Source organism: Streptosporangium fragile, assembly GCF_039534445.1.
In the GTDB taxonomy this organism is placed as follows: Bacteria; Actinomycetota; Actinomycetes; order Streptosporangiales; family Streptosporangiaceae; genus Streptosporangium; species Streptosporangium fragile.
Genome location: NZ_BAAAVI010000062.1, coordinates 1 through 51,717, shown reverse-complemented (window position 1 = coordinate 51,717; position 51,717 = coordinate 1). Strand labels below are relative to the sequence as shown.

General features: G+C 72.1%; 42 protein-coding genes. 19 read left to right on the top strand and 23 right to left on the bottom strand.

Annotated elements, in window-relative coordinates; translation table 11 throughout:
* Positions 1-119: 119 nt before the first annotated feature.
* Entirely contained in the window at positions 120-377 is a 258-nt protein-coding gene (locus ABD841_RS40950) for a DUF3592 domain-containing protein (protein ID WP_425582070.1), read from the top strand.
* A 90-nt stretch (positions 378-467) separates the two neighbouring features.
* Positions 468-1,172: a GNAT family N-acetyltransferase gene (locus ABD841_RS31315; protein WP_344979313.1), complete on the top strand. Its 705-nt coding sequence runs from the start codon at positions 468-470 to the stop codon at positions 1,170-1,172.
* 176 nt (positions 1,173-1,348) lie between these two features.
* Here ABD841_RS31315 and menC read toward each other — a convergent pair whose 3' ends face one another.
* From menC to ABD841_RS31275, 8 genes are all read right to left on the bottom strand, one after another.
* Complete coding sequence (gene menC, locus ABD841_RS31310) at positions 1,349-2,470, bottom strand: o-succinylbenzoate synthase (RefSeq protein WP_344979311.1); 1,122 nt, start codon at positions 2,468-2,470, stop codon at positions 1,349-1,351.
* A complete protein-coding gene (locus tag ABD841_RS31305; protein WP_344979309.1) occupies positions 2,467-3,219 on the bottom strand; it encodes a GNAT family N-acetyltransferase in 753 nt (250 codons plus the stop codon). The genes menC and ABD841_RS31305 overlap by 4 nt, the downstream gene beginning before the upstream one ends.
* 54 nt (positions 3,220-3,273) lie before the next feature.
* On the bottom strand, positions 3,274-4,863 hold the full coding sequence (locus ABD841_RS31300; RefSeq protein WP_344979307.1) for a PucR family transcriptional regulator: 1,590 nt from the start codon (positions 4,861-4,863) through the stop codon (positions 3,274-3,276).
* Positions 4,860-6,434, bottom strand: a complete 1,575-nt coding sequence (locus ABD841_RS31295) for an N-acyl-D-amino-acid deacylase family protein (protein ID WP_344979305.1) — start codon at positions 6,432-6,434, stop codon at positions 4,860-4,862. Before ABD841_RS31295 ends, ABD841_RS31300 begins: the two co-directional genes overlap by 4 nt.
* Positions 6,435-6,449: 15 nt before the next feature.
* A complete protein-coding gene (locus ABD841_RS31290) occupies positions 6,450-8,009 on the bottom strand; it encodes a serine hydrolase domain-containing protein (RefSeq protein ID WP_344979303.1) in 1,560 nt (519 codons plus the stop codon).
* A gap of 91 nt (positions 8,010-8,100) precedes the next feature.
* Positions 8,101-8,946, bottom strand: a complete 846-nt coding sequence (locus tag ABD841_RS31285; protein ID WP_344979301.1) for a M55 family metallopeptidase — start codon at positions 8,944-8,946, stop codon at positions 8,101-8,103.
* Positions 8,947-8,972: 26 nt separating this feature from the next.
* Complete coding sequence (locus tag ABD841_RS31280) at positions 8,973-10,406, bottom strand: MFS transporter (protein WP_344979299.1); 1,434 nt, start codon at positions 10,404-10,406, stop codon at positions 8,973-8,975.
* Positions 10,407-10,470: 64 nt separating this feature from the next.
* Entirely contained in the window at positions 10,471-11,082 is a 612-nt protein-coding gene (locus tag ABD841_RS31275) for a TetR/AcrR family transcriptional regulator (protein ID WP_344979297.1), read from the bottom strand.
* A gap of 68 nt (positions 11,083-11,150) precedes the next feature.
* On the opposite strand from ABD841_RS31275, the gene ABD841_RS31270 reads away from it, so the two are divergent.
* Positions 11,151-12,470: a M14 family zinc carboxypeptidase gene (locus ABD841_RS31270; RefSeq protein WP_344979295.1), complete on the top strand. Its 1,320-nt coding sequence runs from the start codon at positions 11,151-11,153 to the stop codon at positions 12,468-12,470.
* 178 nt (positions 12,471-12,648) lie between these two features.
* Here the strand turns inward: ABD841_RS31270 and ABD841_RS31265 are convergent, their stop codons facing one another.
* The 4 genes from ABD841_RS31265 to ABD841_RS31250 are packed head-to-tail and all read right to left on the bottom strand — an operon-like array spanning position 12,649 to position 17,881.
* On the bottom strand, positions 12,649-14,412 hold the full coding sequence (locus ABD841_RS31265) for a dipeptide ABC transporter ATP-binding protein (RefSeq protein ID WP_344979293.1): 1,764 nt from the start codon (positions 14,410-14,412) through the stop codon (positions 12,649-12,651).
* A complete protein-coding gene (locus ABD841_RS31260) occupies positions 14,409-15,302 on the bottom strand; it encodes an ABC transporter permease (protein ID WP_344979291.1) in 894 nt (297 codons plus the stop codon). Before ABD841_RS31260 ends, ABD841_RS31265 begins: the two co-directional genes overlap by 4 nt.
* A gap of 14 nt (positions 15,303-15,316) precedes the next feature.
* Positions 15,317-16,267: an ABC transporter permease gene (locus ABD841_RS31255; protein WP_344979289.1), complete on the bottom strand. Its 951-nt coding sequence runs from the start codon at positions 16,265-16,267 to the stop codon at positions 15,317-15,319.
* 21 nt (positions 16,268-16,288) lie between these two features.
* A complete protein-coding gene (locus ABD841_RS31250) occupies positions 16,289-17,881 on the bottom strand; it encodes an ABC transporter substrate-binding protein (protein ID WP_344979287.1) in 1,593 nt (530 codons plus the stop codon).
* 649 nt (positions 17,882-18,530) lie between these two features.
* Here ABD841_RS31250 and ABD841_RS31245 point away from each other — a divergent pair.
* The 11 genes from ABD841_RS31245 to ABD841_RS31195 all read left to right on the top strand — a co-directional run bounded on the left by ABD841_RS31245 (position 18,531) and on the right by ABD841_RS31195 (position 32,822).
* Positions 18,531-19,763 (top strand): acyl-CoA dehydrogenase family protein, encoded by a 1,233-nt coding sequence (locus tag ABD841_RS31245; protein WP_344979285.1) that lies wholly within the window; start codon positions 18,531-18,533, stop codon positions 19,761-19,763.
* Positions 19,764-19,790: 27 nt separating this feature from the next.
* On the top strand, positions 19,791-21,068 hold the full coding sequence (locus ABD841_RS31240) for an LLM class flavin-dependent oxidoreductase (protein ID WP_344979283.1): 1,278 nt from the start codon (positions 19,791-19,793) through the stop codon (positions 21,066-21,068).
* A 44-nt stretch (positions 21,069-21,112) separates the two neighbouring features.
* A complete protein-coding gene (locus ABD841_RS31235) occupies positions 21,113-22,162 on the top strand; it encodes an LLM class flavin-dependent oxidoreductase (RefSeq protein WP_344979280.1) in 1,050 nt (349 codons plus the stop codon).
* 728 nt (positions 22,163-22,890) lie between these two features.
* Complete coding sequence (locus ABD841_RS31230; RefSeq protein ID WP_344979278.1) at positions 22,891-24,132, top strand: acyl-CoA dehydrogenase family protein; 1,242 nt, start codon at positions 22,891-22,893, stop codon at positions 24,130-24,132.
* 36 nt (positions 24,133-24,168) lie between these two features.
* A complete protein-coding gene (locus ABD841_RS31225) occupies positions 24,169-24,528 on the top strand; it encodes a hypothetical protein (RefSeq protein ID WP_344979276.1) in 360 nt (119 codons plus the stop codon).
* Positions 24,525-25,679, top strand: a complete 1,155-nt coding sequence (locus ABD841_RS31220; protein WP_344979274.1) for an LLM class flavin-dependent oxidoreductase — start codon at positions 24,525-24,527, stop codon at positions 25,677-25,679. The genes ABD841_RS31225 and ABD841_RS31220 overlap by 4 nt, the downstream gene beginning before the upstream one ends.
* Positions 25,680-25,835: 156 nt before the next feature.
* Entirely contained in the window at positions 25,836-27,644 is a 1,809-nt protein-coding gene (locus ABD841_RS31215; protein WP_344979272.1) for an ABC transporter substrate-binding protein, read from the top strand.
* A gap of 46 nt (positions 27,645-27,690) precedes the next feature.
* Entirely contained in the window at positions 27,691-29,481 is a 1,791-nt protein-coding gene (locus ABD841_RS31210) for a dipeptide ABC transporter ATP-binding protein (protein WP_344979270.1), read from the top strand.
* Positions 29,474-30,529, top strand: coding sequence for an ABC transporter permease (locus tag ABD841_RS31205; protein ID WP_344979268.1), 1,056 nt, complete (start codon positions 29,474-29,476; stop codon positions 30,527-30,529). The genes ABD841_RS31210 and ABD841_RS31205 overlap by 8 nt, the downstream gene beginning before the upstream one ends.
* 13 nt (positions 30,530-30,542) lie before the next feature.
* Positions 30,543-31,535 (top strand): ABC transporter permease, encoded by a 993-nt coding sequence (locus tag ABD841_RS31200; protein WP_344979266.1) that lies wholly within the window; start codon positions 30,543-30,545, stop codon positions 31,533-31,535.
* 78 nt (positions 31,536-31,613) lie between these two features.
* The gene (locus ABD841_RS31195; RefSeq protein ID WP_344979264.1) at positions 31,614-32,822 is read left to right on the top strand and encodes a GNAT family N-acetyltransferase; all 1,209 of its coding nucleotides are present in this window, start codon (positions 31,614-31,616) and stop codon (positions 32,820-32,822) included.
* Positions 32,823-32,862: 40 nt separating this feature from the next.
* Here the strand turns inward: ABD841_RS31195 and ABD841_RS31190 are convergent, their stop codons facing one another.
* Positions 32,863-33,036, bottom strand: a complete 174-nt coding sequence (locus tag ABD841_RS31190) for a hypothetical protein (protein ID WP_344979262.1) — start codon at positions 33,034-33,036, stop codon at positions 32,863-32,865.
* A 1,774-nt stretch (positions 33,037-34,810) separates the two neighbouring features.
* On the opposite strand from ABD841_RS31190, the gene ABD841_RS31185 reads away from it, so the two are divergent.
* Genes ABD841_RS31185 through ABD841_RS31175 form a run of 3 tightly spaced genes read left to right on the top strand, consistent with a single transcriptional unit; the run spans position 34,811 to position 37,658 of the window.
* The gene (locus tag ABD841_RS31185; protein ID WP_344979260.1) at positions 34,811-35,986 is read left to right on the top strand and encodes a M20 family metallopeptidase; all 1,176 of its coding nucleotides are present in this window, start codon (positions 34,811-34,813) and stop codon (positions 35,984-35,986) included.
* Between the two features lie 11 nt (positions 35,987-35,997).
* The gene (locus tag ABD841_RS31180; protein WP_344979258.1) at positions 35,998-36,198 is read left to right on the top strand and encodes a DUF3311 domain-containing protein; all 201 of its coding nucleotides are present in this window, start codon (positions 35,998-36,000) and stop codon (positions 36,196-36,198) included.
* Positions 36,195-37,658, top strand: coding sequence for a sodium:solute symporter family protein (locus ABD841_RS31175; protein ID WP_344979256.1), 1,464 nt, complete (start codon positions 36,195-36,197; stop codon positions 37,656-37,658). Before ABD841_RS31180 ends, ABD841_RS31175 begins: the two co-directional genes overlap by 4 nt.
* A gap of 247 nt (positions 37,659-37,905) precedes the next feature.
* On the opposite strand, the gene ABD841_RS31170 is transcribed toward ABD841_RS31175, so the two are convergent.
* Entirely contained in the window at positions 37,906-38,682 is a 777-nt protein-coding gene (locus tag ABD841_RS31170) for a GntR family transcriptional regulator (protein ID WP_344979254.1), read from the bottom strand.
* 291 nt (positions 38,683-38,973) lie between these two features.
* On the opposite strand from ABD841_RS31170, the gene ABD841_RS31165 reads away from it, so the two are divergent.
* On the top strand, positions 38,974-42,072 hold the full coding sequence (locus ABD841_RS31165; RefSeq protein ID WP_344979252.1) for a chitobiase/beta-hexosaminidase C-terminal domain-containing protein: 3,099 nt from the start codon (positions 38,974-38,976) through the stop codon (positions 42,070-42,072).
* A 43-nt stretch (positions 42,073-42,115) separates the two neighbouring features.
* Here ABD841_RS31165 and ABD841_RS31160 read toward each other — a convergent pair whose 3' ends face one another.
* The 9 genes from ABD841_RS31160 to ABD841_RS31120 all read right to left on the bottom strand — a co-directional run bounded on the left by ABD841_RS31160 (position 42,116) and on the right by ABD841_RS31120 (position 50,701).
* Complete coding sequence (locus tag ABD841_RS31160; RefSeq protein WP_344979250.1) at positions 42,116-43,099, bottom strand: acetylxylan esterase; 984 nt, start codon at positions 43,097-43,099, stop codon at positions 42,116-42,118.
* A gap of 68 nt (positions 43,100-43,167) precedes the next feature.
* Positions 43,168-44,184, bottom strand: coding sequence for a phosphotriesterase family protein (locus ABD841_RS31155; RefSeq protein WP_344979248.1), 1,017 nt, complete (start codon positions 44,182-44,184; stop codon positions 43,168-43,170).
* Positions 44,181-45,158 (bottom strand): NAD(P)-dependent oxidoreductase, encoded by a 978-nt coding sequence (locus ABD841_RS31150; RefSeq protein ID WP_344979246.1) that lies wholly within the window; start codon positions 45,156-45,158, stop codon positions 44,181-44,183. Before ABD841_RS31150 ends, ABD841_RS31155 begins: the two co-directional genes overlap by 4 nt.
* 3 nt (positions 45,159-45,161) lie before the next feature.
* On the bottom strand, positions 45,162-45,887 hold the full coding sequence (locus tag ABD841_RS31145; RefSeq protein WP_344979244.1) for an SDR family oxidoreductase: 726 nt from the start codon (positions 45,885-45,887) through the stop codon (positions 45,162-45,164).
* Entirely contained in the window at positions 45,880-47,445 is a 1,566-nt protein-coding gene (locus ABD841_RS31140) for a xylulokinase (RefSeq protein WP_344979242.1), read from the bottom strand. The genes ABD841_RS31145 and ABD841_RS31140 overlap by 8 nt, the downstream gene beginning before the upstream one ends.
* A complete protein-coding gene (locus tag ABD841_RS31135; protein ID WP_344979240.1) occupies positions 47,442-48,365 on the bottom strand; it encodes an SIS domain-containing protein in 924 nt (307 codons plus the stop codon). Before ABD841_RS31135 ends, ABD841_RS31140 begins: the two co-directional genes overlap by 4 nt.
* 11 nt (positions 48,366-48,376) lie before the next feature.
* Positions 48,377-49,345: a shikimate dehydrogenase family protein gene (locus ABD841_RS31130; protein WP_344979238.1), complete on the bottom strand. Its 969-nt coding sequence runs from the start codon at positions 49,343-49,345 to the stop codon at positions 48,377-48,379.
* Positions 49,342-50,100, bottom strand: a complete 759-nt coding sequence (gene deoC, locus ABD841_RS31125) for a deoxyribose-phosphate aldolase (RefSeq protein ID WP_344979236.1) — start codon at positions 50,098-50,100, stop codon at positions 49,342-49,344. Before deoC ends, ABD841_RS31130 begins: the two co-directional genes overlap by 4 nt.
* Positions 50,093-50,701: a glucose-6-phosphate isomerase family protein gene (locus ABD841_RS31120; protein ID WP_344979234.1), complete on the bottom strand. Its 609-nt coding sequence runs from the start codon at positions 50,699-50,701 to the stop codon at positions 50,093-50,095. Before ABD841_RS31120 ends, deoC begins: the two co-directional genes overlap by 8 nt.
* A 161-nt stretch (positions 50,702-50,862) precedes the next feature.
* Here ABD841_RS31120 and ABD841_RS31115 point away from each other — a divergent pair, with 161 nt between their 5' ends.
* A complete protein-coding gene (locus ABD841_RS31115; protein WP_344979231.1) occupies positions 50,863-51,636 on the top strand; it encodes an SDR family NAD(P)-dependent oxidoreductase in 774 nt (257 codons plus the stop codon).
* Positions 51,637-51,717: the final 81 nt, after the last annotated feature.

Sequence of the window (51,717 nt, the reverse complement as noted above, 5' to 3'; positions counted from 1 at the left end):
TCATACGCGCATGGACCGGCGCGTGCCCCACCTGCCACCGCGACATTCCCGGCCCGACTCCGCCAGAACACCACCCACCACCGAAGATCAAATCAACCTAACGAAGTACTACTAGTGCGCTGTCCCTCAAAGCAGGTAGACAAAACGACATCGGCGGGTACTACCCCACGCTGCGGTTCCAGACGACGCAGGGTTCCGTGGTGGAGACCGAGCCGGATCTGGGCTCCAACCCGGCGCCGGCCCGTCCGGGCCGGCAGGTCATGGTGCTCTACGACCCCGCGCGACCCCGGCTCGCCCGCCTGGACGGGGTGGGCGGCAGGGGTGTGCTCCGCGTAGCCGCCGTCACGGTGAGTGCTCTCACAAATGGTCACTTATGAGAATGGTGTCCGTAGGATGGCCGGCTGGACGGGTTATCCCCCGTCCGACCGGCCACCGTCAACCCCGCACGACACGAGAGGCCCAGCACAATGGTGAACCGCGACGCCACCGTACTCGACGACCCGGTGGGCGAATCACTCCGCGGTCACCACGCGCACCTCGCCCGCCGACTCGGCCGGGCCGCCACCTACCAGCCGGGAGTCGCGACCTTCTCCGCGGTAACCGCCGACCCGGATCCGCGGGAGTGGGCCGATCTCGCTCGGCTGCTCGGTCAAGGCGAACTCGCCGACATGTTCAGCTGCGCGGCTGCACCGCCGTCGGACTGGGAGCCGGTCTTCGTCCTCGAAGGCCGCCAGATGATCTGGCCCGGCAACGGCCGACCCGATCACCCGCATGCCGAGACCGTCACCGGTGTGGTCGACCTGGGCGCGGACAGTGTGCCCGAGATGCTCGACCTCGTCGCGCGGACCCAGCCGGGGCCGTTCTGGCCGCGCACCCACGAACTCGGCACCTATCTCGGCGTCCGCGAGAACGGCACGTTGGTGGCGATGGCGGGTGAGCGACTCCGGCCACCGGGATGGACCGAGATCAGCGCCGTCTGCACCATCCCCGAGGCACGCGGGCGAGGACACGCCGCCCGCCTGGTCAGTGCGCTCGTCGCGCGTATCCTGGCTCGCGACGAACGTCCCTTCCTGCACGTGGCCGGGGCGAACACCGGCGCGATCGCCCTCTACGAGCGGCTCGGCTTCGAGACCCGGAAGCCCGTGACCTTCCGAGGGTTCCGCACGCCGTGACGGCCTCCGGCACCGGGACGCGCGCGGCGGGCGGGGTGCCGATCTCCGGGAACCGCCGCGGCCCCTCCGATTCCTCGTCCGCGAACATCGGAGTGATCATCCGGCAGCCTCCTGCCAGAGCCTGAAATCCTCGGCTCAGGGCCTGCCTCCGGGTATCCGCCCCCTTTTCCCGAGTACTACGGCGACCCCCACATGACGCGCGCGGGCGGGCCGACGGTGAACGTCTCCAGGGCGTCCGGGTCCGGCGCGACGCCGATCCCGGGGCCCTCGGGCACCGCGATGGAGTCGGCCTCCAGCTCGACCGGGGCGGTGATGTCGCGCTCGTAGTAGCGAGCGGTCGCCGAGATGTCGCCCGGCAGTGTGAAGCCGGGCAGGCTGGCCAGCGCCAGGTTCGCCATCCGGCCGAGCCCGGTCTCCAGCATGCCGCCGCACCACACCGGCACGTCGCTCGCCTGGGCCAGGTCGTGGATGCGGCGGGCCTCCAGATAGCCGCCGACCCTGCCGGGCTTGATGTTGATGATGGAGCAGGCGCGCGCTCTGATCGCGGCGGTGGCGGCGCGGGCCGAGGTGATCGACTCGTCCAGGCAGATCGGCGTCTCCATCCGGGCGGCGAGCCGGGCGTGCCCGTGCAGGTCGTCCGGGGCGAAGGGCTGCTCCAGCAGCGTCAGGCCGTAGGCGTCGAGGCGGGCCAGGTGGCGGGCGTCGGCGGGGGCGTAGGCGGTGTTGGCGTCGGCGGTCAGCATGAGTTCGGCGCCGAACGTCTCGCGGACCAGCCTGACCGGTTCCAGGTCCCAGCCGGGCTCGATCTTGAGCTTGATCCGCGCGTAGCCGGCGCTGACGTGCCGGTCGACGGTGTCGAGTAAGGCGTCGAGGGTGGTGGCGATGCCCACTGACACGCCCACGCGGACGCTGCGCCGCACTCCTCCCAGATAGGTGGCGAGTGAAAGGCCGCGCGCCCTGAGCACGGCGTCCAGGACGGCCATCTCGACGGCGGCCTTGGCCATCGGATGGCCGCGCAGGTGCGCCAGCGCGGGCGCCACGCCTGCCGGGTCGAGGTCGGGCACGGCGAACAGACTGGGCAGGAGGAAGCGCCGGATGATGTCGGCCGCCCCCTCCAGGTACTCCGGGCTGTAGGTGGGCTCGTCCTCGGCCACGCACTCGCCCCAGCCCTCCTCCCCCTCGGCGCCGCGCACGCGCACCAGCAGCGCCCTGCGCACGGTCTGCGTGCCGAGCGAGGTGCGGAACGGCGCGAGCAGCGGCAGCGCGACCGTGCGCAGCTCGGCTTCGACGATCCTCATGCCGCACGCTCCAGCACGTACCAGCCGGCCCCGGTGAAGGCGGTGATCCGGTAGCCGCCGGCGAGCGCGCCGCCCAGCGCGGCCCGCTGCGCCGCCCGCCACCTCACGGCTTCCCCGGGGTGCTCGCGCCGCAGCCGCTCCACGTCGGCGGGCGTGGCACAGCGCAGTACGGCGGCACCGCCGGGCTCGTGCGCCGACCCGGTCTCGTCCAGGATCACCACGGCCGCCTCGCTCCCGCGTGGCGGGGCCGGGGCCGGGCCCGGGTTCACCGGCCAGTGCGCGAACAGCCGGTCGGAGGCGTCTCCGCCGTTGATGCCGTCGTTCATCGGCCCGTAGAAGTCGGGCACGTACCGCTCGGCCCGTGCGCCGAGCCTGGCCAGGTTGAAGAAGGCGTTGCGGCGCACGAGCGGGTCGAAGGTCCAGGAGATGGAGTTCAGGCCGCGCTCGGCGGCCCACCGGCGCTGGTGCGCCTTGATCGCCTGGCCGATCCCTCGGCCCCGCGCCTCGGGCGCCACGCCCACGATGTGGGAGTGCAGGCTGCCGCCCTCGGCCAGGAACCCGGAGGCGGCGGCGACGAGCTCGCCGTCGAGGAAGGCGCCGCCGACATAGCCGCCGGCGTGGGCAAGGGCGCACATGAGGTCGACGGCCAGCGGCGGGTCGTCGCCCGGCCCGGTGTTCCAGATGCGGCGCAGCAGCCGGTCGGCGGCCTGGAACTGGGAGGTGTCGTGGAGGATGCGGAGTTCGACCATGCCCACCAGCATTCCGCCGGGCCGCCGCCGGGGCGTTGGCGTGCAGGCCGAACTTCACTCGCCGCTGTTTGTGCCGGACGCCCGGATCTCGCCCAGCCGTAGCTGGAGGCCCAGGACGATCCTGACGTCGGGGTCGTCGAGCGGGATCAGCTCACCGATGCGGCGCAGCCGGTACCTGAGCGTGTTGGGGTGCAGCGACAGCTTCTCGGCAGCCCTGGGCACGTCGTAGTGGGCGGCCAGCCAGACGCGCAGGCTGTGGACGTAGTCGGTGCCGTGCCTGGCGTCGTGCTCGGCCACCAGCGACAGCGGCTCGCCCAGCAGCACCGGGCTGGTGCGCATCGACGCCGCCGCGTCCAGCAGGAACAGCGCCGCCGCCAGCTCCTCGTGCAGGCCCACCTCGCCGCCTGCGAACGGCCCGCACATCGCGCGCAGCGCCTCGTCGGCCTGCCTGGCGCTGGTGGGGACCTGCGCGACCGAAGCCACGGTCCTGCCGACGCCGGCCCGCCAGCGGCCGCCGAGGCGGTCGTTGATCTGGCCGAGAGTGTCGGCGGTGATGCGTCGCAGCAGCGGCGTGCCGGCTGCGGCGGCCACGACGGCGTAGGTCCTGCCGTCCACCGCGCCGACGGCGGCCCTGATCCGGTAGGCGGTGTAGGCGGTGCGCAGCAGGTCTCCGGCGTGCGTGGCGGCGAAGACGTCGGTACGTCTCCCGGCCTCCCCGGCGCCGACCGCCACGACCGCGATCGGCTCCTCCGGGTGCAGGCTGAAGGAAGCGGCCAGCTCGCCGACGGGGCCGACGCCCCGCAGCAGCCAGCCCAGCCACTCGTCTCTGGTCCTGCGGGCCCTGTCGGCGGCCAGGCTGATGCGTGCCAGGTGCGGGGCGGCGGTCCTGGCCGCTTCGGCGAGCGCGGCGGCGGCGTCGGGCGCGAGCGGCTCGTCGGCCTGGATGGCCCAGATCGTGCCGAGCGCCTCGCCCCTGGCGCGCACCGCGATCGCCAGCCTCGGCAGGTACTCGCGTGGCTCGAAGCTCCAGACGGCCCGGTCGGAGCGCAGAACGGCGGCGTACTCTTCGGCGTTCGTCGGATGCTCGGGGACGCGCCTGCCGAGGATGCCTTCCCTGCGCAGCTCGTCGATGCGCTGGCCGCCGATCGTGGAGTAGGCGAGCACGCGCATGGCCAGGTCCTCGATGGCCACGGCGCCGCCGACCCGGGCGGCGACCTGGTTGGCCAGGGCGAACAGGTCGCCTGCCTGGGCGTCGCCACCCAGGTCGGCCGCGGGGGCGACGAGCGCGAGCAGGGCGTCGACCAGCGCGTAGAGCTGGCCCCACGACAGGCCGGGCGCGGCGGCCAGCAACGCCACCCCCGTGCCCTCCGCCGCCTCGGTCAGCGCGGTGGCGTTGCCGAGCCCGGCCCGTACCACGACCGCGGTGGCGCCCGCCTCGGCCGCGCGCTCCAGCAGGGACGATTCCGGGTTGACGGTGACCAGCAGCAGCGCTCCGTCGAGGGCGGTCATCGGCTCGTCGGAGCCGTAGATGACGGGCGCGCCGACCATGGCCTGGCGGCCGGACGGCAGGCACAGCGCGGTCACCGCCTCCGTCCCGAGACTGTCGAGCAGCACGCCGAGCGTCACCCGGCCCTGTGCGCTCACCCGGCTTCCCGCGGCTGGAGGCAGCCGTCGCCTCGGCGAAGGAGGCGTCCATGCCTGCCGCCGGTGAACTCGCCGTCGTCGATCACCACCCGGCCGCCCAGGAGCACGTGGGTGACGCCCGCCGGCCGTACGCCGGGCTCGTCGTAGGTGCCGTCGTGCCGGATGGCCGCGGGGTCGAACACACACACGTCGGCGACCGCTCCCGGGCCCAGCCAGCCCCTGTCGGCCAGGCCGAACTGGGCCGCGGTCGCCGAGCTCACCTTGCGGATCGCCTCCGCCATCGGCACGAGCCCGCGATCGCGCACGTACTCGCCGAGGAATGTGGGGAACGTGCCGAACGTGCGCGGATGGTTCGGCCCGGCGGGCGGCCCGCCGTCGGAGCCGATCGACACGAGGGGATGCTTCATGATCCGCGTCACGTCGTCGTCGTGCATCGTGTGGAAGACGCCGTCTCCGTGCGGGTCGGCCATGAGCAGGTCGCACAGCGCGTCCCACGGCTCGCGACCGTCCAGCACCTCCGCGAGCCTGCGTCCCGACACGGCGGCGGAGGCATGCCGGATGAGCTGCACGTCCTCGGGATGCACCTCACGCCACAGGCCGGCGCCGGTCGTGCACCCGGGATCCTCGGCGAGCGCGCGCAGCGCCCGCCGCTCGGCCGGATCGGCCAGCCTCCTGAGCAGCTCCACCTCACCGCCCTCGCACGCCGCGGGCGGCAGCAGGGCGACCAGGACCGTGCCGAACGCCCGGTACGGGTAGACGTCGGCACGCAGGTCCACTCCTCTGACCCGCGCGGCGGCCAGCTTGTCCAGCAACATCTCCGACGAGCCGTGCACGGCCCGGCCCGACGCCTTGCAGTGCGAGACCTGCAGCCGCACCCCGGCCGCCGCCGCCACCTCCACGGCCTCGTCCAGCGCGTCGGCCAGCCCTTCGCTCTCGCTGCGCATGTGGGTGGCGTAGACGAGGTTCCAGCGCCGGGCGACACGGGCCAGCGCGATCAGCTCGGCGGTGTCCGCGTAGGCGCCCGGCACGTACTCCAGGCCGCTGGACAGCCCGCACGCGCCCGAAGCGAACGCCTCCGCCGCCAGCTCGGCCATCCGCTCCAGCGCGCCGGGCCGGAGCGCCGCGTCCATGCCGCCGACGGCCAGCCGCAGCGTGTTGTGGCCGACGAGCACGGCCAGGTTGTTGGTCGTGCCCTCCTTCTCCACCGCGTCAAGGTAGCCGCCGAAGGTGGAGAAGGCCCGCTCGCTGAGTATCTCCGGCGTGAAGCCCGACGACTCCGGGGCGGACGGGCCGCAGGAGAAGCCGCAGTTTCCGACGATCTCGGTGGTGACGCCCTGCCACAGCTTGAACGGCTGCGCCCCGGCCATGAACGGCACGGTGTCGGAGTGGCTGTGCGGGTCGATGAAGCCCGGCGCGACGACCAGGCCGTCCACGTCCACGACGCGGGCCGCCCGCCCGAGGTCGCGGCCGGTCGCGGTGACGCGGCCGCGGTCGATCGCCACGTCGGCGGTACGGCCCGGCGAACCGAACCCGTCGTGCAGGGTACCGCCGCGCAGGATGAGGTCGTGCATGGAGTGAGCCTTTCTCTAGACCAGGCCAGGGGGGATGCCGACGGCCGCGGTGCCCTCGGGCTGTGCGACGAAGCGCATCCCGCGCAGGCCGGAACCGCTGAGCAGCAGGTCGCCGTCCTCGTCGAGGCGGAAGGTGAAAGGGCCCGCCCGCCACGTTCCCGCGGGCGCGGGCGTGACGGGGACTTCGAGCGTGAGACCGACGCGCAGCACCTCCTTCCGGAGTACGGCGAGCACGCCGAGCTCGTCGTTGAGCCAGGCTCCCTCCGGCGCGGGGCCGTCGCCCGGCGGGCCGCACGGGATGAAGGAGGCCGGCCACCGGATCGACCTGTCGTCACCCAGCAGGAGCCGCCCGTCCTCCAGTGCCAGCCAGGCCCCTTCGGCGTCTTCTTGCCCGTGCCAGCGGCCGTCGTCGCCGGGCGCGAGCACGGCGGTGGCGGCGGAGCCGGTCAGGGAGATCCCGCCCTCCTCTGCGGGTTCGAGCGTGAGCGTGGCCTCGCTCGCCGGATCACGCCAGTGCCCGAGCAGCGCGGTCCTGCCCGTCTCGCCCGTGGCCGCGTCGGCGAGGGCGGGCCGGGCCGCCGGGTCCTGGCCGGTGAGGGCGCGGGCCAGGCGCATGCTGATGCCGACCGGGTCCAGCCCGCTCTGGTTGGTCAGCACGGCCACGCCGAGGCCGGGATCCGGCAGGTACAGCAGGTTCCCGACGTAGCCGTGCATGCCTCCCGCGTGGCCGTACGCGCTCAGCTCTCCGACCGTGAAGTGGCAGATCCCGTGCGCGTACGGCAGCACGGTGCCGTCGGCGAGCACCGCCCTCTCCAGCAGCGCCTCGCGCAGGTCGGCGCCCAGCACCCGGCCGTCGGCCAGGAAGCCGAACCACGGGGCGAGGTCGGCGACGCTGGTCACCACGCCGCCGTCGCCGACCGCGCTCTCCTCGGTGTCGGCCCTGGTGCCGGCGCCGGTGTAGCCGAAGGCCATGCGGGGCAGCGGGACGGAGGTGTCGTCGCGGAAGACGGTGTCGTTCATGTCGAGCGGGCCGAACAGCCGGTCGCGGGCGAACTCGGCCAGCGACCGCCCGCTGACCCGCCTGACCACGACGGCGGCCAGGATGTAGCCGGTGTTGGAGTAGGAGAACCCGGTGCCCGGCTCGAACATGGTCCGGCGGATGCCCGTCACGATCTTCATCAGCCGCTCCTCGTCCAGCACCCGGAGCGGGACGCCCGTGATGGCCTGCAGGGCGTACCACTCCGGCAGGCCGCCGGTGTGCCGCAGGCACTGGGCGATCGTGACGGGCACGTCGAGCCGCAGCTCGGGGATGTGCGTCCGGACGTCGTCCGACAGGCTCAGCCTGCCGTCCCGGGCCAGCAGCAGCAGGCACGCGGCGGTGAACTGCTTGCTGATGGAGGCGACGTCGAAGCGGGTGCGGGAGTCGATCGGGACGCCGAACTCGACGGTGGCCACGCCCTTGGCCGAGGTGTGCAGCGCCCTGCCGTCCGCGTAGACGCCGACCGCCAGGCCCGGGGTGTCCCGGCGGACGCCGGGGAGGGCGGCGATGGCGTGTTCCACCTGCTCAAGATCCATCTTCTCAGTATCCGGATCCCCGCACGCGAACCGTTTGGCCTGAGCGGCAAACTCGTGGCCCGTCCGGTTGGCGTACGGGCCAGCGGGCCGGCTAGCGCCTGCCATACAGGGCCATCCGGCTGATCATGGCGTCGGCGGCGAGGTGGTAGCAGACCGTCACGCAGCCGAGCACCTCCGTGGGCGTGGCGAAGGTGCCGGCGAGCGTCTTGTCGGCGATCCTGCGCACGCCCGGGATCTGCGCGCCCAGCTCGGCCGCGGGCGTGCTCGGCATGTCGATCTCCAGCTCGAACACCTCGGGCAGCCGGAGCGGCGTCAGCTTCCCGGCCCCCCGGACGGTCTCCGCCGCCGCCTCCCGGATCAGCCGCCCGGCCTCGGCCGGTGAGAGGCTGTCCGCGGCGGTGTGCCCGTGCGCGACCTTGACGGCGACCGTCCGCACGCCGGGGAAGGCCTTGTCCGCGACGCCGCAGATGACGTCGTCGCCGGTGAGCAGCCCCACCGGGACGCCGACCGCGGCGGCCTGCAGCGCGTTGACCTCGGCCTCCGACACCGGCCGGCCGTTGAGCCGCACCTCGTAGAAGTGCGAGGAGTAGGTGTGGGCGAGCACGCCCGGCGAGCCGGCGGCGGCGTGGTAGCCGAGGAACATGGCCACGTCGTGCTCGGCCGAGATGCCCTCGGCCATGCAGTCCAGCTTGGGGGTGCCGAAGATCAGCCGGGCGCGCGGATCGAGCTCCTCGTGCAGCAGGTTGTCCATGGTGCCGTGGCTGTCGTTGACCAGGACGCTGTCGGCCCCGGCCGCGAACGCGCCCTCGATGGCGGCGTTGGCCTCGGCGGTCATCAGCCGCTGCGAGCGCGGATACCCGTGGCCGCCGCGGACGACCTGGTCCATGGTGGCGATGCCCGCCACGCCCTCCATGTCGATGGAGATGTAGACCCGCACCGGTTGCTCCTTTTCCTTGGTCGCGGTCACAGGATGTCCCGCCCGGGGATGGCGGGCTTCGTCGTGCGGGCCGAAGCCGGGCGCCCGCCTTGGGCCTCCCGTACCGCGGTGGGAATCACGAAAGCGGCGCCGACGGCCAGCAGGCCGAGCGCCGCGGACAGCAGGTAGGTGTCGACGAAGCCGTCCTCGGTGGGCACTCCCGCCACCGCGCCGGCCGCCAGCACCAGGGCGCCGAGCTGCGCCCCGAAGGTGCCGCCGACGCTCTTGGCGACGAAGACCACGCCGCTGACCCCGGCCGCGCGGTCGGCGGGCACGTCGGCGGCCACGGCGTTGAGCCCGGCGGTGAGGCCGACGGAGCCGCCCAGCCCCATGATCGCCACCCCGGCCATGATCTGCCACGGGGAGGAGTGCCAGAAGGCGAGCATGGCGGTGCCGGCGCAGACGAGCGCGCTGCCGAGCACCAGCACGGCGCGCCGCCCGAGGAGCCTGGACATCGGCCCGACCAGCGGCGCGACCAGGGTGCCCGCGACGCCCATCGGGAACATGTAGATCCCGATCCACAGGGTGTCGGCGCCCAGGCCGTACCCGGTCTCGACGGGCGCGGCCAGCATCATCGGCAGGGCGACCACGAGCCCGAAGGAGGTGAAGCCCAACATGACCCCCATCGCCGTCACTCCGGCCGGAGTGCGCCCGGCCAGCAGCCGCAGGTCCACGAGCGGGTCGGCGGAGCGCAGCTCGATGACCGCCCACAGGCCCAGCGTCAGCGCCGCGGCCGCGAACAGGGCGAGGGTGGCGGGATCCGTCCAGCCCCAGCTGGAGGCGGTGGTCAGGCCCAGCATGAGCAGGGCGAGGCCGCCGCCGAGCAGCAGCCCGCCCGCCCAGTCGACGCGCCCGGCGGCCGCGCGAGGCGTGGCGGGCACCACGAACCAGGCCCAGAGCGCGGCCACCAGCGCACCGGCCAGCGCCAGGAAGAACAGCCACCGGTAGCCGAGCGCCGCGCTGATCGGCCCGGCGAGGATGAGGCCGAGCGCGCTGGCCAGGGAGGCGACGCCGATGACCAGGCCGTTGCCCGTGGCGGCCTGGTCGGGTTCGAGGGTGTCGCGGAACAACCCCACGGTCAGGGGCAGCACGCCCAGCCAGACGCCCTCCACCGTCATGCCCACGATCAGCACGGTGATGTTGGGCGCCAGAGCGGCGAGGAGGATTCCGGCGCTGCTGATCGCCATCAGCGCGAACAGCAGCCGCCGTTTGTCGTACATGTCGGCCAGGCGGCCGACGATCGGGGTGCTGATCGCCGAACTGATCAGCGAGCCGGTGAAGATCCAGGCGAGCGCCTCCGGCGAGGCCGCCAGGTCCCGCTGGATGAGCGGGAGCGCGGGCGAGAGGGTCATCTCCATCGTCTGGAGGGCGCCGATGAACAACACCGGTGCGCTGATGATGCCGAATCCGGATCTGGACATGGTCCTGCCTTTCGGGGTGGGGTGACGTGCGGCCGCGTGGTCCCCCCGAACCCTCGGCCGTGATCTAGGCCGGGCCGAGCACCCTCGGCGTGACCAGGGCCTGGGCGGTCCCGACGAAGAACTCCTCGGAGACGTCGTGGGCGCCGAGCACGACGCTCTGGCCGAGCCCGGACAGCAGGGCCTTCAGCGCGCGGGCCAGGCGGAGCGCCTGCTCGTCCGTGACGGCGGCCCCGCCGTACTCGCGACCTGAGAACAGCGCGGCGAGGTCGGCCTCGGTCGACCTGATCGAGGCGTTGAGCTTGCCGAGCAGCGCCGGGTCGTTGAGCACGAGATCGAGCACGCGCGCCTCGAACAGGAGCTTCCCGGCGGCCTGCGGGTCGGCCGACATGCGCAGGAACCGGCGGGCGACCTCGGCCACGACCTCCTCCAGCGGCATGCCGGGCTCGGCGGCCTCGATCGAGCGCACGTCGAGCGGACCGGTGTAGTCGTCGACCATGGCGACCATCAGGTCGTTCTTGCCGCCGAACAGCGAGTAGACCGCGCCGGTGGTCAGGCCGGCCAGTTCGGCGATGTCCTCCAGCTTCGCCTTGGCACCCTCCCTGCCGACGATCTCGCGCGCCGCCTCGATCAGCGCGCGCTTGTTGGCCGCCTTGCTTTCCGCTCTGGTCAGCCGCATGACATCTCCTGCACGCCGTAAAGATAATCTGATTTACTAGAATAATCCAGATTATCAGGAGGTCGAAGATGGACGTCGCCCACCACATGAGCCGGGTGCCCGACTACACCGCGTTCCCCACCGTGGACCAGATGCACGCCGAGCTCGACGACCTCGCCGCCGCCCACCCCGACCTGGTACGGCTTCGCCGCATCGGCACCTCGCGTCTGGGTGAGCCGCTGCGCGCGGCGACCATCGGCGCCGGCCCCCACGACGCCGTGATCATCGGTGGCCCTCACCCCAACGAGCCCATCGGCTCGCTCACCGTGAGCACGCTGCTGCGCCAACTCGTCGAGGACGCCGCGCTGCGCGAGGACTTCGGCTTCCGCTGGCACCTCATCCCGTGCGTCGACCCCGACGGCGCCCGGCTCAACGAGGGCTGGTACTCACGGCCGAGCGACCGCCGCGCCTACGCCGAGCACTTCTACCGCCCCGCCGAAGCCGACCAGGTCGAATGGACCTTCCCGCTGACCGGCGAGGACCACTTCTTCGACCGCACGCTGCCCGAGACCGAGGCGCTGATGCGGCTGATGGACGAGGTCAAGCCCGCCTTCGTCTACTCCCTGCACAACGGCGAGCTCCAGGGCGCGTTCTACTACCTCAGCAAGGACGACCCCGCGCTCGCCGCCCGCCTGGCCGCCGTCGCGACCGCCGAGGGCCTGCCCCTGCACATGGGCCCGCCCGAGGTGCCGAGCGCCGTCCCGATCGGCCCCGCCGCCTACGTGACCCCCAGGGGTGCCGAGCTCGCGGCCGTCTACGGCATCGGCGGCGGCAGCGTCGACTACGCCGACCGCTTCGGCGCCCTGCACCTGATCACCGAACTGCCCTACTGGGCCGACCCCCGCGTCGCCGACCAGACCCCCACCGACCAGGAGTACGGCGACGCGATCCAGGCCGGCCTCGCCGCGCAACGCGCCCTGATCGCCGAACTGGCGCAATCCCTCGCCTCCGTCAGAGCCGATCTGACCGTCCACTCCCCCTTCCGCCGCGCCCTGGAGGACTTCGTCGGCTCCCATGACGAGTTCATCGGCGAATGGGAGAGCTTCCCCGGCACCGACCGGCCCGCCACCGTGGCCGAGGTGGTCGGCAACCGACAGATCGTGCACAGCATCCGGCTGCGGTACTGCGGGACCTACCTGCGCATGCTGGACGCCGAGCTCGGCGCGGGCAACCAGACGCCGGCCATCCGGACCGAGCGGGCCCGGTTCGGGGCGCGCTTCGACGAGTGGTTCGCCGAGGCCGAAGCCGAGGCGATGGCCACGCCGATCCCGCTCCGCTCGCTGGTCGCCGTGCAGCTCGGCGCGGCGCTGCTCGCGGCGGAGTCGGCGAAGCGGGCAGATCTCTCCTGAGCCCTGGCGCAAGGGGATACCCGCAGGCCCGGCACCCGCGCCACGACGCCGACCCGGCGCAGGCCGCCACCCGGTGACCGGCTCGCTTGCCGCCGCTTTTCGTTCCGATGTTCCTCGCCCCGGTCCGACGGCCACGACCCCGGCGGTTCCTTTCCGGGGATGACCGCCGGGGCCCCGGTCAGCCGCCGTACGGCGGGTCCCGGCGGATCGGGAGGACCGCGCCGAGGAGTGACCTGGTCACCGGGTGGCGTTCCTCGGCGGACAGCTCGGCGGCGTCGAAGGTCTCCAGGAGGACTCCGCGCTCCAGCACCCCGATCCGGTCGCACAGGAACTCGATGACGGCCAGGTTGTGGCCGATGAAGACATAGGTGAGATCGAGTTCCCGTTTGAGGTCGAGCAGCAGGTTGAGAATGGTGGCCTGGGTGGACACGTCCAGGGCCGACGTCGGCTCGTCGAGGATCAGCAGGTCCGGTTCGAGGGCGAGCGCCCGGGCGATCCCGATCCGCTGGCGCTGCCCGCCGGACAGCTCGTGGGGGTACCGGCCCAGGTAGGAGGCGGGCAGGGAGACCAGTTCGAGCGCCTCGGCCGCGCGCGCCTCGCTCGCCCTGCGCGAGGCCGCCTTGCCGAAGCGCAGCAGCGGACGGCTGATCTGCTCGCCGACGGGCACCCGGGGGTTCAGCGAGCTCGTCGCGTCCTGGAACACGAACTGGAACCGGGGACGCAGGCGCCGCAGGCCGGCCCTGGACAGCCTGGTGACGTCCTGGCCGTCGAAGACGATCTCCCCCGAGGTCACCGGGAGCAGGCCGCCGATCAGGCGGGAGATCGTGGACTTCCCCGATCCGGACTCGCCGATGAGCCCGAAGATCTCTCCTCGCCCGACCTGGAGGGACACGTCGTCGACGGCGGTGAAGCGCCGCTTCCGCTGCCCGGTGCCGACGCCGCCGACCACGAACTCCTTGGTGACGTTCCGCAGCGTGAGCAGCGCGGGCCCGGCGTCGTTCCCGGTGTCCTCACGCCGGGAGGGCGGCGGGACGGCGCCGTCCGGACCGCCGGTCACGCCGAGACGTCTCGGCAGGCCGCGTTCCTCCAGACGGAACCTGGTGCCGAGTTCGGGCACCGCCCCGACCAGTGACCGGGTGTACTCGTCGGCGGGGGCGCTGAGCACCCGGTCGCCGCGGTCCTGCTCGACGATCCGGCCGTCCTTCATCACCGCGACCCGGTCGGCGACGTACGACACGACTCCGAAGTCGTGGGTGATGACGAGCAGCGAGCTTCCCGTTTCGGCGATCACGCTCTTGAGCAGGTCGAGGATCTGCTTCTGGATGACCGCGTCGAGCGCGGTCGTCGGCTCGTCCGCGATCAGCAGGACCGGTTGGGAGAGGGCGGCCAGCGCGATCATCACACGTTGCCGCATTCCCCCGCTGAGTTCGTGCGGGTACGCCGAGAGGACCCGGCCGGTGTCCTCGATGCCGACGTTCCTCAGCCACGTCTCGGCGATCAGCCGCTGGTCCTTCCCGCGGGTCGCCGGTCTGTGCAGGCCGATGATCTCCCGGAGCTGGTTGCCGATCTTGAATGACGGGTCGAGGGAGGAGAGCGGGTTCTGGAAGATCATGCCGATCTTCGTGCCGCGGAACGCGATGACCGGCGCGCCCCTGGCGGGCAGCAGCTCGTGCCCCTGGAGGGAGATCGAGCCCGAGGTCACCGTGGCGTCGTCCGGCAGCAGGCCGATGATCGCCGCGGCCGTGACGCTCTTCCCCGCCCCGGACTCGCCGACCAGCGCGAAGGTCTCCCCGGGGTGGACGTCGAAACTCACGTCGTCCACCACCGTCTCGGCCTCCGCGCCGCGGCCGAACTCGACCGACAGTCCCCGCACGCTCAGCAGCGCGCCGGGCGCCCCGGTGTGGGGCTGCCCGCCCAGCGCGGGCGAAAAAAGTCCGGTCAACTTCCGGCCTTCCTCTTGTGTGGATCGAAGACGTCCCGCAGTCCGTCGCCCAGCCAGTTGAAGGCCAGCGCGACGAGGAGGACCACCAGCCCCGGCAGCAGCGCCACGTGGACGCTGCCGGAGATGATGACCTTCGCCCCCTCGGAGATCATCCGGCCCCAGTCGGCCGTCGGGGGCTGTACCCCGATGCCGAGCGCGCTCAGGCTCGACGAGAAGACGATCATTCCGCCGACCAGCCCGGTGCCGTAGACCACGATCTGCCCGATGACGTTCGGCAGCACCTCCCGCAGGAGGATGGAGAGGAATCCCGCGCCGAGCGACTCCGCCGCCTCGACGTACTCCCGGCCGCGCTGGAGTTTGACCTCGGCGAAGACGACCCGGGTCACGTAGGGGATCGCGGCGAACACGATCGACAGGACGACGACCGGCGTGCCCGGCGAGAAGATCACCGCGAGCACGAGCGCGATGATGATCACCGGGAAGGCGAACATGATGTCGATCGTTCTCATGATCAGCCCGGCGACCTTGTCATTGGAGAATCCCGCGACGAGCGCGAGGACGCTCCCGAGCACGGTCGCCGTGAGAGACGCCAGGGCCGCGATGATCAGCGACGTCCTGCCGCCCCAGATGAGCCTGCTCAGGATGTCCCGGCCCTGCTCGTCAGTGCCGAGCAGGTGTCCCTGCTCACCGATCCCCAGATACTTGATGCCGCCGTCGGCGAGGTCGGGGTCGTACGGCGCGACGACCGGGGCGAACGCGCCGAGAAGGACGAAGAACACGATGATGACGAGCGCGAGGGTCACCTGCGCGTTCGTGCGCCGCCGGGAGCGCCGCCGCGGGGCCGCGGTCCTCTTCAGCAGCTTCAGCGCCTGACTGTTCGGAGATGCCATGAGACGCCGTCCCGTTATCTTCTGAGCCGGGGGTTGAGCGCGTCCACCGTGATGTCCGTGAGCAGATTGACCACGAGATAGCACAGGGCCACCAGCACCACGCCTCCCTGGATGAGGGTGTAGTCCTTGCCGTTCACCGCGTTGACGAGCTGCGTCCCGATGCCCGGCCAGTTGAAGACGCTCTCGACGAAGATCACACCGGTGATCAACGTTCCGATCTCCAGTCCGATGATGTTCACAACGGGTGGAAGGATGTTCCGCCCGATGTGCTTGCCGATGAGCTTCCACCGGGGCAGCCCCTGGGACCTGAACGTGCGGACGTAGTCGGCCTGGAGGTTCTGGACGATGCCGAGACGCGTGAAACGGGCGAGCACCAGCATCGAGATCAACGCGGCCGAGAAACCCGGCAGCACCAGGTGGGCGAGCACGTCACCGAGGCCGCCGCCGTTCCTGGACTCCATGCCGCTGGTGGGGAGCCACTGCAGCTGGAGCGAGAAGATCCAGATGAGGATCAGGCCGAACCAGTACACCGAGAGGTTGCTCCCCACCTGCACGAAGAGCATGGCGAAGCGGTCCAGGAAGCGCCGGTGGTTGGTTCCCGCGATCAGGCCCACGAGGATGCCGAAGACGGCGCAGATCACCACCCCGGCGGCGGTCAGGATCAGCGTGTTCACGAAGTTCGGGCCGAGGATGTCGAAGACCGGCTGGTTCTGCACGATCGACTGGCCGCCCCCGGCCGTGAACAGGTCGCTCACCCACTTCGCGTACTGCTCCCAGACGGGCAGGTTGAGACCGTACGCCTCCCGGATGGCCTCGATCTGCTCGGGTGTGTGATCCCTGGCGAACTGCGCCTCGATGGGATCCCCGGGTGTCAGCCGGCCGACCAGGAAGGTCAGGACCGACACCACGAAGAGCACCGGGACGATGTTCAGCAACCGCCAGAGGATGTGCTTGAGCGTTCCCATGTCAGCGACCCGGCCACCTGGTCACTTGGCCAGCCAGACCTTCGTCAGGTCGTACCAGTTGGTCGCCGCGAAGGTGAAGCCGCGGACGTTCGGGCCCAGCGCGTAGTACTTCGTCAGGGTCACCGCCGGGATGGCGACCGCGGACTCGCGGACCTTCGTCTCGGCCGCCTTCCACAGCTCGATCCGCTTGTCCGGGTCGGTGGCGTCGCGCGCCTTCTCCACGGCGTCCTTGATCTCCGTGTTCCCGTCCAGGTCGAAGCCCTTCTTGGCGATGTTCGTGGTCAGGACCTGGTGCAGCCATTCGGCGTAGGTGCCGCCGTACTCGTCGATGCTCAGGCCGTCGGTGGGCCCCGGCGTGCCGAAGGCGCGGGCGACGTAGTTGGGACGGTCGAGCGTGACGATGTCGGCGGTCACCCCGACGTTCTTGAGCTGGCTCTGCAGCCACTCGACGGTGTTCTGGTTGGCGACGTCGGCGACGATGGTGAACGTCAGCTCGCCCGGGTCGTAACCGGCCTCCTTCAGCAGGGACTTGGCCTTCTCGGGGTCGTACTCGAAGTCGCGCGCGGCCGGGTCGTAGGCCTCGTTGCCGGGCGGCTGGAGGGAGTAGACCGGCTTGGCGTTGCCGTTGTACAGCTCGTCCGCGAGCTTCTGGCGGTCGATGCCGTGGATGATCGCCTTCCGCACCTTCTCGTCGTCGAACACCTTGTTCTTGTAGTTGAAGGTGAGGTACAGGAACGCGGCGCCGTGCCCGGTCGGGACCTGGAACCCCCTGGACTCCAGGGTCTGGACGTCCTCGGGCTGGACGTAGCTGATGAGGTCGACCTCGCCGCCGAGCAGCGCGGCCAGCCGCGTCTGGTTGTTCGGGATGATGCGGAACACCAGCTCGTCGAGGTACGGCTCCTCACCCCAGTACGACGGGTTCTTCTTCAGCACGATCCGGTCGCCGACGGTGCGGGAGACGAACGTGTACGGCCCGGTGCCGCTCGGGTGGTCGGCGAAGCCGTCGTTGCCGTGCTTCTCCCAGGCGGCGGGGCTGCCGATGGGCAGCGTGCTCATCGCCTGGGCGAGGATCCGGGGGAAGCCGAGGAAGGGCTTGGAGAACTCGAAGGAGTAGGTGTAGTCGTCCACCACCTCGCCCTTGACCAGATCGCCGAACCACACGGCGAGCTTCGGCACGCTCGTCTCGTCGTAGAACTCGTACTGCGGGTCGGAGACGCGCCGGACGTTCTTGTGCACGGCCTGGGCGTTGAAGTCCGAGCCGTCGTGGAACTTCACGCCCTTCCTCAGGGTGAAGGTCCACGTCTTGGCGTCGTCGGAGACCTTCCACTCCGTCGCGAGGCCGGGGAGGAGTTTGTTCGGCCCCTCGGGGTCGGACAGGTCCTCCTTGACGAGACCCTCGATGATGTTGCTCGACACGCGGTAGGTCTCCCAGTAACCCTGCCGGTGCGGGTCGAGCGCGAGGGGTTCCAGGTAGAGGCCGACCACGAGGGTGCCGCCCTTCCGGGGCGTGCTGTCACTCTGCGACGCGCCGTCGGCACCGCTCCCACCGGCGGTGGTGCCGCAGGCCGCCAGGAGCAGGGCGCTCGCCAGAGCCACGGCTTTCAGGGCCGCCAACCGGCCAAGCTGTCCTATCTTCACTGTGAGTTCTCTTTCGATCTTGTCGCAGATGTGACGAAATTTCCGAGCATGGGGTGATGCGTCGGCGCGTGCGCCGCCGAACGCGGGTGCGGGTGCGGAGTGGACAGGCCGACCGTCCGGTGATCGGTGGGAGTGACGCCTCCCAAGCAACCCTATTTTCCTACATGTTTAATGGGTATTCAATCGCATCCCATATGTCAAGATCTGTGCGCCCATCGGAGCCGGGGTTGCGATCCCGGACTCCCGGAACCCCGCCACCCTGCGACGACGGCCCGGCCCTCACCGGCGACCTCGGGGCCGACGGCACGGGACTGTCCACCCAACGGATCACCATCTCGAAATGTGAGACGGCATTGAATACCAATTAAACATGTAGGAAAATAGGGTTATGGTCAGAACCGCCGCGCTCGCCACCCGCCGGGCGGCCCACCTCACGCGCGGGGCCGGCAGCCGCCGTCACTGAACACCCGCCCCCATCCCGGACGTCCCCGCCTCAAGGCCGGGCCGTCCGCCGGCCGGGACGTGGCCGCCACGTCCCCGGTCGCCCCGCCCATCTCCACGAAGAAAGGCCGCCCGCCACTCCGCTCCACGCGGCTTCCGGGCCTCTCCCAAGAAAGGCTGGCGCATGTCCGGTCCCGTCTCCTCTCTCCGGTATCCGACCGCGGACACCGAAGAACTCCAGAAACTGTTCCACCCGGTTTTCGAGAAGATCGCCGAGGGAAACCTCGAGCGCGAGCAGGGCCGGATCTTCCCGTACGACCAGGTCCGCTGGCTGACCGAGGCGAAGTTCGGCACGATCCGCATCCCCCGGGAGTTCGGCGGACTCGGCGCGTCGCTGCAGCAGACCTTCCAGCTGCTGCGCGAACTCGGCGCCGCCGACCCGAACGTCGCCCACGTGTTCCGCAACCACCTGGCCTTCGTCGAGGACCGGCTGAACGCCCGGCCCTCGGAGTCCACGACCACCTGGCTGCGGCGTTTCCTCGACGGCGACTTCGTCGGGGGCGGCTGGACCGAGGCCGGCAACGGGACCTACGCCACCATCAAGACCACGCTCGTCCCGGAGGGCGACCACTGGCTGCTGAGCGGCGCCAAGTACTACGCCACCGGCAGCCTCTACGCCGACTGGCTGGACGTGATCGGCCTGAACCCCGACGGCGAGCTCGTCACCGCGCTGGTGAAGGCCGACCAGCCCGGCGTGGAACTCGTGGACGACTGGCGCGGGTTCGGCCAGAAGACCACGGCCAGCGGGAGCGCGAACTACACCCGGGCGCGGGTGGAGAGCGCCGACCTGTTCCCCGCCACCGAGCGCTTCGGCTACCAGGGGCTCTTCTACCAGACCTCGCTGCTCTCCGTCCTCGCCGGGATCACCCAGGCGACCCTGCGGGACGGGATCGAGGCCCTGAAGAACCGCAGGCGCACCTACCGTCACGCCACCGCGGAGAGCCCGACCGACGACGCCCAGCTGCTCCAGGTCATCGGCAAGGTCTCCGCCGCCGCCTTCGGCGCGAACTCGGCGCTGCTGAACTCGTCGGCCGACCTGGACCGCATCGCGCACGCCCACATCCACGGCGACGAGGAGGAGCAGAGGCGGCGGCTGGTCGACGGGCACATCAGCACGGCGCAGGCGCAGCTGGTCATCATCGAGGCCGCGCTGAACGCGACCACCGTCGTCTTCGACGCGCTCGGTTCCTCGGGGGTCTCCGAGGACCTCCTGCTCGACCGCCACTGGCGCAACGCGCGCACCCTCGCCTCGCACAACCCCCGGGTCTACAAGGAGCGGATCGTCGGCGACTGGCACATCAACCGGGCCGACCCCACCGAGGTCTACCAGAAGGCCGCCGGTGGCCAGAGTGAATAACACGCAGACGACAGTGGAGGTGCCCTGATGTCCGACCCCCGGCAAGGCCATGTGATTCTCGGCGTCAACGTCCTGGTGCTCGGGTATCTGCCCGCGGCCTGGCAGTCCGACCGCCTGCACAGGGACTCCTTCATCGACCCCGCCTACTGGGAGAACATCGGCGCGGTCGCCGAGCGCGGCACCCTGGACGCCCTCTTCCTCGCCGACGGGCCGCTGCTGGGCGACCCCGCGTACGACGCCAACGCCGGCCGGCTGGAGCCGGCCGTCACCTGGAGCCACGTCGCCGCGACGACGGAGCGGATCGGCCTGATCGCGACCGCCTCGTCCACCCTGAACGACCCGTTCGACCTGGCGCAGCGGTTGCTCTCCCTGGACCACGTCTCCGGCGGGCGCGCCGGGTGGAACATCGTCACCACCCGCAACTCCCCCGCCGCGCAGAACTTCGGCCTGCCCGACATCCCCGAACGGGACGACCGGTACGACCGCGCCGCCGAGTTCGTCGATCTCGTCCAGGCCCTGTGGGAGTCGGCCGGGACCGGGACCGCCGTCCGGCACCGCGGCCGGTTCTTCGACCTGGAGGGCAGGCTCGACGTCCCCCGGTCCCGGCAGGGCCACCCCGTGTTGCTCCAGGCCGGCGGCTCGGCCAAGGGGCGCGCGCTCGCCGGGAGCCGGGCCGACGGCGTCTTCGCCGCCGAGCTCACCAAGGAAGGCGCCATCGAGCACTACCGCGAGGTCAAGCAGCACGCCGTCGCCGCCGGGCGCTCCCCCGGCTCGGTGAAGATCCTCCCCGGTCTCCTGCTCAGCCTCGGCAGCACCGAGGAGGAGGCCCGGCGCCGCAGCGACGAGCTCCACGACCGGGGCCCCGCCGCCTACTCCGTGCAGTGGCTCTCCCAGGCGATCGGCTACGACGCGTCGCAGCTCGACCTGGACGAGAAGTTCCCGGAGGAGGTCCTCGCCGCGGCCGTCGATCCCCGTAACGCCGGGGGCAGCATCGGCTTCCGGCAGTCGATCGTGAAGCAGATCCGCCGGACCGACCCGACCGTCCGCGAGTACCTCCGGCAGACGCGGTACACCGGCTCCGGCCACAGCGGTTTCGCGGGCACCCCCGAGCAGCTCGTCGACCACATCGAGGACTGGTACCGGTCCGGCGCGGTGGACGGGTTCAACCTCCAGCCGGACGTCCTCGTCGACGGGCTCGAAGTGATCGCCGACGAGGTCGTGCCGTTGCTCCGCAAACGCGGGCTGTTCCGCCACGAGTACGCGACCGACACCCTGCGCGGGCACTTCCAGGCCGCGTCGAACTGACGGCGCGGGACGACGCGCCCTCACTGTGAGAAAGGACTTCGCCGATGGGCGAGAATGCGGGCAGAAACCAGCCGAAGTTCCTGGGGCTCGGGCTTTCCGGCGAGCACCTGGTCGCGCTGACCGGCGACCCCGGGTTGACCTCCCGGCTCGACGACGCCGGCGCGGCCTTCGTGGCGGCCGATGTCGAGCGGATCGACGGGTCGGTCCCCGGGGACGGGGCGACCCTCGACCCCACCGTCGCCGCGACGTTCCTCGCGAGGCGGGCACCGCGGACCGCCTTCCTCGCCGCCGCGGCGCCGCACCGCGATCACCCGTACAACCTGGCCCGGCGGGTCGCCTCCGGCGACCACCTGTCCCGGGGCAGGACGGGCCTCATCCTCGGCGTCCGCGACGGCCACGCGGCGGCCGGGCCCGAGGGGCACGAGGGCTGGGCGGGGGCGGGGCTCACCGCGGGCGTCCCGCTGGGGATCGAGACCACGCGCGACGCGGCGATCGCCGTCCAGAAGCTGTGGCAGAGCTGGCCCCACGAGTCGATCATCGCCGACCGGGAGACCCGGATCTTCGCCCGCGCCGAGCAGATCGTCCACATCGACCACCGGGGGGTCTTCGACATCGCGGGCCCCCTCACGGTCCCGACGACCCCGCAGGGCTCGCCGGTCATCGCGTGGTACGCGGACTCGGTGGACGCGGTGACGGCGGCGGCCGACATCGTCGACGTGGTGGTCTTCCGGCCGGAGGGCCCGGACCGGGTCGCCGCCGCGGTCGCCGCGCTCCGCGCCGTGGAGACCCGGCGCGCGCTGCTCTTCGCCCAGGTGACCTACGCGCGTGGGCAGAGCCTCGACGAGTTCCTCGCCGGGGCCGAGGCGGTGGCCGCCCTCGACGGGGTGGACGGCCTGCTCGTCCGCCCGGAGCCGACGGTGGACGCCCTGGCCGAGCTCCTGGACCGGGTCGTCCCCCGGCTCGGCGAGAAGGGCCTCACCCGGAAGAGCGGGGAGAGCCTCCTGCGGGACCGCCTCTCCCTCCCGGAGCCGCCGCGTCTTCTCACCGGGGCCCGGGCGGCCTTCCCCGCCCCGGAACCCCAGCCGGCACTCTGAGCAGCCAACACGCTAAGCAGACAAACTTGCATATCGGTGACAATGGAGCTAAATTTCCTACTATGCATGTAGGGAAAGTCCTGATTATGCGGCGCCACGTCGACCTCGCGCGCGTGGCCGCCAGCCTCTGTCGCAGCTCCTGACTGCTCTCCCTGCGCTCTCCACTCCTCGGGGCGGGCACCGGCGCACCACGGTGCGTGCCGATGCGCGCCCCGGAGCCGCCGCCGCACTCCTGAGCCGCGGCCGGCGGCTCCGCGCAGACCCGGATACCCCTCCGCGATCCCTCACCCGCCGAAGCCGGCGGTCCGGCGTTCCCACGGGCCCGTCGACCGCCGGGAACGCCGGCCGAGACCGTCTCCCCCGATACATCGGCACCCCACCGTGCGGCGGCCGAGCCGCCGCACGCGAACCCGTACACGTTCACCCCGTTCTCATCCACACGGAACCCGTCGAGCCGACTCGACGCGCTCCGCCCGGCGTCCGCCCCCGCGGGTGTCCCGCCGGCGCGCAAGAAGAAAACCGTGATCAGAAATGGCAACGCAGCACAGCACCGTCACGCCGGAGCTCCGGCCGGTCCGCGAGCCCGTCCCCCGGCCGGGAGCCGCGAGCAACCCCCGACACCTCTCCCGGATGCGCGCGACCACGCGACCGGCGGCCCGCCACGGCGGATCCGCCGACCGGCGCGGAGAGCGTCGGCAGCCGTCCCGACCGCAAGCCGGAGGATCCTCGTGAGTCTCATCGACCGGATTCCGCCCCGCTCCGGCCCCGCCCGGTTCGCGGAATGGCGCGAGGCGGCGGAGAAGGTCGCCGAGCGACTGCGCGCCGACGCCGCCGAACGCGACATCGCGGGCGCGAACCCCGTGGCGGAGATCGAGCTGCTGCGCGGGTCCGGGCTGCTCACCATCCACCTCCCCGAGGAACTCGGCGGCGGGGGCGCGAGCTTCGAGCAGGTGCTCAGGATCGTGCGGATCCTCGCGACCGGTGACAGCTCGATCGCCCAGATCGCCGCCTACCACTTCCTCGCCACCCGCGCGGGACTCGACGGCGGCAACCGGGCGCTCGCCGAGCGGCGGGCGAAGGGGTTCGTCGAGGAAGGCTGGTTCGCCGCGAGCGTCGCCCAGGCCGCCTACGAACCGCTCGTCCTCGCCTCCCCGGACGGCGACGGCTTCCGGCTCACCGGCACCAAGCCGTTCACCAGCGGCGCGGCCGTCGCCGACACGCTCATCGTGTGGGTGCGGTTCGCGGAGGGGTCGGTCATCGACGGAACGGATATGTCCGGCCTCGTCGGGCAGTTCGCCATCCGCTCCCCCGCCGACGGGATCGTCTTCGGCGACGACTGGGACAACATCGGGCAGCGCCTGACGGTCAGCGGCAGCACGACGCTGCGGGACGTCCGCGTCACGGCCGACGACCTCCTCGACTACGGCCACCCGGACACGCCCCTCTCGCCCCGGCAGACGCTGCAGGTCCCGCAGGCGCAGCTCGCCTTCGGCAACCTCTACCTGGGCGTCGCCATCGGCGCGCTCGACGAGGCGCTGGACTACACCAGGACCAGATCCCGCCCCTGGCTCACCTCCGGGGTGGCCGAGGCCACCGAGGACCCCCTCGTCGTCGAGCGCTACGGCCGGCTCTGGGTGCAGGTCGAGTCGGCGATCGCCCTCGCCGACAAGGCCGGCGAGCTGGTGCAGGCGGCGATCGACCGCGCGGACGAGCTCACCGCGGACGAGCGCGGCCGCGCGGCGGTGGCCGCCTACCAGTCGAAGGTGCACTCGACCGAGGTCGCGCTGGAGGTCACCTCGCGCATCTTCGAGCTGACCGGGGCACGGTCGACCGCCCGCGCGTACGGGCTGGATCGCCACTGGCGCAACGTGCGCACCCACACGCTGCACGACCCGGCGCACCACAAGCTGCTGGAGATCGGACACTTCGCCCTCAACGGGCGGTCACCGCAGCCGACGTACTACTCCTGACCCGCCTCGGGCGAAGAGATTGGAACACGACCACAGATGAGTACCGCCGGCAAGCGTCTCATCCTCAACGGGTTCGCCATGACGGTGGTGGGTCACGTGTCCGCCGGCCTGCGGCGGCACCCCGGCGACCGGGCGGACGCCTACTCGCGGCTGCCCCGCCGGACCGGCCTCGCCGGGCTGCCGGAGAGCGCGGCGGGGAACCCCGGCTACGCCGTCAGCACCGGGACCTTCGAGGACTTCATCACCTACGTCACGCCCGGACTGCGCCACCGGGGAAGGGCTCGGGAGAGCCACCCGCCCGGGGTGTCCCGCGAGAAGCTCCGGGGGCCCGGCCGGCGCAGGCCCGGCGACGACCACCCGGGGGCGGCGTTCCGGCGGCCGGGGGTGCCGGCATGACCCTGCGCGTTCACTGGTACCTGCCGACCAACGGCGACAACCGGGACATCGTCGGCTCGGGTGACCGCTCGCAGAAGACGCTCGGCGCGGTCGCGAACGGCTTCCGCCCGCCGGACATCGACTACCTCGGCCAGATCGCCCGATCGGCCGAGCAGCTCGGCTACGAGGCGGTGCTCACCCCGACCGGGCTCTGGTGCGAGGACGCCTGGATCACCACGGCGGCGCTCACGCAGGTGACGAAGCGGCTGAAGTTCCTGGTCGCGTTCCGGCCGGGACTCGTCTCGCCCGTCCTCGCCGCGCACCAGGCCGCCACCTTCCAGCGCGTCTCGGGCGGCCGGCTGCTGCTCAACGTCGTCACCGGCGGCGACTCCGCCGAGCAGCGCCGTTTCGGCGACCGCCTGGACCACGACCAGCGTTACGCGCGCACCGACGAGTTCCTCGCGGTGCTGCGCGGCGTCACCGAAGGGCCGGCCCCGGACGAGACGTTCAGCTTCACCGGCGAGCACTTCCGGATCGAGAACGCGCGGGTCGACCCCGGGCCGTGGGGACGCCCCGAGATCTTCTTCGGCGGCGCCAGCCCGGCGGCCGAGCGGGTCGCGGCAAGGCGCGTCGACACCTACCTCGCCTGGGGCGAGACCCCCGCCCAGATCGCGGTACGGCTCGACCGGATGCGCGAGCTCGCCGCGGCCGAGGGCCGGGAGCTGAGCTTCGGCATCCGCCTGCACGTCATCAGCCGGGACACCTCGGCGCAGGCGTGGGCGGAGGCCGAACGGCTGCTGGACCGGATCAGCCCCGAGCGGATCGCCGCCGTCCAGGCCGACCTGGCCAACAGCGAGTCCGTCGGCCAGCAGCGGATGCACGCCCTGCACGGCGGCGACCGGACCAAGCTCGAGGTCTCCCCCAACCTGTGGGCGGGCTACGGCCTGGTCCGCGGGGGCGCGGGCACCGCGCTCGTCGGCAGCCACGAGGAGGTCGCCGACCGTATCGAGGAGTACCACGCGCTCGGCCTGGACCACTTCGTCCTCTCCGGCCAGCCGCACCTGGAGGAGGCCTACTGGTTCGCCGAAGGAGCCGCCGCCCTCCTGAGATCGCGGGGGCTGCTCGCGGATCCGGCCGACCCGGCCACCGGCTCCGGACGAGGAAGACCATGACAGACACCCGCGTCCAGCCGGTGACGGCGCACCGGGACGCTGCGCCCCCGGACTCCGACGCGGTACCCGACGTCGTCGGCCGCACCGCGCTCGGCCTTCTCCCCTGACCCGACCCCCGGCATGCCGGGCCGAAACCCCCCTGAAAGAGATCCACCCGTGAAGAAGAAGACGGCACCCTCACGAACACTGTTCCGCCCATTGCTGACCGTGGTGGCCGGTGCCGCCCTGCTGAGCGCGTGCTCGGGAACCGCCGCGACGATGGCCGGCGCGGGCGCCACCGCGCCGGCCGCGACGGCCGCGCCGACCCCGGGCGGCACCCTGCGCATCGCGTCCCTGGAATCCGACCTCGACGCGCTCGACCCGCTCACCGGGTACAGCGTCGACTCGTGGGAGATCATGCGGGCTCTGACCCGCCAGCTCGTCACCTACCCGGGCAGCCCCACCGGCATCAAGGACGACACCGAGCTGGTGCCGGACCTCGCGGAGTCGTGGGACGTCAGCGACGACGGCAAGACCTACACCTTCCACCTGCGCGACAACATCAAGTACTCCGGATCGTCGACCCGTGAGATCGTCGCACGCGACTTCGTCTACGGGATCAAGCGGTTCTGCGACCCGAACAAGCAGGTGGCCGCGATCAACTACTTCCACCTGGCCTTCTCCGGCTTCACCGAGTACTGCAAGGAGTTCGCCAAGGTCCCGGTGGGCGATCCGGCGAAGTCCAAGGCGTTCATCGACAGCCACGAGATCTCCGGCGTCTCGGCGCCGGACGACAAGACGCTGGTGCTGACGTCGGACACGAAGAACTACGACTTCCTCGCCATCCTGTCCATGAACTTCGTGTCGCCGCTGCCCGAGGAGGTCGCCGCCAAGTACATCGGCGACTCGCTGGAGTTCCGGAAGAACTACCCCTCCAGCGGGCCGTACCAGATCAGCTCCTATGAGCCCGGCCGGAGCCTCGTGCTGAAGAAGGTCGCCGGATACAACCACGCGGGAGATCCGGCGCGCAAGGCGTACGCCGACGAGATCGTCGTGGACTTCACCGCGAACAGCGAGGACGCGGTGGTGCAGAAGATCCAGTCGGGCGACGCCGACCTCTCGCTCTACCTCGACGTGCCGCCGCTCACCACCATCCAGCAGTACCAGGCCCAGAACAACCCCAACCTGCACTCCTCCGACAGCGGGGCGGCCAACTTCATCACGTTCAACGCGCGTCCCGGCGTCACCTCCCCCGGCGCGGAGGCGCTGCGCAAGCTGAAGGTGCGGCAGGCGCTGGCGTACGCGGTGAACAAGGCCAACCTCGTCCAGGCGCAGGGCGGCAAGATCGCGGCGAAGCCGCTCGGGCAGATCATCACCTCGACGATCCTCGGGCACGAGTCCTTCGACCCCTACCCCACGCCGGGCAACGCCGGCGACCCGGCCAAGGCCAAGCAACTGCTCGCCGAGGCCGGCTACCCGGACGGGCTGAAGCTCGACGCCGTCTACCGCGTCAACGCGCAGTTCGAGACGATCGCCGTCACGCTCAAGGCCGACCTGGCGAAGGCCGGGATCGAGCTCAACCTCATCCCCGTACCGGTCGCCCAGTTCAGCGGGTACCTGCAGGACCCCAAGAGCCGCTGGGACGTCTCCCTGAGCAGTAGCTTCGCCCCCGACTGGCAGGGGCCGAGCACCCGGATGCTGCTCGGCGGCTGGCTCAACTCCGACGCCGCCCCCTGCGGCACCGGCAACGTCCACGCCATCTGCTACGACAACCCCGAGCTGAACAAGCTCGCGGCGGAGGCGTTCCCCTCGGACGACCCCGGGCCGATCTGGGCCAAGGCCGACAAGCTGGTCTCGGCCGACCTTCCGTGGATCCCGCTGTTCGAGAAGCGCAAGATCGCGATCACCTCCGATCGGGTGCGCAACTGGACCTGGTCCTCGCTGGCCACCCAGGCCGACATCACGAACATCGCCGTGAGCCGGTGAGCTGAGCCGAGCCGGAAGGGAGACGACGGCCATGGCCTTGTTCTCTGTGGAAAATCTGAGTGTCACGTTCCGAGACCGGCATCGGGCGTTCACCGCGGTCCGCGACGTCTCCTTCGCCGTCGAGCCCGGCCGGACACTCGCGATCGTCGGTGAGTCGGGCTCGGGCAAGAGCGTCTCCCTGCTGGCCTCGACCGGCCTGCTGCCGGCCCGTGCCACGGTGCGGGGCTCGGCCCTGTACCGTGGCACGGACCTGACCACGCTGAAGCCCGGGCAGCTCCGGGCGATCAGGGGCCGGCACATCGGGTTCGTCTTCCAGGACCCGCTGAGCAACCTGCACCCGCTCAAGACCATCGGCAGTCAGATCGCGGAGGCGATCACCGCTCACGAGCGGGTCGGGCGGCGCCCCCTGCGGCGGCGCGTGCTCGACCTGCTCGGCGAGGTCGGCATCAAGGACCCCGAGCGTCGGATCGACGACTACCCGAACCACTTCTCCGGGGGGATGCGCCAGCGCGTCATGATCGCCATGGCGGTCGCGCTGAACCCGGGGCTGATCATCGCCGACGAGCCGACCACGGCGCTCGACGTGACCGTGCAGGCGTCGATCCTGAAGCTGCTGCGGCGGCTCCAGGCGGCGCACGGCACAGCGTTGATCTTCGTCAGCCACGACCTCGGCGTCGTCTCCGACATCGCCGACGACGTCGTGGTGATGCGCGGCGGCGAGGCGGTCGAGACCGCGCCGGCGTCCCGGATCTACACCGCGCCACGGCACGAGTACACCAGGACGCTGCTCGGCGCGGCACGGCACGGGCCCGCCGGGGACGGGGTCGCCGGGGACGGGGTCGCCGGGGACGGGGTCGCCGGGGACGAGCCCGCCGACACGGCGGGGAACGGCGCGGACCCGGCCGCGGGACCCGCCGCGAGCCCGTCCGCGGGACCGGCGGAGGGCCCGGTCGCGGATCCGGGCCCGCTGCTGACGGTCTCCGCGGTGCACATGAGCTACCGCCGCCGCGGCCGGAAGGACTCTTTCACCGCGCTCGCCGACGTCTCGTTCGACGTGGGCGAGCGCGAGATCGTCGGCCTCGTCGGCGAGTCGGGGTCGGGGAAGTCGACGGTCGGCCGGATCATCGCGGGTCTGATCCGGCCGACCGCCGGGTCGGTGTCGTTGCGCGGCGCGGTCTACAACGAGGCGGGCGGCGGCCCGGCCCGTCTCGACGCGAGCCTGCGCCCCGCCATCCAGGTCGTGTTCCAGGATCCCTACGGAAGCCTCAACCCGCGGCGCAGGATCGCCGCCACGCTCGCCGAACCGTTCGTGGTGAACACGGAACTCCCGGCCGCGCAGATCCGCGCCCGGGTCGAAGCGCTCGCGCAGCGGGTCGAACTGCCCCCGTCGGTGCTGGACCGGTTCCCGTCCCAGCTCTCCGGCGGACAGCGGCAGCGGGTCGCCATCGCCCGTGCCGTCGCGCTCGGGCCGTCGGTGGTCGTCGCCGACGAGCCCGTCTCCGCGCTCGACATCACGACGCAGGCGCAGATCGTCGCGCTCCTGCGGCGGCTGCGCGCGGAGCTGGGGGTGTCCTTCCTGTTCATCTCGCACGACCTCGGAGTGGTGGCCGACCTCTGCGAGCGGGTCGTCGTCCTCAAGGACGGGCGGGTGGTGGAGGAGGGCTCGACCCGGCAGGTGTTCACCGGCCCCCGGCACCCGTACACGCGTACGCTGCTCGCCTCGATCCCGGGCCGGGGACGCCTCGTGAAGGTGCCGGAGTCGCACGCGCCGGACGGGGACGACCATCCGCACGACCTGGGCGCCGGGCCCGGGACGGGCCGGGTGGCCCATGTCTAGCACCGTGCCGCCGGACGCACCCCTCACCGAACCCGGCCCGCCGTCCCGCACCGCGTCACCGGACGCACCCCTCACCGGGTCCGGCCCGCCGTCCCGCATCGCGCTGCCGGAGCGGGAGCCGGACGGCGATCCGGCGCCCGCCTCCCGGCGGGCACGCCGCTTCCCGGGACCCGTCCTCGGGGCGATCCTGCGCGAGCGCTCCGCGCAGGTCGGCCTGGTCCTGGTCGGCGTGATCGTGCTGTCGGCGCTGCTCGCGCCGCTCGCGGCGGCGCTCACCGGGCACGACCCGAACCAGCAGTTCCGATCGGAGGCGCTCAGCGAGAGCGGGCTCCCGGTCGGCCCGAACGGCGACTTCCTGCTCGGCGCCGACGGCAACGGCCGCGACGTCCTCATCCGGACCCTGTACGGCGCCCGGATCTCCCTGCTGGTCGGCATACCCGCGACCACGCTCGCCCTCGTCGTCGGGACGGCCGTCGGGCTGATCGCCGGGTTCTTCGCCGGGCGCACCGACCGGCTGCTCTCCCAGGGGATCGACGTCGCGCTCTCCTTCCCCTTCGTGGTGACCGCGCTCAGCCTGGTCGCGCTGAACGGGGGCGGCGACGGGGAGCCCATCCTGAACCCCGTCGTGCTCGTCATCATCGTGATCTCGCTCTTCGCGTGGACGTACTTCGCCCGGCTGACCCGGGGGCTGGTCATCGTGCTGCGCAACAAGCCCTTCGTCGAGGCGGCCCTCTCGGTCGGCGCGAGCCGTCGCCGCGTCATCGTGCGGGAGATCCTGCCCAACGTCCTGCCGGTGGTCGCGGTGTACTGGGCGGTTCAGCTCCCGCTGAACATCCTCTCCGAGGCGACCCTGTCGTTCCTCGGCGTCGGCGTCCAGGCGCCCACGGCGAGCTGGGGCAACATGATCGCGGAGGCGCAGCGGTCGTCGCTCTACCAGGTGCAGCCGTGGTTCCTGCTCGGGCCCGGCATCGCCATGTTCATCACCGTGCTGGGGTTCAACGCGATCAGCACCGGCATCCGCAACGTCCTCGACCCCGATCACGGATGAGAGGGACCACACCATGAGAAGGCAGATCCTGGGCCACGCGGCCCGCGCGGTGTCGACCCTGCTGATCGTGCTGGTCATCACCTTCGCGATCACACGCATCGCCTACCGCAACCCGGCGGCCGTGCTCGCACCGCGCAACGCCAACCAGCAGACGCTGGACGGGATCACCCGGGCGCTGCGCCTCGACGAGCCGTGGTACCTGCAGCTCTGGCACTACCTGTACCGCGGGCCCGACATCCAGGGCGCGCCGATGGGCCTGTTCAACTGGCCGCCCGCCCTCGGGTACTCGTTCCGCCAGCAGCGCCCCGTCACCGAGCTGATCCTGTCCAAGGTGCCGGTGACGCTCTCCCTCGCGCTGGGCGCGCTCGTCATCTGGATGACGCTCTCGATCCTGCTGGGCGTGCTGGCGGCCAGGAAACCGGGCACCTGGGTGGACCGGTTCCTCTCCGCGCTCTCCTACGCGGGCCTGTCCGTGCCCACCTTCCTGAGCGGGATCCTGCTCTCGTACTTCCTGTACTTCAAGCTCTCGGCATACGGCATCAGGTGGTTCCCGAGCAGCGGCTACGTCGGCATCACCGAGGACCCGGTGGAATGGGCCCGGCACCTGGCGCTGCCCTGGCTGACGATCGCCATCGCCGAGATCGGGATCTTCCAGCGTGTGGTGCGCGGGAACATGCTCGACGTCCTGGGCTCCGACTACATCCGCACCGCCCGCGCCAAAGGCGTCAGCGAGCGCAGGGTCCACTTCGACCACGCGCTCAAGGCCGCCCTGAATCCGATCATCACCCTGAGCGGGCTCGAACTCGCCGCTATCATGGGGGGCGCCATCGTGACCGAGCAGATCTTCGGCCTCGACGGGGTCGGGCGCCTGGCCGTCGAAGCCGCGGTCGGGGGTGACTTCCCGGTCGTCATCGGCACCACCGTCCTGGCAGCGGCGATCTTCGTGATCTCGACGTTCGTGGTCGACGTCATCACCCACCTGCGGGACCCGGCCGGCGCCACCTGAGCGAACGGCGCGAGCCCCCGGCACGGCAGCGGCACGTGACCGGCCCTCCCAGCCCCCCACCCGAGCGAGGAAACAACCATGACAGATGTGCGAGTCCTCGTCCGCGAGGACGAACTCCTCACGGCGGCCGCGGTGTTCCGTACGGCCATGGTCGGCCTGCCGCCCCTTCCGCCCGGCACCGACCTCCTACAGCTCTTCGAGCCGGGCCGGGCCCTCGGCGCCTTCGCCGACGGAGAGCTGGCCGGCACGACCGACTCGTACTCGGGCTGGCTCGTCGTGCCGGGCGGGGCGCGGGTCCCGCACGCCGCGGTCACCCATGTCGGCGTGCTGCCGACGCACACGCGGCGCGGAATCGTGACGGCGCTGCTCCGGCACCAGCTCATCGACCTCGCGCGGCGGGGGGAGGTCGTCGCCACGTTGCGGGCGTCCGAGGCGGTGATCTACGAGCGGTTCGGGTACGGCGTCGCGAGCTCGTTCGCCCGGCGCGAGCTCTCCCGCCGGGACGCCCGCCTGCGGGACACCGTGCCCGGCGGCGGGCAGGTACGGCTCGTCGACGGTGCCACGTCGTGGAAACTGCTCACCCGGATCTACGAGGCCGGCGACGTGTCCTGGACCGGCGCGATCCACCGGCCCGGCCACTGGTGGCGGCTGCAGGAACTGCGGTACGGCGGCGAGGCCGGTCCCGCCTACGTCGCCGTGCACGGCCCGGCCGACGCGGAAGACGGGTTCGTCCGGTACCACCCGATCGGCACCGCCGAGTGGTTCACCAGCCGGGAGCGCACGATCGTCGTCGACGACTTCGTGGCCACCACGCCGGAGGCGTACACCGGGCTGATCCGGCACCTGCTCGCGGTCGACCTCGTCGACCGGATCGTCTTCCCTTTCACCGCCCTCGACGACCCGCTCGCGGTGCTGCTGACCGACGAACGGGCCGTCCGCACGGTCTCCGTCTCCGACGAGACGTGGCTGCGGCTCCTCGACGTGCCCGCGGCGCTGGACAGCCGCGCCTACCGGGGCCCGGGTTCGGTGGTCCTGGCCGTGACCGACGACCTGCTGCCGGAGAACACCGGCTCCTATTCGATCACCGCCGGGGGAGCGGTCAGGACCGACGCCCCGGCCGACCTGTCGGTGGACGTCGCGACCCTCGGGGCGCTCTACCTCGGGGGCTCGCGCTGGTGGCAGCACGTCCGCGCCGGCCGGGTGACCGTACACCGGGACGGCGCGGTCGAAGCGGCCGACGAACTGTTCCGCACCGACGCGCTGCCGTTCGCCGGGACGATCTTCTGATGCCGCATCCGCCCCGCCGGGCGGGGCGGGGCGGATGCGGCTACGGCAGGCCGTTCCTGCGCCGGTAGTCGTTCCAGACCTGCACGCAGTAGGCGTACCGCCAGTCGCCGGGCGGCAGGTGGCGGCAGGCGTAGGCGGCGCTGATCCCGGCGAACAGGCCGCCGGTGCCGGTGCCGGTGCCACCGTCGGCGCGGGGCTCGGGTGGCCTGTTCACGGGTGGCGCCGGCGCGGCCGGTCCCGGCGCGGGTGACTCCGGCCCCGGCGCGGGTGACTCCGGGCCGGGCGCGGGTCTCGGCCGTACCCGCCGGGCCTCCGCGCCCCCGGTCCCGGGCCGCCGGGCCTCCGTGCCCCGGCCCCGTGACCGTTCGTTCTCCCCCGGCCCGGACCGGCCGCGGGCATCCGGCGAGCGATGCCCGCCGCGCCCCTCCCGGTGCCGCGAGCCCTGCCCCGCCCGGTTCTCCCGGCGGGACTGCCCGGGGCGCGCGGCCTCCGCCGGGAGGGCGTGCGCCGAACCGCGACTGCGCGGCGCCTTCCGCGCCTTGCCTGCCTTGTTTGCTCTATCTGCTTTGCCTGCTTTCCCCGCTTTCCGGGCGTTGTCCGCCTTCCGCGCCTTCTTGGCCGAGGCCCGGGGACTGTTCCCGGACCCGGGCGGTGCGGAGGCGACCGGTGGCACCGTACCGCCGGGCGCCGGAGCGCCGGGGGCAGCACCCGGCGCGGCGGAACCGCCGGGTGCGGGAGTGATCGGCACGTCGCGGCCGACGGGCACGCGCTCCGGCGCGGAGGCCGGTGCCGCGCCCGCGGTGGGCCGCCCGGGAAACGGCGACCAGCCCGACGACCAGATGCCCACCCCGGCGGCGGCGAGGAACCCGGCGATCAACGCGGGCCGCAGGAGTCGCTCGCGTGAGATCCGCCTCCACGGCCGCTGCCACGGGCCGGGCGGCGGAGGCATGGAGAACGGCCTGCTGGAGATGTCCGTCCAGGCCCTTCTGCCGGACCGCGGGAATCCGACGGCACCGCCCGCGTCCCGGCGGTCCGTCCAGTCGTCCCCGCCCTCCGTTTCCCAGCCGCCCGGATCCCGGCGATCCGCCGCCCAGCCGCCCGTGGCATCCGCCGCCCAGCCGCCCGCCGCCCAGCCGCCCGTGGCATCCGCGTCCCAGCCGCCCGGATCCCGGCGGTCCGCCGCCCAGCCGTCCCCCATCCGGCCGACCGCCTCCCAGCGGCCGGCCGGCCGATCCCGCCCTGCCGGCCCCTCCCACCGCCGGTCCGTCCCGGCCGGCCTCTCCCCCGCCCGGACTTCCCGCTGCTCCCCCCGCGACGGACCCTGCCGTCCCACGCCCCGCGGGGCCCGTTGCGCCGATCGGGCGGGCGCGACGAGCCGCATCGGCCGCACCGGCGGCCGTACCGGCTCCATGGGCTGCGTCGACTCCAGGGGCTCCTCCGGCCGCGAGGACTCCGCGGGCCGCGCCGGGCGCGACGGTCCCGGAAGTCCAGGTGGTGCCGGTGGTCCCGATGGTTCCGGCGGTCCCGGGGCACCCGGCGGCATCCCGTACGGCAGGTCGCTGTACGGCATACGCCCGCGCGGTCTCGCGCTGAGGCCATGGCCGTGAGTGCGGTCGTGCTCACCGTGCATAGCGCCTCCCCTGTCGCATCCGCCCCTCCAGCCTGACGAAAGTCACGCACTGTAGGTGCCCCATGACAGTACGGTCTTACCGATCTCTTATCAGCCCCAGGCCGCAGAGATGAAGAAAACCGGTGATAGACGGGTGGCGGGCGGCCACCGCCGCACGGAGCGAGGCGAACGGCGCTTCCACGTGCCCGGCCGTGGCCGCGCCGGTCACCGCGGTTGCCGGGCATCGAGGTCGGACGTGCTCGCGATTCCGGCCGGCGCGTTCCGGCAAGGGCCGCCTCCTTCGGACCACAGGACGCTCTAGTCACTGAATAGATCGATCGATACAATACTGTCCAGATTCGGACAGAGGAGCATATCCATGGATGTCCCACCCCCCGAGCAGCTGGTCCGCTGCGTCGAGCAGATCGACCGCGACCGGCTGGCGAGAACTCTCTGCGAGCTCATCGAACTACCCAGCGTGAACCCCTTCGGTAAGGTGCCGGACGACGAGGAGGAGGGTGAGAAGCAGGTATCGGCCTACCTCCGCGACCGGCTCCGGAAGCTCGGCTGGACGTGCGACGTCGACGAGTACGCCCCGGGCCGCTACAACGCGCTGGCGCGACTGCCCGGCACGTCGGCGGGCAGGTCACTGATGTTCGCCGGCCACATGGACACGGTGGAGACCACGGGGTACCCGCAGGCGCTCACCGGTCTCGTACGCGACGGCAAGGTCTACGGCCGTGGTGCCTGTGACATGAAGGCCGCGCTCGCCTGCTACCTGGAGGTGGCCGAGGTCCTGGCCGCGCAGTCGATCAGGCTCTCCGGAGACCTGCTGATCGCGGGTGTGGGCGACGAGGAATACCGCCAAGAAGGCGCCAAAGCGCTCGGCGCGAGCGGACTCCGCGCCGACGCGGTGATAATCGGCGAGCCGACCGAGCTGACACTCTGCCTGGCCACCAAGGGGCTCGCGGCCTATGAGCTGCGGGTCGAGGGGCTGGCCACACACGGAAGCGTCCCTCAGCACGGCAGCAACGCCATCCTGTCGGCGGCACGGCTGCTGGGCATGTTCGACGACCACCAGCGCGCGCTCGACTCGCGACGGCATCCGCTGCTGGGCCCTGCCACGGTGAACGTCGGCGTCATCGAGGGAGGCACGAAACCGAACATCGTGCCCTCCGAGTGCCGCATCCAGTTCAGCCGCCGCCTGCTGCCGGGCGAGAGCCCCGCCGGCGCCCGCGCCGAACTGGTCGCGAGCCTGGAGCCGGGAACGTGGTCGATCGGCGACGCGTGGTGGACCGTCGAGGCCTACGAACTGCCTGCGGGCCACTGGCTGGCCGAGACGCTGCGGGTCGCGGCCCAGCTCAGCCACGTCCCCGACTGCGCTCCGCACGGGTTCCCGGCCAGCTCCGACGCGGCGTACTTCGGCTCGCCGGTGGCTCTGTTCGGCCCTGGCTCGCTGGCCCAGGCGCACAGCCTCGACGAGTGGGTGTCCATCGACGACATGGCCACCGCCACCGCCGTATACCTCCGTACCGCCTTCCTGACTTCCGGATGAGGAGAGGGCCCATGTGGTTGCGTTTCATCCTGGCCGCAGTGCCGTTCGCGCTCTTTCTGGGCGCGGTCCCATGGGTCAACCGCGTCGAGCCGTACGTGCTCGGGCTGCCGTTCCTGCTGTTCTGGCTGAGCCTGTCCATCGTCGTCACCTCGGCCTGCATGGCAGGGGTGTACCGGCTCGACCCGGCGAACCGTGAGGAGGCCGAGCAGTGATCGTTTCGCTCGCCCTGATGGTCCTGGCTCTGGGCGTGGCCGTCTACCTCGGCATCCGGGCACGCGGGCGCAGCGCCATGAGCCTGGAGAGATGGGCCGTGGGCGGGCGCTCGCTCGGCGGGGTGTTCGTCTTCCTTCTGATGGCAGGGGAGATCTACACGACGACGACCTTCCTCGGCATCAGCGGGTTCGTCTACGGCAACGGCGGCGCGGCGTACTACATCCTCGCGTACGTGACTCTCGCCTACGTCGTCTCGTACTGGCTCCTGCCCGTGCTATGGCGGTATGCGAAAGATCATGACCTGGTGTCACAGGCTGACTTCTTCATCCGGAAGTACAACAGCCGTGGCCTCGGCGTCGTGGTCACGGTCATCGGTGTCGCCGGTATGGTGCCGTTCCTCGTGCTGCAGCTCAAAGGCCTCGGCATCATCGTCGCCGAGGCGTCGTACGGGGCGGTGCCCTCATCCGCCGCGATCGTGATCGGCGGCGTCCTGCTCACCGGCTACGTGACGCTGTCCGGGCTCTTCGCCGCGGCGTGGACCTCGGTCGTCAAGGACATCCTGATCGTGATCGTAGTCGGGTTCCTGGGGATCTACCTGCCGCTGCGGTACTTCGGCAGCTTCGGTGACCTGTTCGCGGCGATCGAGGCCGCACGTCCGCGATTCGCCGCACTGCACACCGATGACCTGGGCGTCTCCTGGTACATCTCGACGGTGGTGGTGTCCACTCTCGGCTTCTACATGTGGCCGCATCTGTTCGCGGCCACGTTCTCGGCGCGCGAGGAGTCGACGTTCAGGAAGAACGCCGTCGTCTTCCCCCTCTACCAGCTGTTCCTGCTGTTCGTGTTCTTCGCCGGCTTCGCCGCCGTGCTGGCCGTGCCCGGGCTGCCCGCGGGCCAGGCCGACCTGTCGCTGCTGCGACTGGCCAAGGAGTCGCTGCCGCCCGTGGTCATCGGCCTGGTCGGCGGGGCCGGGCTGTTGGCCGCGCTCGTGCCCGGGGCGATGCTGCTGAACACCACATCCGCGTTGATCGCCAACAATGTGTACAAGCCCTTGCGGCCCGGAGCCGACATCGGCCGGGTGGCCCGGCTCATGGTGCCCTGCGTCGGAGCGGTGACCATCTACCTCGCGCTGAACGACGGCGCGGCGATCGTGAATCTGCTGCTGCTCGCCTACGCGCTGGTCACCCAGCTCGCCCCCGCGCTGTTCCTCAGCCTGCTGCCCAGGAACCCGGCCAACGACTGGGGCGCCGCCGCCGGGATGCTGGCCGGAACCGGGGCCATCGTCTATCTGACCGTGAACGGCCTGAGCATGGCCGACGTGGCGCCGTTCCTTCCGTCCCCGCTGCTCCATCTCAACGTGGGGATATTCGCGCTGGTCCTCAACCTCGCCGTGCTGGCCCTGGTCAGCCTCATCACCTTCCGGCGGTCACCCGCTCTCAAGCCGGAAGAAATCGTGTAGCGTCCGGCGATTCGGCCTCCACGCCGCCCGCCGAGTTCCCGGCCGGTGCCTTCGACACCGATACCGGCCGGGAACTCGGCGGCGTCCACTGTCACCGTGCGCAGCGACTGGTGGAGCGTCAGTGGCGACCACATCTCCTGCTCGAGTCCGGCGGGGTCACCGGAGCGCAGGACTCGCCCGTTCATGAGGGTGTGGCGTAGTACGTGATACGCCGATTCGTGCTCCCACCGCTGGTGATGGAGGCTGACTAGCCGGCGGGAGGGTGCCGGGGTCCGGGCGCGCGGGCGACGTCGACCTCGAAGCGGCTGCGGTCGGCCCGGTTGTAGGAGACGAAGGTCTCCACCGCCCGCCCCGACTCGTCGTAGCTGATGCTCCGCAGCACCAGCAGGGGCGCCCGGGGGCCGATGCCGAGGAGCGCGTCGATCTCGGGCGTGGAGAGGATGGCCTCGATGGAGCGGTGGCCGTGGGAGAGCACGACGCCGTACTTGCGCTCCAGGAGGTCGTAGAGCGAGGCGAACGTCAGGTCCTCGGCCTCCAGCCCGGGGGCGACCGCCGCGGGCAGGTAGGTCGTCGTGTAGACCCAGGGCTCCCCGTCGACGTGGCGCACCCGCTCCAGGAAGACGACCGGGGTGCCCGGGGCGACCCTCAGCTCGGTGGCCACGTGCGCCGGCGCGGGCACGACCTCGAGGGTCAGCACGTCGCTGCGCATCGTCGCGCCACGGGTCGTGACCTCCTCGTGCAGCCCCGTCAGCGACTGCACGAGGCCCTGGGCGGCCTTGGGGGGCGAGACGTACGTCCCCCGGCCGCGCACCCGGTGGATCAGGCCTTCGAGCTCCAGTTCGGCGAGCGCCTGCCGGACGACGGTGCGCGAGACGTCGTACCGGGCGCACAGTTCGTGGTCGCCGGGGAGCCGGTCACCGGGCGCGTGGACACCCCGCTCGATCTGGTCGGTCAGCAGCGACTTGAGCTGGTAGTACAGCGGAATGGGCGAGGAGCGATCGATGCTGGTCGCTCGGCTCATCATGAGACCTGAGACTATCGCGCCTCCGGCCACACTCCGATCAACGGACCGGGTTCCGTTTCACTCTCCGGTTGCATGGTTGTAATGACAGGATCCTTACATTACCGTTCATTTCCGGACGGTTGACCGGACGGCCCGCACCCGGGCGGTCCGGGCAGGGCGAGAGGCCTCGCCCCGCGTCCGTCACACCATCGGCGCCGACGAGGACACCGCACGGCGCGGAACCGCGCGACCGCACCCTGTGATCCCCCACCCGCCGATCACCCCTCTTCACACGGAAGGACGGCGAGAAGAATGGATCTCCCGCCCGCGACCGGCGTCACGGCCCGCCTGGCCGCGCTGGCCGCCGCGTTGCTGCTCCCCCTCGGAACGGCCGCCCCGGTGTCGGCCGGCGCCGCCGCGACCGCCCCGGCGGCGCACACCGTCACGATCGACCCCGGTTCGGTGGTGCAGCGGGGCTTCCGGGGCGTCGGGGTGAACATCATCCCCGGCAACCTCATGGAGGGCTCGACCCAGTACGGCTACGACGAGGCCGACTGGGAGATGGACCGCAAGCGCATCCTCACGATCAAACCCAAGATCGCCCGGGTGTGGTTCCAGATCGACTGGATGGAGCCCGAGAAGGGCCGCTACACCTGGGACAGCGACCGGATGCTCGCCTTCTACAAGTATCTGGACGTGCTCAAGGAGGTCGGCACCGAGGTCGAGCTCAACTTCGGGTGGAAGGTCGGCGAGAAGGTCCACGACTGGTTCGTGATCCCCGGCGTCGACCCCTACATCAGCGCCCCCGCCGACCTCGACGCCTACGCGGCGTCCGCCTCCGCCGCGCTCGAGGAGCTGATCCGGAACCGGGGCTACGACAACGTCAAGTACCTGACCTTCTACAACGAGCCCAACGGGAGCTGGGACTTCGAGGCCCCCGGCGACCAGAAGGCGTACTACGCGGCCATGGTCGCCAGGACCGGCGACCGGCTCAAGGCGGACGGCCTGCGCGACCTGGTGGAGATCTGGGCGCCCGAGGAGGTGGACCACACCTGGACGCAGTACATGGCGGCCAACGCGAGCGAGCACATCGACGGCTACGGCTTCCACGTCTACGGGGCCTCGTACGAGCACCTCAGCGCCGAGATCGCCAGCCGCAGGCAGGCGGCCGGCACGAAACCGGTGCACATGACTGAGTTCGGGTGGTCCGACCCCCTGACGAGCGGCTGGGACTCCGGTTTCGCCAACCACGTCATCAAGGCCGCGAACGAAGGGCTGACCTCCGCCCTGGTCTGGCAGATGACCGGGGTGCACACCAAGGACCCCGACGGCGACACCAACGGCACGTACACCCTGTGGGACTCCCTCCTGCTGGGCCTGGAGCCGAGCCGGAGCTTCTACTCGGCCGGCCTGCTCATGCGTTACGTGCCCGAGCGCAGCGACGTCATCGCCGTCGACACCGGCTCCCCCGACCTGCGCGCCGCCGCCTTCCGCACCGAGGACGGCCAGTGGACGATCGTGCTGGAGAGCAAGGCCGGTGCGGCGAAGAACGTCACGTTCGACTTCGGCGGCCGGCACATCGGCCGCACCTTCCACAGGTTCGTCTACCAGGACGACGTGGCCCGCACCGGGCACGCGCTGCTGCCGGCCGCAAGCGGCGCGTTCAGGGCCGGAACGTCCTTCACCGACCCCGGGATCGGCGCAGGCTACACGGTGGCCGTCTACACCACCGCGCCGCCCCAGACCCAGGTGAAGGTCACCCCGCTGACCGCGCAGGTCACCTCGGGCAAGGCGCTGAAGCTGAACGCGTCCGTCCTCGACAACCGCGCCGGGGTGACCTGGAGCGTCGCCGGCGCCGGCAACGGCCGCGTCACCCCCGGCGGCGTCTTCCACGCCCCCGTGGTGACCACCCAGAGGACCGTCGCCGTCAAGGCGACCAGCAGGAAGGACCCGGACGGCCACGGGGTGGCGCTGGTGACGGTGGTGCCCGCCTCGCGGAAGGACACCGTCGAGGTCCCCGCGCTGAGCCTCGAGGACGGCGTCTACGACTCGGCGGAGGCGGTCTCGATCACGACGGCGACGCCCGGCGCCACGATCCACTACACCACGGACGGGTCGGTCCCGACCACCGCGTCCCCGGTCTACGTCCGGCCGATCATCCTCAAGGAGGCCGCGACCACCCGCGTGCGGGCCCTGGCCGTGAGGTCCGGCATGAAGGACTCGGGCCTGGCCGACGGCGTGTACAAGATTCTCCAGATCAGCAGCGCCCCCGACGGTTACCGGTTCTGCATGTACGAGGGCGGCCGGTGCCACTTCGAGGGCGAGGCGAGCGTCGCCTTCGGCGCGGACGGCCTGTTCACCTACAAGACCTTCACCGACGGCGTCGAGTGCACGGCCGGGAACTTCGGCGGCGACCCGATCCCCGGCGTGGACAAGCGGTGCTACGTCAACCCGGAGATCCCGGAGGAGACGCCGCTGGTCACGGTCTACAACGCGGGCTTCGAGAAGCCCGCCACCGCGACCGCGCGGCCGGGCCCGTTCACCAACGGCTGGACCTTCAACAGCCGCGCCGGCGTGCAGAACAACGCCGGGCCGTTCGGCGCCCCCGCGGCCCCGGACGGTGTGCAGACGGCCTACCTCAAGACCGACGGCGGGGTGTCGGGGCGGTTCAGCCAGGAGATCAACTTCAGGCCCGGGACGTACTCGATGACCTTCAAGGCCGCCAAGCGCGGCTTCGGCGGGCTCCAGAAGTTCGACGTCTACTTCGACGACACCGTCATCGGGACGTACATCGCGAACTCCGGCACCTACCTCACCTACCAGACGGCGAGCTTCGAGACGGACGGCGGGCGCCACACCGTCGCGTTCGTCGCGACGACCACGACGGGCGACAACACGGCCTTCATCGACGCCGTCCGCATCGGGCTGCCCAGACCGCCCGAGGCGCCCAGCCTGATCAACACGGGGTTCGAGTCACCGCCGACGCCCGGTATCAAACCCGGGCCGATGACGGACGGCTGGACCTTCAACAGCCGCGCCGGCGTGCAGCGCAACGGCAGCCAGTTCGGCGCGGCCACCGCGCCGGAGGGGGTGCAGACCGCCTACCTGCAGACCCGGGACGGTGTGCCCGGCACGTTCACCCAGGAGATGGCCTTCTCCGCCGGGACCTACACGCTGAGCTTCCGGGCCGCCAGGAGGCAGGGGTTCGGCGGGCTCCAGACGTTCACCGTCTCCTTCGACGACAAGGTCATCGGCACCTACACGCCGTCGACGGCGGAGTTCGCCCCCTTCACCACGGAAAGCTTCACGGCGACGGCGGGAACCCACGCCATCACGTTCACCGCCACCACGACGACCGGTGACAACACCGCGTTCATCGACGACGCGAAGCTGAACCTGGTCACCCCCTGACCGAAACGCCCGGAGCCCGGCCCGGTGCGGGCCGGGCTCCGGGTCACTCGCCGTCGAGGACCAGGCGACGGACCAGGGCGAGGTTGGCCTCCTCCTGTTCCCCGCCCCCGCCCTCGTGGCCGTTGTACGGCCAGACACGGATCCGCCGGGGCCCGGCGTAGTGGTTGTGGGCGGCGAAGACCGTCGACGGCGGGCACACCTGGTCCATCAGGGCGGCGGAGAACCAGGCGGGGACGGTGGCGCGGGCCGCGAAGTTGACCCCGTCGAAGTAGGAGAGCACCTCGAAGACCTCCTCGACGCGCCCGCGGTGGGTCCGCAGGTACTCGGCGATCTCCGCACGCGAGCCCACGTTGCTGATCTCGGTCGCCCTGCGGAACAGGATCAGCGACGGCAGGTCGAGGATCACGGCCCGCAGCGACGGCGAGACCAGCCCCGCCACCGCGAGCCCGACGCCGCCGCCCTGGCTGCCCGCCGCCACGACGATCCGGTCCGGGTCGACGCCGGGCAGCGCCGCCGCGGCCTCCACCGCGCGGACCGCGTCGGCGTAGACACGCCGGTAGTAGTAGTCTTCCGGGCTGTTCAGGCCCCGGGTGAGGAACCCGGGCACCTCGGGCGTGCTGCCGCCCACCGGGTCGGGGGTGTGGCCGGGAACCCCCGATCCGCCGCCCTGGCCCCGGGTGTCCATCACGAGCGTGGCGCATCCGGCGGCCGGGTAGGCGAGCCACTGGTGCGGGAACCCGCGTCCCATCGCGTAGCCCAGGTAGCGGACCACGCAGGGCAGCGGCCCCGCCGCGTCCCGGGGCCGGATGAACCAGCCGCCGACGCGGTGGCCGCCGAAGCCCGAGAACCCGATCTCCGCCACGTCGAACAGGTCGAGCGGGGTCCGCCGCGGTGTGAGCACCGGGTCGAGCGGGAAGGCGCGGGTCAGGTCCAGCGTCTCGCGCCAGAACGCGTCGAACCGGGCGGGCTCCTCCCGCTCGGGCGTGTACGTCCTCAGCTGCTCCAGCGGCATGTCGAACAGGGCCATGACCGGTCTTCTTCCTCGTGATGTCCTCCCGGCTGAGGCCGGGGGTTCCGACCGGCGGCCGTGGCCGCTCAGCCGGTTGGTCGGGCGGGGTTCGGCACCGCGCGCCGGGCGAGGAGGCGCGCGGGGTTGTCGACGAGGATCGCACGTTCCAGGGCCTCGCCGGCCCGCTCGCGCAGCCGGGGCAGGAACCGCTCCCCCAGGTAGCCGAGGCCGGGCATGCCCCCGTAGGCGACGTAGCGGGTGCGGCGCGCGACGTCGCCTCCCAGCAGCAGCCGGGAGGCCCCACCGCGGGCGGCCACCTCGCACAGGCAGTCGAGCAGCACCGAGTCGGGATGCCCGCGATGGCGGGCGACGCCGTCGTAACCGAGGTAGGCGCCGGCCGCCGCCAGCTCCGCGTGCAGGCCGGGGTCGGGGTTGCGGTCGATGTGGGCCAGCGCGACGCGGCCGGCGGCGACCCCGTTCTCCCGGAGCAGCGCGAGCACCTCGAACGAGGCGCTCCCGTGCTCCAGGTGCACCATGACCGGCGCCCCGGTCCGCCGGTGCGCCTCTCCGACGGCCTCGATCACGCGCCGTTCGAACGCGCCGATCGACCAGTACCCGATCCCCGCCTTCAGCACCCCCGCCCGGACCGGCTCCCCGTCCGGTCCCGCGGCCGGGGTCTCGCCCGCCCGGCCCGGGGGCCGGTCACGGGCGGGCACGCCGTGCAGGAGGTCGCGGGTGAAGAGGGCGGCGAGGTCGTCCGGGGACAGGCGGGTGATCCAGTGGTCGGGCCCGTAGTGGTCGAGGCGGTGGGCACCGGTGGTCATCACCACGCGCAGGCCGGTGCGGTGGCTGATCCGGGCGACGGCGGCCGGGTCGCGGCCCAGCGCGCAGGGGGTGGCGTCGATCATCGCGTCGATGCCGGAGGCCCGCAGGAGGCCGGCCTCGGCGGCGCTGCGCTCCTCGTCGTCCAGTTCGTCCCCCGAGAGCAGCGGCGTCGCCTGGAACAGGTGCTCGTGGTAGTCGGTGCGCCCCAGCCGGCCGGGCGGGACGTCGCCCAGCACCGTCCGGATCACGGCGTCCGCGCCGGGGAGGGGCCCGCTCACGAGCGGGGCGGCGGGACGAGGTTGGCCGGTACGCGGCCGTCGAGCACCCGCAGCAGGTCGTCGACGGCGGCCAGGCCCATCCGGTCGACCGCCTCGACGGTCTGGGCGGCCAGGTGCGGGGTCACGATCACGCGCTCGCGCAGGTCGGGCGCGAGCAGCGGGCTGTCGGTGTGCCCGCCCTCCACCCGCAGGGTGTCGGCCGCGTAGGCGGCGACCCGTCCCGCGCGCAGGGCGGCGGCGAGCGCGGACTCGTCCACCAGGTCGCCGCGGGCGGTGTTGACGAGGGTGACGGGCTCGCCGATCCGCGCCAGCCACGCCGCGTCGACCAGCGGCGTCCCGCCCGGGGCGTGCAGGGTGACGACGTGGCACTCGGCGGCCATCCGCTCCGGGGAGGCCGCCTCGACCCCGAGGAGGGCGAGGTCCGCCGGGGGCAGGTACGGGTCGTGGCCGAGCACCTCGCAGCCGAGTCCGGCCAGGCGGGCGACCACCTCCCTGCCGATCCGGCCCAGGCCGACGACGCCGACCCGGGTGCCGCTCAGCTCGCGTGACTGCCACACGCCCCAGTCGCCGGCGCGTACGCGCTCGTTGCCGCGCACCACGCCGCGCAGCGCGGCGAGCATCAGCGCGAGGGTGTGGTCGGCGACGGCCTGGGCGTTGGCACCGGGGGTGTTGGTGACGACGATGCCCCTGCGGGCGGCGGCGCCGCGGTCGACGGCGTCGACGCCGGCGCCGTAGCGGGCGATCACACGCAGGTTCGGGGCGGCCTCCAGGTGGCCCTCGGTGATGGGCCCGGTCCCGGCGATCCAGCCGGTCGCGTACCGCAGCGGGCCGCGCAGCTCGGCGAGGTCGTGCGTCGCGCCGGAGCGCTCGACCGCGTACCCGGCCAGGCGCAGCCGCTCGACCAGGTCGACCGTGCCGGAGGAGAAGGATCGGGAGGTGATCAGGATGCGGGGTTCGCACCGGTCGGTCGTCATGGGTCAGGCGTCCTGGACCGTGGGGGCGACGACGACCTCCCGCAGGTTCACGTGCTGCGGCAGCCGGTAGGCGTGCAGCATGGCCGCGGCGACGTCCTCTGCCACGAGCCCGCCGCCGATGGACTTCTTGTAGGCGAGGTAGGCGTCGAGCACCTCGCCCTCCCCGGTGTTGCCGAGCAGGCCGGTGTCGACCATGCCGGGTGCCACGAGCATCACGCGCACGTTGTGCGGGGCGGTCTCCCGGCGCAGGCCCTCCGTCATGGCGTGCAGGGCGTACTTCGTACCGCAGTAGACGGTGTGGTCGCCGTACAGGGTCTTGCCCGCGATGGAGCCGACGTTCATGATGGTCCCCCCGCGACGCGCCAGCATGCCGGGCAGGATGAGCCGGCTGAGCAGCACGGGGACGACGCAGTTGAGATCGAACATGCGCTGGACGTGCCCGGGGTCGAGATCGACCACGGGGGCCAGCGACATCATCCCGGCGTTGTTGACCAGCAGGTCGACGGGGCCGAACCCGGCCTCGGCCCGGGTGATCGCGCGTGCGACCGCGGCGGTGTCGGTGACGTCGGCCGCGACGCAGAGGGCGCGCGGCAGGCCGAGGGCCTCCATCGGCTCCGCCCGGCGGGCGAGCAGGAGCACGGGGTGGCCGGCGGCCGAGAACACCCGGGCGGCGGCGGCGCCGATGCCCGAGCTCGCGCCGGTGATGACGACGAGCGGGAGCTCATCCACGGTGGTCTCCTGGGGGTGAGGGATCGGGGGGCGATCCGGGGGATGCGGCGTCACCCGGGTCCGGCCCGGGGACCGCGCTGTTCTGCAGGTCGGCGAGGGCCCGTACGGCCGCGTCGAAGCGGCGGCGGGCGGGCTCGTAGGCGTCCCGCGCGGCGGGATCGGGCTCGTAGCGCTCGACGGGCACGTGCGGGGTGTCGGCCCGGTCGAAGCCGGGCCACAGGCCGAGGCCGACGAACGCGACGGCGGCGGCGCCGAGCGTCGCGGCCTGCCGGTCGACGGCGGTGCGCACCAGCGGCGCGCCCAGCACGTCGGCGTAGATCTGGTTCCACCCGGGGTGCCGGCTCCCGCCGCCGGAGATCAGCAGCTCGGGCTCGCAGTCGACCAGGCTCCGCATGGTGTCGAGGCCGCGGCGCAGCGCGAAGGCGACGCCCTCCAGTCCCGCACGGGCGAGGTCGGCGCGCCCGTGCGCGAGGTCCAGGCCCATGAGCACCCCGCGTGCCGCCGGGCCGCCCTCCGCGGGGGTGCCGCCGCTGAGCATGGGCAGCATCAGGGCGCCCCGGGAGCCCGGCGGGGCCTGGCACGCCTCGCTGACGAGGTCGCCGATCTCCGTGCCGGGTGCGATCAGGTCGCGTAGCCAGGCGATGCTGGTGCCGCTGCTGAAGGTGGACAGCGCGCTGATGAAGAGCCCCGGCACGGCGTGCGTGAAGACGTAGGGGCGCGAGCCGGCGTCGAGCACGGGCCGCTCCGCGGTGACGGTGATCCAGCTGGAGGAGCCGAGCGAGGCGAAGACCCGGCCGGGCGCGGTGCCGCGCGATCCGAGGGCCATGCAGGCGTTGTCGACCGCCCCGGCGAGGACCGGGGTGCCGACGGGCACGCCCAGCGCGGCGGCGGCCTCGGCGGTGACCGTCCCGACGGTGTCGGTGGCCTCCATGATCTCCGGGAACACGTCCGCGCCGAGACCCGCCGCGTCCAGGAAGGCGGTGTCGTAGCGGCGCGCGACCAGGTCGTAGGCGCCGCTGCCGGAGGCGTACGAGTGGTCGGTGGCCAGGACACCGGTCAGCCGGTGGTTGACGTAGTCCTTCGACCCGACCAGGACGCGGGCGCGCCGCCAGGCGTCGGGGACGTGCCGCCGGAACCACATCGCCTTGAAGATCGGGTAGAGGGCGGGCGAGAAGCCGTTGCCGGTCGTGGCGTACCAGGTGTGCTCGGGGACGGCCGAGAAGAACTCCGCCGCCTCGGCCGCCGCCCGCGCGTCGGACCAGATGGGGGTGGACTCCTGGACCGGCTCGGCGTGCCCGTCGAGCATCACCGCGCCGAGGCTCTGCCCGGACAGCGCGATCCCGGCGATCCGCGCCCCCGGGACGCGTTCCAGCAGCGCGCGGGTGGAGGAGACGGCGGCGTCCCACCAGTCGCGGGGCCGCTGCTCGTTCCAGCCCACCGCCGGGTGCCGGGTCGGGTAGCCGGTGACGGCCTCCGACAGGCAGGTGCCGGCGGCCGTCCAGAGGGAGGCCTTGCACCCGCCGGTGCCGAGGTCCAGGGCGAGGACCGTCTCGTTCACGCCTGCTCGCCCACGACGCGGGGACGGCGGGGGTCGTCGGCGACCTCGTGGCGCATGGTGGCGAGCCGGCTCTTCATCCGGCTGATCCTCTCCAGATGCTCGGGGCCGCGCCGGAGCGCGACGCCGGTGGCCAGGATGTCGACGACGACCAGCCCGGCCAGGCGGCTCGTGCTGGGGGTGTAGACGTCGGTGTCCTCGAACGTGCTCGCCTTCAGCGTGATGTCCGCCAGCTCCGACAGGGGGCTGTCGCTGCCGACCAGGGCGATGACGGTCGCTCCGGCGTTCCTGGCGGCCCGCGCCACGGTCAGCGTCTCCGCGGTGTGCCCGGTGTTGGAGATCGCGAACATGACGGCGCGGGACCCGCCCATCATGGATGCGGCGATGAACTGCTGGTGGAAGTCGGCCGGGGCGTCGCAGGGGATGCCGAACAGCGGGAACTTCTGCTGGGCGTCCTGGGCGATGATGCCGCTGGCGCCGAAGCCGACGAACAGCACCTGGTCGGCCGCGAGGAGGGCCTGGATCGCCCGCTCCACGCTGCCGAGGTCGAGGTTGCGCCTGGCCCGGTCGAGGCTGCTGATCGTGTGGTTGAAGATCTTCTCGGCCAGGTCGGCGGTGTTGTCGGCCGGGGCGATGGCCGAGTGGGTGACCGGGAGGCCGAGCGCCATGGTCTGGGCCAGCTGGATGCGGAAGTCCTGGAAGCCCTCACAGCCGATGGAGCTGCAGAAGCGCATGACGGTGGGCTCGCTGACCCCGGCGGCCTCCGCGCACTCGGCCATGGTGAAGTTCATCGCCCGCGCGGGGTCGGCGAGCACGACGTCGCCCACCTTGCGCTCGGACTTCCGCATGGTCGGCATGGCGCGGGTGATGCGTTCGAGGAGCGTCTCGCTCGACGTGGGTGGAGCGAGTTCTGTCTGGTTCATGACCGGTCGTCCTAACGGGTAGCTTGGGCCAGCTCGGACAGGGTGTCGAACTCGGGCCCCGTCTCCGGGATTGCGATATGGAACACCTCCGCGATCACCTGTGTCCACCCGTGCAGGAAGTAGGTCCACCCGTCCTCCACGTGGAGGTCGCGTTCCTCGCGCTGGGCGCGCGCCTGCCGCAGGAAGACCAGGTCGCCGCGGTAGTTCAGGTCCCACGCCAGGCCGCCGCGGGGGAAGCGCGCGGCGTCGCCCAGCGGGGAGCCGGGGGCGTCCTTGCCGAGGCCGGTGGCGTTGACGACGAGGGAGCCCGGGGCCAGCGCGGCGACGGCGGCGTCGTTGCGCGGGGTCTCGGGGGCGAGGACGTAGTCGAAGGGCGTGTCGGTGCCGAGCCGCTCGTGGACGGCGCGCAGGTGGTCCAGGCGTTCTTGCGAGCGGTTCGTCACGACGATCCGCGAGGGGCGGTCGGCGCCGCGCTCGGGACGGCTGAGGTACCACGTGATGGCGATGGTGGAGCCCCCGGCGCCCATGCTGAGCGCCTCGGCGCCGGTGGCGGCCCAGTGTCCCGCGGGGATGAAGGCGTCCAGCGCGAGCCCGCTGGAGATCGGATCCTTGGCGTGCGCGACCAGGCCGAGCTCGGACTTGGACAGGCAGCTCGTCTCGCCCATCATCTTCGCGTGCGGGTCGACGATGTCGAACAGGTCGGCGCAGGCCCGGTAGAGGTCGATCTTGTGGGTGGTGACGAGGGCGCCCATGCTCAGCTCGTCGGAGGCGATGAACTCCACGACCCGCCGGTATTCCCCGGGGTCGGCGTGCAGGGGCAGGTCGACGCCCTGCAAGCGGGCGCCGTCCAGGCCGAGCCGCCCGGCCCAGCGGGGGAACACCTTCTGGATCGACGACCGGCCGGTGGTCACCCCGATGAAGTACAGGGTGGGCGCCTCGGCGGGCCGGAGCGTCGTGCTGGTCATGACGGGAAAGCTCATCGGGACACCTCGGCGTCGTAGGCGGCGACCGCGGCGACCGCGGCGGCGGCGTTCATGCCGAACCGCTCGACGCCCAGTTCCTCCATCTCCCGGACGGTCCGCGCGTCGCGGATGCCCCCGGCCGCCTTGATCCTGGCCCGCCCGGCGGCGACCTCGCCGATCAGGCGGACGTGGTGGGCCGTCGTCGGGACGCCGGACCAGCCGGTCCCGGTCTTCACCCAGGGGACGCCTGCCTCGACCGCGCACCGGGTCGCGGCGCGGACCTGCCCGTCGTCCAGGTGGCCGACCTCGATGATGGCGCGGAGCGGGACGGCGCCGCCGACGAGGTCCGCGACCCGGGCCAGCTCGCCGGTGACGTACGGCAGGTCGCCCGAGCGCAGGCGGCCCACGGCGATGACGACGTCGAGCTCCTGGACGCCGGCGGCCAGCAGTTCCTCCGCCTCGGCGAGCTTGGTCGCCGTCGTCGCGCCGCCGGAGGGGAAGCCCACCGGGGCGCCGGTGAGCGTCCGCGAGCCCTTCAGCAGGCCCGCGAGGACCCCGGCCCACTGCGGCAGGACGTGGGCGCTGACGAAGTCGTGCTCGCGGGCCAGCTCGGCCAGCCGGGCGATGTCGTCGTAGGCGTGGTGGGCCTGCACGCAGCTGATGTCGACCCGGCGCGCCAGCGACTCGCGTGCCGCGGCGTCCCGCTCGGGGGCGGTCCCGGCGGGGACGGCGGGCGCGGCGGCGGAGCCGGTCCGCCCGGTGAGGTCAGACATGGCGGTAGCCCCGGTGGCCGGGGTTGGGGCGGGTCGTCCAGCCCTCGCCGTCGCGCACGACCAGCTGCTTCATCCCACCGGCCCGCTCGATGATCTCGTAGTCCTGCCCGGCGTCGGTCGCGTAGCAGAACAGGGTGGCCAGCCGGGTCTTGCCGACGTTGACGCTGCGGTGGACCCAGTGCCCGGGGATGTGCACGGCCTGGCCGGGGTTGATCTCGACGGCGTGGCTGTCCCCCTCGACCGACTCCAGGAGCATCACGCCGTTGCCGCTGAGCCCGTAGTACAGCTCCCCGCGGTCGGCCTTGCGGTGCAGGTGGCCGCGCGTCATGAAGTACTCGTCGCCGACGGAGCCCGCCTCCAGCACGCTCAGCCCGACGGTGAGGGCGCCCTCGCCCTCCTCGGGCGTGCTCGACTCGACCCAGTAGACGGGCGTCCCGTCGTCGCGGGAGAGCGCGGCCTCGAAGGCGGCGCCGTCGCGGTACAGGCCCGCCAGGTCACCGAGGAACTTCTCGTAGCGGCCGTTCCCGCCCCGCATCATCCCGTGGTGGGCGAGGGGCTCCAACTGCACCGGCAGGGCGGGGAACGCTGGGCTTGAACTCACGCAACTCTCCTTGACGAGAAGGGCTCCGGCCCGCCACATGGGGTAGTGAGACTATCTCTTCCAAAGGAAATCTCACGAGTCTGTCCGCATTTGTCGGTACGAACCCTAGAGCATGGGGCAAACTGTGTAGCAACACTACCATCTACGCCGCAGGAGGCACGATGTACCGGGAACGTCTCGATCTCAGTGGACGCGTCGCCGTGGTCACCGGCGGGGCCCGCGGGATCGGGTTCGCCGTCACCGAGGCGCTGCGCGAGATGGGGGCGGCCGTCGTCATCGCCGACGTCCTGGACGAGGCGGGCGAGGCCGCCGCGGCCTCGTTCGGCGGCGACGGACCGGCCGTGGAGTACGTGCACCTGGACGTCCGCGACCCCCGGGCGGTGGCCGCGGCCTTCGACGGCGTCGTGGCCCGCCACGGCTCGCTCGACGTGCTCGTCACCTCCGCGGGCGTCGCCTCCCACACGCCCTCCCTCGACATCGGACCCGGCGAGTGGCAGCGGGTGCTCGACGTCAACGTCAACGGGTCCTTCTGGTGCGCCAGGGAGGCCGCGCGCCGGATGACCGGCGCGGGCCGGCCGGGCGGCTCGGTGGTCGCGATCGGCTCGATGTCCGGCGAGATCGCCAACGCCCCGCAGGCCCAGACCGCCTACAACGCCTCCAAGGGCGCGGTGCACCTGATGGTGAAGTCGCTGGCCGTCGAGTTCGCCCGCACCGGGGTGCGGATCAACGCGGTGGCGCCCGGCTACGTGGCGACCGAGCTGACCAGGGAGGGCATCTCCGAGGAGTGGCTGGCCGACTGGCGCCGCCGCACCCCGGTCGAGCGCCTGGCCCGCCCCGAGGAGGTGGCCTCCGTGGTCGCCTTCCTCGCCTCCGACGCGGCCTCCTACATGACCGGTTCGGTGGTGCTGGTGGACGGCGGCTACACCGCCTGGTAGCGGGCGGTGCGGGCGGCCCGCCGGCCCCCGGGCGGGTGCGCCGGGCCGGGAAGCCGTCGCGGGCCCGGCAGGCGCGGGGCG

What these genes read in the sequence shown, in the direction of transcription:
- ABD841_RS31315 (WP_344979313.1), top strand. Translation starts at nt 468, where the DNA reads ATGGTGAACCGCGACGCCACCGTACTCGACGACCCGGTGGGCGAATCA.
- menC (WP_344979311.1), bottom strand. Translation starts at nt 2,470, where the DNA reads ATGAGGATCGTCGAAGCCGAGCTGCGCACGGTCGCGCTGCCGCTGCTC.
- ABD841_RS31305 (WP_344979309.1), bottom strand. Translation starts at nt 3,219, where the DNA reads ATGGTCGAACTCCGCATCCTCCACGACACCTCCCAGTTCCAGGCCGCC.
- ABD841_RS31295 (WP_344979305.1), bottom strand. Translation starts at nt 6,434, where the DNA reads ATGCACGACCTCATCCTGCGCGGCGGTACCCTGCACGACGGGTTCGGT.
- ABD841_RS31290 (WP_344979303.1), bottom strand. Translation starts at nt 8,009, where the DNA reads ATGGATCTTGAGCAGGTGGAACACGCCATCGCCGCCCTCCCCGGCGTC.
- ABD841_RS31280 (WP_344979299.1), bottom strand. Translation starts at nt 10,406, where the DNA reads ATGTCCAGATCCGGATTCGGCATCATCAGCGCACCGGTGTTGTTCATC.
- ABD841_RS31275 (WP_344979297.1), bottom strand. Translation starts at nt 11,082, where the DNA reads ATGCGGCTGACCAGAGCGGAAAGCAAGGCGGCCAACAAGCGCGCGCTG.
- ABD841_RS31270 (WP_344979295.1), top strand. Translation starts at nt 11,151, where the DNA reads ATGGACGTCGCCCACCACATGAGCCGGGTGCCCGACTACACCGCGTTC.
- ABD841_RS31260 (WP_344979291.1), bottom strand. Translation starts at nt 15,302, where the DNA reads ATGGCATCTCCGAACAGTCAGGCGCTGAAGCTGCTGAAGAGGACCGCG.
- ABD841_RS31255 (WP_344979289.1), bottom strand. Translation starts at nt 16,267, where the DNA reads ATGGGAACGCTCAAGCACATCCTCTGGCGGTTGCTGAACATCGTCCCG.
- ABD841_RS31245 (WP_344979285.1), top strand. Translation starts at nt 18,531, where the DNA reads ATGTCCGGTCCCGTCTCCTCTCTCCGGTATCCGACCGCGGACACCGAA.
- ABD841_RS31240 (WP_344979283.1), top strand. Translation starts at nt 19,791, where the DNA reads ATGTCCGACCCCCGGCAAGGCCATGTGATTCTCGGCGTCAACGTCCTG.
- ABD841_RS31235 (WP_344979280.1), top strand. Translation starts at nt 21,113, where the DNA reads ATGGGCGAGAATGCGGGCAGAAACCAGCCGAAGTTCCTGGGGCTCGGG.
- ABD841_RS31225 (WP_344979276.1), top strand. Translation starts at nt 24,169, where the DNA reads ATGAGTACCGCCGGCAAGCGTCTCATCCTCAACGGGTTCGCCATGACG.
- ABD841_RS31220 (WP_344979274.1), top strand. Translation starts at nt 24,525, where the DNA reads ATGACCCTGCGCGTTCACTGGTACCTGCCGACCAACGGCGACAACCGG.
- ABD841_RS31205 (WP_344979268.1), top strand. Translation starts at nt 29,474, where the DNA reads ATGTCTAGCACCGTGCCGCCGGACGCACCCCTCACCGAACCCGGCCCG.
- ABD841_RS31200 (WP_344979266.1), top strand. Translation starts at nt 30,543, where the DNA reads ATGAGAAGGCAGATCCTGGGCCACGCGGCCCGCGCGGTGTCGACCCTG.
- ABD841_RS31195 (WP_344979264.1), top strand. Translation starts at nt 31,614, where the DNA reads ATGACAGATGTGCGAGTCCTCGTCCGCGAGGACGAACTCCTCACGGCG.
- ABD841_RS31185 (WP_344979260.1), top strand. Translation starts at nt 34,811, where the DNA reads ATGGATGTCCCACCCCCCGAGCAGCTGGTCCGCTGCGTCGAGCAGATC.
- ABD841_RS31180 (WP_344979258.1), top strand. Translation starts at nt 35,998, where the DNA reads ATGTGGTTGCGTTTCATCCTGGCCGCAGTGCCGTTCGCGCTCTTTCTG.
- ABD841_RS31170 (WP_344979254.1), bottom strand. Translation starts at nt 38,682, where the DNA reads ATGATGAGCCGAGCGACCAGCATCGATCGCTCCTCGCCCATTCCGCTG.
- ABD841_RS31165 (WP_344979252.1), top strand. Translation starts at nt 38,974, where the DNA reads ATGGATCTCCCGCCCGCGACCGGCGTCACGGCCCGCCTGGCCGCGCTG.
- ABD841_RS31160 (WP_344979250.1), bottom strand. Translation starts at nt 43,099, where the DNA reads ATGGCCCTGTTCGACATGCCGCTGGAGCAGCTGAGGACGTACACGCCC.
- ABD841_RS31150 (WP_344979246.1), bottom strand. Translation starts at nt 45,158, where the DNA reads ATGACGACCGACCGGTGCGAACCCCGCATCCTGATCACCTCCCGATCC.
- ABD841_RS31135 (WP_344979240.1), bottom strand. Translation starts at nt 48,365, where the DNA reads ATGAACCAGACAGAACTCGCTCCACCCACGTCGAGCGAGACGCTCCTC.
- ABD841_RS31130 (WP_344979238.1), bottom strand. Translation starts at nt 49,345, where the DNA reads ATGAGCTTTCCCGTCATGACCAGCACGACGCTCCGGCCCGCCGAGGCG.
- deoC (WP_344979236.1), bottom strand. Translation starts at nt 50,100, where the DNA reads ATGTCTGACCTCACCGGGCGGACCGGCTCCGCCGCCGCGCCCGCCGTC.
- ABD841_RS31115 (WP_344979231.1), top strand. Translation starts at nt 50,863, where the DNA reads ATGTACCGGGAACGTCTCGATCTCAGTGGACGCGTCGCCGTGGTCACC.